Origin of the sequence: Faecalibacterium longum (genome assembly GCF_040094125.1) — a bacterium.
Lineage (GTDB): Bacteria > Bacillota > Clostridia > Oscillospirales > Ruminococcaceae > Faecalibacterium > Faecalibacterium longum.
In genome coordinates, this window is sequence record NZ_JBBNIH010000162.1 from 1 (window position 1) to 57671 (window position 57671).

Annotated in this window: 53 protein-coding genes, 1 pseudogene and 1 riboswitch (1 of these 55 running past the window's edge); of the genes and pseudogenes, 45 read left to right on the top strand and 9 right to left on the bottom strand. The window is 53.6% G+C overall.

What is annotated here, in order from left to right; translation table 11 throughout:
- The first annotated feature begins 391 nt into the window (after positions 1-391).
- The 17 genes from cps2T to AAAU26_RS10785 all read left to right on the top strand — a co-directional run bounded on the left by cps2T (position 392) and on the right by AAAU26_RS10785 (position 18490).
- The gene (cps2T, locus tag AAAU26_RS10705) at positions 392-1627 is read left to right on the top strand and encodes a beta 1-4 rhamnosyltransferase Cps2T (RefSeq protein WP_176930464.1); all 1236 of its coding nucleotides are present in this window, start codon (positions 392-394) and stop codon (positions 1625-1627) included.
- A 142-nt stretch (positions 1628-1769) separates the two neighbouring features.
- The gene (locus AAAU26_RS10710; RefSeq protein ID WP_265104231.1) at positions 1770-2654 is read left to right on the top strand and encodes an acyltransferase family protein; all 885 of its coding nucleotides are present in this window, start codon (positions 1770-1772) and stop codon (positions 2652-2654) included.
- 4 nt (positions 2655-2658) lie between these two features.
- Positions 2659-3234, top strand: a complete 576-nt coding sequence (gene rfbC / locus AAAU26_RS10715) for a dTDP-4-dehydrorhamnose 3,5-epimerase (RefSeq protein ID WP_176930460.1) — start codon at positions 2659-2661, stop codon at positions 3232-3234.
- A gap of 4 nt (positions 3235-3238) precedes the next feature.
- Complete coding sequence (locus AAAU26_RS10720) at positions 3239-4498, top strand: glycosyltransferase (RefSeq protein ID WP_176930458.1); 1260 nt, start codon at positions 3239-3241, stop codon at positions 4496-4498.
- Positions 4495-5667, top strand: a complete 1173-nt coding sequence (locus tag AAAU26_RS10725; protein ID WP_217211921.1) for a glycosyltransferase family 4 protein — start codon at positions 4495-4497, stop codon at positions 5665-5667. Before AAAU26_RS10720 ends, AAAU26_RS10725 begins: the two co-directional genes overlap by 4 nt.
- Entirely contained in the window at positions 5645-6634 is a 990-nt protein-coding gene (locus tag AAAU26_RS10730; protein WP_227618974.1) for a glycosyltransferase family 2 protein, read from the top strand. Before AAAU26_RS10725 ends, AAAU26_RS10730 begins: the two co-directional genes overlap by 23 nt.
- 19 nt (positions 6635-6653) lie before the next feature.
- Entirely contained in the window at positions 6654-7796 is a 1143-nt protein-coding gene (locus tag AAAU26_RS10735; protein WP_217211923.1) for an EpsG family protein, read from the top strand.
- A 15-nt stretch (positions 7797-7811) separates the two neighbouring features.
- Positions 7812-8903 (top strand): polysaccharide pyruvyl transferase family protein, encoded by a 1092-nt coding sequence (locus AAAU26_RS10740; RefSeq protein ID WP_112147841.1) that lies wholly within the window; start codon positions 7812-7814, stop codon positions 8901-8903.
- Position 8904: 1 nt separating this feature from the next.
- Positions 8905-10323: an oligosaccharide flippase family protein gene (locus AAAU26_RS10745; protein ID WP_227618975.1), complete on the top strand. Its 1419-nt coding sequence runs from the start codon at positions 8905-8907 to the stop codon at positions 10321-10323.
- Complete coding sequence (locus AAAU26_RS10750) at positions 10323-11378, top strand: glycosyltransferase family 2 protein (RefSeq protein ID WP_227618976.1); 1056 nt, start codon at positions 10323-10325, stop codon at positions 11376-11378. The genes AAAU26_RS10745 and AAAU26_RS10750 overlap by 1 nt, the downstream gene beginning before the upstream one ends.
- The gene (locus AAAU26_RS10755) at positions 11375-12472 is read left to right on the top strand and encodes a Coenzyme F420 hydrogenase/dehydrogenase, beta subunit C-terminal domain (RefSeq protein WP_227618977.1); all 1098 of its coding nucleotides are present in this window, start codon (positions 11375-11377) and stop codon (positions 12470-12472) included. The genes AAAU26_RS10750 and AAAU26_RS10755 overlap by 4 nt, the downstream gene beginning before the upstream one ends.
- 133 nt (positions 12473-12605) lie before the next feature.
- Positions 12606-13541 carry an acyltransferase family protein gene (locus AAAU26_RS10760; protein WP_217211929.1) on the top strand — a complete coding sequence of 312 codons (936 nt, stop codon included), beginning with the start codon at positions 12606-12608 and terminating at the stop codon, positions 13539-13541.
- Between the two features lie 2 nt (positions 13542-13543).
- Positions 13544-14929, top strand: a complete 1386-nt coding sequence (gene glmM / locus AAAU26_RS10765; protein WP_217211931.1) for a phosphoglucosamine mutase — start codon at positions 13544-13546, stop codon at positions 14927-14929.
- Positions 14930-15074: 145 nt separating this feature from the next.
- A complete protein-coding gene (locus AAAU26_RS10770) occupies positions 15075-16529 on the top strand; it encodes an ISLre2 family transposase (RefSeq protein ID WP_217211932.1) in 1455 nt (484 codons plus the stop codon).
- Positions 16530-16645: 116 nt separating this feature from the next.
- On the top strand, positions 16646-17548 hold the full coding sequence (locus AAAU26_RS10775) for a helicase (RefSeq protein WP_217211934.1): 903 nt from the start codon (positions 16646-16648) through the stop codon (positions 17546-17548).
- Positions 17549-17604: 56 nt separating this feature from the next.
- Entirely contained in the window at positions 17605-18066 is a 462-nt protein-coding gene (locus tag AAAU26_RS10780) for an XF1762 family protein (RefSeq protein ID WP_217211936.1), read from the top strand.
- On the top strand, positions 18056-18490 hold the full coding sequence (locus tag AAAU26_RS10785; protein ID WP_320443576.1) for an ArdC family protein: 435 nt from the start codon (positions 18056-18058) through the stop codon (positions 18488-18490). The genes AAAU26_RS10780 and AAAU26_RS10785 overlap by 11 nt, the downstream gene beginning before the upstream one ends.
- Positions 18491-18587: 97 nt before the next feature.
- On the opposite strand, the pseudogene AAAU26_RS14550 reads toward AAAU26_RS10785, so the two are convergent.
- From AAAU26_RS14550 to AAAU26_RS10800, 3 genes and pseudogenes are all read right to left on the bottom strand, one after another.
- Positions 18588-18977, bottom strand: a pseudogene (locus tag AAAU26_RS14550) (relaxase/mobilization nuclease domain-containing protein); the annotation flags it as partial.
- 88 nt (positions 18978-19065) lie between these two features.
- Positions 19066-19704 (bottom strand): recombinase family protein, encoded by a 639-nt coding sequence (locus tag AAAU26_RS10795; protein ID WP_217211942.1) that lies wholly within the window; start codon positions 19702-19704, stop codon positions 19066-19068.
- A 169-nt stretch (positions 19705-19873) separates the two neighbouring features.
- Positions 19874-20143 carry a DUF6870 family protein gene (locus AAAU26_RS10800; protein WP_117529435.1) on the bottom strand — a complete coding sequence of 90 codons (270 nt, stop codon included), beginning with the start codon at positions 20141-20143 and terminating at the stop codon, positions 19874-19876.
- A 374-nt stretch (positions 20144-20517) separates the two neighbouring features.
- Between AAAU26_RS10800 and AAAU26_RS10805 the strand changes: the two genes are divergently transcribed.
- Positions 20518-21399 carry a hypothetical protein gene (locus tag AAAU26_RS10805; RefSeq protein WP_217211944.1) on the top strand — a complete coding sequence of 294 codons (882 nt, stop codon included), beginning with the start codon at positions 20518-20520 and terminating at the stop codon, positions 21397-21399.
- A 106-nt stretch (positions 21400-21505) separates the two neighbouring features.
- Here the strand turns inward: AAAU26_RS10805 and AAAU26_RS10810 are convergent, their stop codons facing one another.
- Positions 21506-21985 (bottom strand): flavodoxin, encoded by a 480-nt coding sequence (locus AAAU26_RS10810; RefSeq protein ID WP_217211946.1) that lies wholly within the window; start codon positions 21983-21985, stop codon positions 21506-21508.
- 183 nt (positions 21986-22168) lie between these two features.
- Here AAAU26_RS10810 and AAAU26_RS10815 point away from each other — a divergent pair, with 183 nt between their 5' ends.
- The 6 genes from AAAU26_RS10815 (at position 22169) to gpmI (ending at position 28811) form a co-directional block, all read left to right on the top strand.
- Positions 22169-22750: a type IV toxin-antitoxin system AbiEi family antitoxin domain-containing protein gene (locus tag AAAU26_RS10815; protein WP_142410985.1), complete on the top strand. Its 582-nt coding sequence runs from the start codon at positions 22169-22171 to the stop codon at positions 22748-22750.
- Positions 22751-23590 (top strand): nucleotidyl transferase AbiEii/AbiGii toxin family protein, encoded by an 840-nt coding sequence (locus AAAU26_RS10820; protein WP_217211948.1) that lies wholly within the window; start codon positions 22751-22753, stop codon positions 23588-23590.
- A gap of 62 nt (positions 23591-23652) precedes the next feature.
- Positions 23653-24879 carry a nucleotide sugar dehydrogenase gene (locus tag AAAU26_RS10825; RefSeq protein ID WP_227618978.1) on the top strand — a complete coding sequence of 409 codons (1227 nt, stop codon included), beginning with the start codon at positions 23653-23655 and terminating at the stop codon, positions 24877-24879.
- A 241-nt stretch (positions 24880-25120) separates the two neighbouring features.
- Positions 25121-26329: a phosphoglycerate kinase gene (locus tag AAAU26_RS10830; protein WP_227618979.1), complete on the top strand. Its 1209-nt coding sequence runs from the start codon at positions 25121-25123 to the stop codon at positions 26327-26329.
- Between the two features lie 83 nt (positions 26330-26412).
- Positions 26413-27183 carry a triose-phosphate isomerase gene (gene tpiA, locus AAAU26_RS10835; RefSeq protein WP_015563698.1) on the top strand — a complete coding sequence of 257 codons (771 nt, stop codon included), beginning with the start codon at positions 26413-26415 and terminating at the stop codon, positions 27181-27183.
- 101 nt (positions 27184-27284) lie between these two features.
- Positions 27285-28811 carry a 2,3-bisphosphoglycerate-independent phosphoglycerate mutase gene (gpmI, locus tag AAAU26_RS10840; protein ID WP_227618980.1) on the top strand — a complete coding sequence of 509 codons (1527 nt, stop codon included), beginning with the start codon at positions 27285-27287 and terminating at the stop codon, positions 28809-28811.
- Between the two features lie 75 nt (positions 28812-28886).
- Here the strand turns inward: gpmI and AAAU26_RS10845 are convergent, their stop codons facing one another.
- The 3 genes from AAAU26_RS10845 to mtaB all read right to left on the bottom strand — a co-directional run bounded on the left by AAAU26_RS10845 (position 28887) and on the right by mtaB (position 32710).
- On the bottom strand, positions 28887-29378 hold the full coding sequence (locus tag AAAU26_RS10845; protein WP_227618981.1) for a pilin: 492 nt from the start codon (positions 29376-29378) through the stop codon (positions 28887-28889).
- A 236-nt stretch (positions 29379-29614) separates the two neighbouring features.
- Complete coding sequence (locus AAAU26_RS10850; RefSeq protein ID WP_207676516.1) at positions 29615-31168, bottom strand: 4Fe-4S dicluster domain-containing protein; 1554 nt, start codon at positions 31166-31168, stop codon at positions 29615-29617.
- A 246-nt stretch (positions 31169-31414) separates the two neighbouring features.
- Positions 31415-32710 carry a tRNA (N(6)-L-threonylcarbamoyladenosine(37)-C(2))-methylthiotransferase MtaB gene (mtaB, locus tag AAAU26_RS10855; RefSeq protein ID WP_158396785.1) on the bottom strand — a complete coding sequence of 432 codons (1296 nt, stop codon included), beginning with the start codon at positions 32708-32710 and terminating at the stop codon, positions 31415-31417.
- 192 nt (positions 32711-32902) lie between these two features.
- Between mtaB and AAAU26_RS10860 the strand changes: the two genes are divergently transcribed.
- The 8 genes from AAAU26_RS10860 (at position 32903) to plsY (ending at position 40525) form a co-directional block, all read left to right on the top strand.
- Positions 32903-34159 carry a D-alanyl-D-alanine carboxypeptidase family protein gene (locus AAAU26_RS10860; RefSeq protein ID WP_227618982.1) on the top strand — a complete coding sequence of 419 codons (1257 nt, stop codon included), beginning with the start codon at positions 32903-32905 and terminating at the stop codon, positions 34157-34159.
- A 220-nt stretch (positions 34160-34379) separates the two neighbouring features.
- Positions 34380-35711: a glucose-6-phosphate isomerase gene (locus tag AAAU26_RS10865; RefSeq protein WP_158400775.1), complete on the top strand. Its 1332-nt coding sequence runs from the start codon at positions 34380-34382 to the stop codon at positions 35709-35711.
- A 63-nt stretch (positions 35712-35774) separates the two neighbouring features.
- Positions 35775-36179, top strand: a complete 405-nt coding sequence (locus tag AAAU26_RS10870; RefSeq protein ID WP_158396790.1) for an ATP-binding protein — start codon at positions 35775-35777, stop codon at positions 36177-36179.
- 147 nt (positions 36180-36326) lie between these two features.
- A complete protein-coding gene (locus AAAU26_RS10875) occupies positions 36327-36827 on the top strand; it encodes a YceD family protein (protein ID WP_015563706.1) in 501 nt (166 codons plus the stop codon).
- Positions 36828-36853: 26 nt separating this feature from the next.
- Positions 36854-37033: a 50S ribosomal protein L32 gene (gene rpmF, locus AAAU26_RS10880; protein WP_015563707.1), complete on the top strand. Its 180-nt coding sequence runs from the start codon at positions 36854-36856 to the stop codon at positions 37031-37033.
- Between the two features lie 103 nt (positions 37034-37136).
- A complete protein-coding gene (locus AAAU26_RS10885) occupies positions 37137-38468 on the top strand; it encodes a DUF512 domain-containing protein (RefSeq protein ID WP_207676519.1) in 1332 nt (443 codons plus the stop codon).
- A 32-nt stretch (positions 38469-38500) separates the two neighbouring features.
- Positions 38501-39844 (top strand): ribosome biogenesis GTPase Der, encoded by a 1344-nt coding sequence (der, locus tag AAAU26_RS10890; protein ID WP_015563709.1) that lies wholly within the window; start codon positions 38501-38503, stop codon positions 39842-39844.
- A gap of 18 nt (positions 39845-39862) precedes the next feature.
- Positions 39863-40525 (top strand): glycerol-3-phosphate 1-O-acyltransferase PlsY, encoded by a 663-nt coding sequence (gene plsY, locus AAAU26_RS10895; RefSeq protein ID WP_227618983.1) that lies wholly within the window; start codon positions 39863-39865, stop codon positions 40523-40525.
- 65 nt (positions 40526-40590) lie between these two features.
- Here plsY and AAAU26_RS10900 read toward each other — a convergent pair whose 3' ends face one another.
- Together AAAU26_RS10900 and AAAU26_RS10905 are read right to left on the bottom strand one after the other, a co-directional pair.
- On the bottom strand, positions 40591-41181 hold the full coding sequence (locus tag AAAU26_RS10900; protein ID WP_227618984.1) for a transporter: 591 nt from the start codon (positions 41179-41181) through the stop codon (positions 40591-40593).
- 201 nt (positions 41182-41382) lie between these two features.
- The gene (locus AAAU26_RS10905) at positions 41383-41751 is read right to left on the bottom strand and encodes a RidA family protein (RefSeq protein ID WP_015563712.1); all 369 of its coding nucleotides are present in this window, start codon (positions 41749-41751) and stop codon (positions 41383-41385) included.
- 334 nt (positions 41752-42085) lie between these two features.
- On the opposite strand from AAAU26_RS10905, the gene AAAU26_RS10910 reads away from it, so the two are divergent.
- The 13 genes from AAAU26_RS10910 to AAAU26_RS10970 all read left to right on the top strand — a co-directional run.
- A complete protein-coding gene (locus tag AAAU26_RS10910) occupies positions 42086-44776 on the top strand; it encodes a helicase associated domain-containing protein (protein WP_227618985.1) in 2691 nt (896 codons plus the stop codon).
- Positions 44777-44817: 41 nt separating this feature from the next.
- Positions 44818-45034, top strand: a riboswitch (cobalamin riboswitch).
- A gap of 174 nt (positions 45035-45208) precedes the next feature.
- Positions 45209-46453: a sirohydrochlorin cobaltochelatase gene (locus tag AAAU26_RS10915; protein ID WP_227618986.1), complete on the top strand. Its 1245-nt coding sequence runs from the start codon at positions 45209-45211 to the stop codon at positions 46451-46453.
- A 126-nt stretch (positions 46454-46579) separates the two neighbouring features.
- Entirely contained in the window at positions 46580-47446 is an 867-nt protein-coding gene (locus AAAU26_RS10920) for an iron transporter (RefSeq protein ID WP_227618987.1), read from the top strand.
- Between the two features lie 2 nt (positions 47447-47448).
- Positions 47449-48582 carry an ABC transporter substrate-binding protein gene (locus tag AAAU26_RS10925; protein WP_227618988.1) on the top strand — a complete coding sequence of 378 codons (1134 nt, stop codon included), beginning with the start codon at positions 47449-47451 and terminating at the stop codon, positions 48580-48582.
- Between the two features lie 13 nt (positions 48583-48595).
- Positions 48596-49615, top strand: coding sequence for a FecCD family ABC transporter permease (locus tag AAAU26_RS10930; protein WP_015563718.1), 1020 nt, complete (start codon positions 48596-48598; stop codon positions 49613-49615).
- Positions 49612-51549 carry a cobalt-precorrin-5B (C(1))-methyltransferase CbiD gene (cbiD, locus tag AAAU26_RS10935; RefSeq protein WP_227618989.1) on the top strand — a complete coding sequence of 646 codons (1938 nt, stop codon included), beginning with the start codon at positions 49612-49614 and terminating at the stop codon, positions 51547-51549. The genes AAAU26_RS10930 and cbiD overlap by 4 nt, the downstream gene beginning before the upstream one ends.
- Positions 51534-52235 carry a precorrin-2 C(20)-methyltransferase gene (gene cobI / locus AAAU26_RS10940; protein ID WP_227618990.1) on the top strand — a complete coding sequence of 234 codons (702 nt, stop codon included), beginning with the start codon at positions 51534-51536 and terminating at the stop codon, positions 52233-52235. The genes cbiD and cobI overlap by 16 nt, the downstream gene beginning before the upstream one ends.
- A 3-nt stretch (positions 52236-52238) precedes the next feature.
- Positions 52239-53006: a precorrin-4 C(11)-methyltransferase gene (cobM, locus tag AAAU26_RS10945; RefSeq protein WP_227618991.1), complete on the top strand. Its 768-nt coding sequence runs from the start codon at positions 52239-52241 to the stop codon at positions 53004-53006.
- Positions 53003-53995, top strand: coding sequence for a cobalt-precorrin 5A hydrolase (locus tag AAAU26_RS10950; RefSeq protein WP_227618992.1), 993 nt, complete (start codon positions 53003-53005; stop codon positions 53993-53995). The genes cobM and AAAU26_RS10950 overlap by 4 nt, the downstream gene beginning before the upstream one ends.
- Positions 53992-54735 carry a precorrin-3B C(17)-methyltransferase gene (gene cobJ / locus AAAU26_RS10955; protein WP_207676531.1) on the top strand — a complete coding sequence of 248 codons (744 nt, stop codon included), beginning with the start codon at positions 53992-53994 and terminating at the stop codon, positions 54733-54735. The genes AAAU26_RS10950 and cobJ overlap by 4 nt, the downstream gene beginning before the upstream one ends.
- Entirely contained in the window at positions 54732-55469 is a 738-nt protein-coding gene (cobK, locus tag AAAU26_RS10960) for a precorrin-6A reductase (protein ID WP_158396820.1), read from the top strand. The genes cobJ and cobK overlap by 4 nt, the downstream gene beginning before the upstream one ends.
- A complete protein-coding gene (gene cbiE, locus AAAU26_RS10965; protein WP_227618993.1) occupies positions 55466-56659 on the top strand; it encodes a precorrin-6y C5,15-methyltransferase (decarboxylating) subunit CbiE in 1194 nt (397 codons plus the stop codon). The genes cobK and cbiE overlap by 4 nt, the downstream gene beginning before the upstream one ends.
- A gap of 1 nt (position 56660) precedes the next feature.
- Positions 56661-57671, top strand: the 5' portion of a protein-coding gene (locus AAAU26_RS10970; RefSeq protein ID WP_227618994.1) for a cobyrinic acid a,c-diamide synthase CobB. 342 nt of this gene lie beyond the right edge of the window; only the first 1011 of its 1353 coding nucleotides appear in the window; its start codon is at positions 56661-56663; its stop codon lies off the right edge, out of view.

Genomic DNA, 57671 nt, shown 5'->3' on the forward strand with positions numbered 1-57671 from the left:
GTGTGTTTTCAAAATAAAAACGCAAAGAGAGAGGAGAAAGTAATCATGAGAGATTTTAAGGATTTGAAAATTGCTGTAGCCGGAACTGGGGCTAGAGATATAATAGGGTCAACCAAGAAAACCTACGATAACTAAAGGGTTTTGACTGCTTGAGTTGTCCTTCAAATGTTTTATTTGTTGAAAAACTGCAAGATGCGGAAAATCCGGGGTTATATGTAGGAGGCTTTTTGGAAAGCTCTGTTTTGACCCACAAAAAGGAGCAACAAATAAAGATTGAAGGAGAGTTCAAGCCTACGGTGGATTGTCTTTGTGCGACCCGCCGTAGGTTTGTTTTGTCCATAAGGGAATGGGTGCAACATTAGCGATAAAAATGTGAGGATGGAATAGAGTAATGGATTCAAAGAAAGAAATACAGCATGTATATCTTGTGGGCGCGAAGTCATTGGGGGCTTACGGAGGGTATGAGACCTTTGTCTACAAGCTCACGGAGTATCACCAGAATAAAGAAAACATTAAATATCATGTTGCCTGCAAAGCCAACGGTGACGGTTGCATGGATGAGAGCAAGTTTGAGGGCGTGACAAAGATCAATGATCACGAGTTTGAATTTCACAATGCCCACTGCTTCAAAATAGATGTTCCTCAGATTGGCTCTGCACAGGCTATTTATTATGATGTTGCTGCACTAAAGGCTTGTTGCGAACATATCAAGAAAAACCATATCCCTCATCCGATAGTTTACATCATGGCTTGCCGCATTGGGCCTTTTGCTGGTCATTTTTACAGAGAAATCCATAAACTGGGTGGTACTGTGTTCTTGAATCCAGATGGACATGAGTGGATGCGAGCTAAATGGTCTGCACCAATTCGGAAGTATTGGAAGATTTCTGAGCAGATGATGGTCAAGTATTGCGACCTTGCAATCTGTGATTCTGTGAATATCGAAAAGTACATCCATGAATGCTATGACGGTAAGGGCATCAAAGGAAGTAGTCCGAAAACAACCTTCATTGCGTACGGTGCGGATCTTACCCTTAGTAAGCTGGCTGACGATGATGAAAAACTGGTGAGCTGGTATAAGGAAAAAGGATTGACTAAAAAGGGCTATTATCTTGTTGTAGGTCGCTTTGTGCCAGAAAACTCTTTTGAAGTTATGATTCGAGAGTTTATGAAGAGTAGGAGCAAAAAAGACTTTGCTATCATCACCAATGTGAACGATAAGTTTTTGAATGAACTTGAGGAAAAGCTACATTTCAAGGGTGACAAGCGTATTAAGTTTGTCGGAACCGTTTATGATCAGGAACTGTTGAAGAAGATTCGAGAAAATGCCTATGCGTATTTCCACGGACACACGGTTGGCGGTACAAACCCATCGCTGATTGAAGCCCTTGGAAGTACCGATTTGAACTTATTGGTTGATGTTGGATTCAACAAAGAAGTGGCAGAGGATTGCGCTTTGTATTGGAGCCGCAAGCCGGGCAGCCTTGCAAAGCTCATTAATAAGGCAGACCAAATGAGTGTAGATGAAATCGCAGAGATGGGCCGCAGGGCCAAAAAGCGTGTGGCGGAAGAGTACACATGGGATAAGATTTGCAGGCAGTATGAAAATGTATTTGTGAGGAAATAGGCAATGAGTGATACAAAAAAATATGGGAATATTGATGCCCTCAGAACGTTTGGTTGTTTGGCAATTATAGCGTGGCATATTAAAGCGAATACCGGTTTTAGTACGGGGGGGACTAGATATAGTTATACCATCATTTGATTATCTGGTGTATCTATTTATGATGATCAGCGGTTTTGGAATGTGCAACGGTTATTATCGTGAATTAAAAACAGGAACGTGTGATTTGAATAAATTCTATTCAAAAAGATATAGAAGAACAGTTCCCTTCTTCGCAATACTGATTCTTTTGGACCTGGTTATTGAATTCAGCCCGGAAACATTATGTGAAGGATTTATGGAAATAACAATGTTGTTTGGATTTTTACCAAACAATACACTAAGCACAATTGGAGTTGCATGGACACTGGGAGCTATTTTTGCCTTCTATATTATATTCCCGTTAATTGTTTTCCTTCTTTATAACAAAAAAAGAGGAATTATGTCCTTTGTGATTTCTTTAGCGATTACATATATGTGCCAGTGCTATTTTATGACAGACAGATTTGTTACAGAAGATTTTGTGATGCGTCATTCATTCTTGTATTGCCTGCCGTTTTTCCTCATAGGTGGGATTGTATATTTATATAAGGATGAAATTGAGAACTTTGTAAATCGCTTTAAAGGAATTAGTCTTTGTGCTGTGCTGGTTCTGACGGTAGGCTATTACAGTACTCCTAATGCAATAGATTCTATCGATATTGTGGTTGTTAAAACTTTGTTGCTTTATACTGGATGGTTGGGATTGTCTTTAGGATATGACAACAGGCTAATGAATAATAAATTTACAAATTATATTAGTAATTTAAGCATGGAAATGTATTTATCTCACATGGTTGTATTTAGAATTATAGAGAAAACCGGTATTACAGGACAAAATGAAAATTCGATTGTCAGATATATGGCGACATATATATTGTTGGTAGCTTTACTGGTAACGGGATTGACAATTTATAAAAGAGTGACAAAAAGATTGGTTGCATTTAGGTGAGAGTATGAGCCGACATTTATCGATTGAAGAAACAATAATAGAGGGATTATATATTATAAATCCAACTATATATAGACATGATGAAGACTTGGTTTTTGAAACGTATAACAAGCAAGAATGGATGAAAGACGGTCTGGATATGACTTTTGTTCAGGAGAATCAATCGATGAGTGGCAAGGGTGTTCTCCGTGGCTTACATGTTCAAAAAAAATTCCCACAAGGAAAATTGGTTAGGGTTGTAAGAGGGGTAATATATGATGTTGCTGTAGATACGCGAATTGGTTCTCCAACATATGGAGAGTGGTATGGTGTTGAACTCTCATCAGATAATAAAAAGCAATTTTACATTCCAGAAGGCTTTGCACATGGATTTTATGTGATTTCTGATATTGCGGTGGTATGTTTTAAAGTTTCTGACTATTGGCATCCGAATGATGAGATTGGAATACCGTGGAATGATACAGAGTTGAAGATAAATTGGCCCATAAAAGAAAATGAGATGCCAATTATTGCGGATAAAGACCTACATTATGATTCCTTTTCTCTGTTAAAAGAAAAATTGCACCAAAGAGAGGAATAACAATATGAAAATACTATTAATACATAAGTTTCATTATATGTTGGGTGGAACAGAAACGTTCCATTATAATTTGGCAGAGGCGTTAACTGCAGCAGGGCATGAAGTCATTTTCTTTTCAATGTATGATGAAAGAAATATACCGTGTGCGCAAGATAAATATTTTGTTTCCAATGTGGATTATAATGATCCCAATTTGAGTACATTTAAGAAAATCAAAATGGGAATTAAATTAATATATTCTTTTGAATCTAAACATAACATCGAAAAACTAATTCGGGATGAAAAGCCAGACATTGCCCATATTGGATTGTTGCATCGCCAGATTACATTTTCGGTAGTTGATGTTTTGAAGAAATATAACATTCCGGTTGTGATGCACTTGCATGAATTGACAGCAGTATGTCCTTGTTATACTATGCTGCGACAAGATGGAACTATATGCAGTGATTGTGCAACAAAAGGATATTGGAATTGTGTGAAAAATAAGTGCATGAAGGGCTCTCTTGCAAAGAGTGTATTGGCATATACAGAAGCTCAATTTCTTAGATATGGACATTATTATGACAAAATTGACTTATATATTGCGGAATGCAATTTTTATAAAAATTTAGTGGAAAAAGCTCATTTTACGCATTCACCAATAATCAAGATGAATAATTTCTTGCCGATAAATCAGGAGTATAAAGCCTATTATGAGCATGACAATTATATTCTGTATTTTGGAAGATATGCAAGAGAAAAAGGCGTTTTGACAATTTTAAAGGCATATGCCAAGATGCATTGTGATGAAAAATTGGTTCTGGTTGGTAAGGGATCGGAAGAAGAAAGAATAAAAAATTTTGTTAAGGAACACAATCTTGAGGGTCGCGTTCAAGTAAACGGTGCGATTTTCGGCGAAGAAATGGATCGTATAATTGAACGCGCCAAAGTTGTTCTTGTACCGTCAGAATGGTATGAAAATGGGGCATTTGTTGCATTACAGGCCTTGGCTAAAGGGAAGATTGTTGTTGCAAGTGATATTGCAGGTCTTTCTGAAATTGTACAAGATGGTGAAACTGGATATCTGGCAGAACCGGGAAATCCTGATAGCTTTGCAATAGCTATTCAGAAAGCTTTAAACTTGACAGAAACCGAGTATAGAAATATGAGCGCGCGCATAGTAGCGTATGCAAAAAAGCGATGCGATGCGGAAAACTATATAGAGAAACTCTGCAAAATTTACGAAGAACTAATAAATGGGAAACAGCATAAGGAGAACGGATGAAAAAGAAAGCATTGATAGTTGTGAATCTTGCTGGTTTTCTACATTTTCTGTGGAATGATATCGCGACACTTCAAGAAATGGGATATGAAGTGTCAGTGGCAATGAATGAAAATTCTGCGGCAGGCCCTAACCTGATTGAAATTCCTAAACTGGAAGAAATGGGGATTGCACATTATCAGGTAGAATTTGATACAAAAAGCCCGGTGTCAACTCAAAATATTCAGGCTTATAAACAATTAAAACTTATTTTGAAAACGAATAAGTATGATTTGATTCATTGTCATACACCTATTGTTGGCATTTTAACCAGAATGGCTGCAAGGAAATATAGAAAAGCTGGAACAACAGTTATATATACCACACATGGATTTGCATTCACAGACAAATCATCAAAAAAGAGTTGGATTGTTTATTTTACAGCTGAAAAGCTAATGTCAAGATTTTGTGATGCTATTATTACGATAAATCATGAGGACTATGGTAATGCAAAAAAAATGCATTGCCCCAAGGTTTATGTTATTCCGAGCGTTGGCTTAGATAATCATAGGTTTGCAAATTTAAGAATTAACAGAGATGAGTATAGAGCATCATTTGGCGTAAACTCAAAAGATCATATGGTTTTAGCTGTGGGTGAATTGTCATCGAGAAAAAACCAGAAAATTATTATAGAAGCCTTAGGAACGCTTGATAGAAAAGAACAGTACATATTTGTAATCTGCGGAACAGCAGTTGTTAATTCAACAATCGAGGAAGAACTCAAAGAAACAGCCTCCAGATTAGGAGTCAGGATTTTCTTGGCAGGACATAGACTTGATATTCCAGAGATAAATGCATGTGCGGATGTTGCTGTTATTCCATCCGTAAGAGAAGGATTTGGAATGACGGGAGTGGAGGCACTTGCATCAGGTGTACCTGTTGTGGGATCTGATGTGCAGGGGATAAGAGAATATGTAATTCCGGGAAAAACAGGATATCTTTGTGATCCGTACGATGCACATCAGTTTGCAGAAGCTATTGAAAATATCGTAAACCTGACTCCGGAAGCAAGGAACCAGATGGCAGCTGCTTGCAAAAAAAAGGCAGAAGAATTTGATGTATCTAAATCTATTGCCGCCATGAAGAACATATATCAGGAAGTATTAAGCAATGACAGAAAATATGAAGAATAAAGATGTGACGTCGCTGGTTAGTGTTGTTGTACCAATATATAATGTTGAATCTTATCTGAATGAATGTGTTGATTCGATTCTTTTTCAAACATATAAGAATATCGAGGTAATTTTAGTGGACGATGAGTCTCCGGATTCATGCGGGAAAATGTGTGATGATTATGAGAAAATGGATACGAGGATTAAGGTTGTTCACAAGAAAAATGGTGGTCTGTCTGATGCCAGAAATGCAGGTATGAAGGTTGCGACAGGGGATTTAATCACTTTTGTTGACAGTGATGATTACATTTCAAAAGACTTTATAGAAATTCTCTTTGAAGCTATGTTAGAGAATAAATCCGACATAGCTATTGCAAATATGAAGAGAACGAGTAAGCGAGATGAGAAAAACACTTCAACAGCTTGGAAAACGTCTAATTTTAAATCCGAAGATGCTTTGATTAGTATGCTATATGGTATACCATTTGGCACATCTGCGTGTGGTAAACTTTTTAAGAGAAACCTATTTAAGGGTGTGGAATTTCCATATGGTAAATTCTCTGAAGATCTTTTTACAATCTATAAAACAATCTTGAAGAGTAAGAGCGTAACTTATGTAGAATTTGATGGCTATTTCTACTATTACCGGGATGAAGGAAGTATAGTTGTCTCAGGTTATAAGGAAAAGCATTTAGAAGCTTTAGATGCTGTTGATGATATCGCCGGAGCGGTAAAAGGAAAAACGCAGTTTGATAATGCATTATCGACTCAATATATAAATGTCATATATGATATTGCAGCAAGAAATCCACAGCCTTTAGAATTCCGGAATAAGCGTATTCAGAGCATCTTGAAAGCACATCGAATAAATGTGCTAAAAGATGGTAATGCCCCAAAGAGATTACGGGCTTTTGCTGCGATATCATTATTTGGAAATAGAATAGCACTTAAGGTTGTCGTTGCGAGAAACAGGAAGTGGAAGGTGTAAAGAGGGGAGGCAAAAAGAGATGACACCATATATTGTTGTATTTATGATTTCGATAGGTCTTTTTGCGCTTTCTGATCGGGTGAAATATACACAAAGGAAACCGATTGTATTCATATCAGTTATGGCATTGTGTTTGTTAGCAGGAATGAGAGCGGTGGGTGTTGGAACAGATACACGAGTTTATTTAATGCCTGTTTATGAGGCAGCGAAAAGAAGCCATAGCATTGGTGAGTATTTGAACTCATCTTTCCATGCTTTCACATGGACAACAGATTATGTGAAGGATATGGAACCATTGTTTCCGTTATTAGTTTTGATTGTAACAAAAATTACAGGTTCATTATATTGCGTTCAAACTATACTGGAATTATGTGTGATTCTGCCACTATATGTTGCCGTTAGAAAAGATAAGAACACAAGCCTTGGGATGGCGATGTTTGTTTTTTGCATGGCATTTTATAATCCCTCGATGAATATGATGCGTCAGTCAATCGCTATGTCTTTAGGAGTCCTGGGATTTGAATATTGGAAAAATGCAGAAAAGAAAAATTCGTTTATCTGTGTGATTATTGCTTTCTTATTCCACACAAGCTCATTGCTGATATTACTGATTTATCTTCTGTATGATTATATTGTCAAAGGAACAACTTTGAGCATAACAGGAAACAATGTTAGTAAGAGAAATGAAACTCCTAGAATGCTGATATCTATGGGGATTGGTTTCGTAGTGATGATTATGATGTCCGCGATTGTGTCTGCTTTGTCGGCTGTTGGATTTGGGGAATATGTCAGCTACGTTACAGGAAAATTGGTTTTTATGCCAAACCAGCTTTTAATCCGTATTCCTCAAATAATATTGATCATCTGGAGTTATAGATATTTGAGAAAAGATGGAGAAGACATTTCATTTTTCTTGGTTATGGAGGTATATGCAGTCTTGTTTTCACAGTTTACCAGTGTGAGCGGGTATGGTGGAAGAATTGCTTTATACTTTGCGATTTTTGAGGTGCTTGTCATATCACAGGCAATGAGTGCATTAAAACCAAGAAAAAGCGGAATAATTATTCGACCGTTAATCATAGGATATTATATGTTTTATTGGTGGTACTATTTTGTATTTGTTGGTGCGCATCAAACAGTACCGTATATATTTATGAGATAGAGGAGAAACGAGTAAATGGATAAAAAAATCGGTATTATGTCTATGCAAAGGATTATTAATTATGGATCTTTTTTGCAAGCGTATGGTTTGAAAAAAATGATTGAGTCGGTTTCAAAATCAGAAGTTGAATTTATAGATTACAGATTTGGTGTTGATATTACAAATAGATTAAAAAAACCGCAGTCTAAAGCTGAAAGCATAGTGGATAAGATTCTGAAAAACAGAACCCCATGGAATTATCTGAAAAAAAAGAACTTTTTCAAAGAAATAGAAAGAAATTTAATCCTGGATTTAAAGAATATTGGGGTTGATAAACTGAATTATGACTGTGAGGTTGACACGTTAGTGATTGGAAGTGATGAAGTATTTAATTGCCTTCAACCATATCCAGTAGGATATTCTAAGCAGTTATTTGGAGATGGATATGCACACTCCAAGATTGTTTCATATGCGGCTTCTTTTGGAAGCACACGTTATGAAGATTTGGTAGATACAGGAATTGCACACGAAATTAAAACAATGCTGTCAAGATTTGCAGCTATTTCTGTGCGTGATGAAAATAGTGCTCATATTGTTAGGCAATTGCTCGGTTACTCTCCGGAAATTCATATGGATCCAGTTCTGATGTATGATTTTACACAAGAAATTGCAGAGTATACGACTTATGAAAGAGATTATATCATTTTATATGCATACACGGGCAGATTAAGCAGAGAAGAAGAAAACTATATAAAAAAATTTGCAAAAAGGCACAATAAGAGGATTATATGTGTTGGACATTATTCAAATATTGCGGATAAAAATATAATTTGCAATCCGTTGTATGTATTTTCCTATTTCAAAAATGCAGATTATGTCATTACGGATACATTTCATGGTACAGTCTTCTCTATTAAAATGAATACAAAATTTTGTACACTGGTAAGAGATTCAAATCGCAATAAATTAGAAGCATTACTTAATAAACTTGATAAATTGGATAGAAAAGTGGAAAAACTAGAGGATATTGAGCGATTATATAATACCGAAGTTGATTTTTATAAAACTAATCAAATAATTGAACAAGAGCGTAAAAAAACAACGTTGTATTTAAAGGAAAATATTTAAAATGGGTAGTGAGTCAAGAAATAGATACTTATTAAAAAACACATTGATTTTTACACTTGGCAATATTGGCTCTAGGATGATTTCTTTTTTCTTGATTCCATTGTATACTAATGTTTTAACAACGAGTCAGTATGGTACGGTGGATCTTATAACTACTATTAGTACAGTTGCAGGGCCAATGCTTACATTGAATATTGCTGAGTCGGTTATGCGGTTCGGGTTAGACAAAGATGCAGATAAGGAAAAAAACACACAGTGTGGAAGCATAGTTCTACTTATTGCGATGATAATTGGACTGGTTTTAATTCCAATATGCAGATGCATCACAGAAGTATCTGACTATGCGATGTATGTTTATTTTTATGTCATTTCTTTATCTGCTAGTCAACTGTTTCTATGCGATTTACGCGGAAAGGAATTGTTACTTAAGTATTCACTTGGAAATATCCTTCAGACATTGATGATAGCGATTTTAAATATAACATTTTTACTTGTCTTTAAAATGGAAACAGGTGGATATTTATTGGCATATATCATTGCAAACTTTATAGTTGCGATTTATGCCATTATTGCAGGAAAAGGCTATAAAGCGTTCTCTTTTCACAACATAGATCGCTGCAAACTCAAAGAGATGATTCGGTATTCGGTTGTTCTTATCCCGAACACATTTATGTGGTGGATCATGAATTCTTCAGATAGGGTTATGGTGACCTACATGATTGGTGCAGCGGCTAACGGAATCTATGCTGTTTCTTATAAACTTCCAACCCTTGTATCAACGCTGACAGGAATATTTAATCAAGCATGGAGTTATTCTGCGATTCGTGAAGAAGGCACGAGTGATGAAACTGAATACAACAATAAAATGTTCAAAACACTTTCTGCAATTGCGTTTATGATGGGAATTGGCCTTTTACTATTAACAAAACCATTCTTGGGAGTTTATGTGGCGGATAGTTATTATGACGCTTGGAAGTATACTCCGTTTTTGATTATTGGATGTGTTTATTTAACATTGGGCACATTCATGGCAACAAGTTATACTGTACATAAGGATAGTTTTGGCTATTTGTTTTCTGGATCGTTTGGCGCAGTGTTTAATATACTATTGAATTTTATCTTGATTCCAGTGATAGGAGTCTATGGTGCTGCATTAGCAACATGTATAAGTTATATTGCTGTTTTTATGTTCCGTGTGTTCCACACTAGAAAATATATTAAGTATGATATTATGTATAAGGAATTCATTTTAGGTTCGTTATTAATGCTTGTGTCTGCAATTTTAATGTTTGTAGATGGAATGAAAGGATTCCTTCTTCAACTTGTGATTCTTTTGATTGGATTTACGGTGTTTTCCAAAACTTGGATTCCGATGTTACAGTTTTTTCTAAATAAAATTCAAAGGAAGCGGGTGAGCTAATGCAGAAGTTGGTTAGCATTATTGTTCCAGTATATAATGTTGAAAAGTATATTGATAAGTGTGTTAGATCATTATTAAAACAAGATTATGGAAATATAGAAGTAATTCTTGTTGACGATGGTTCTCCTGATAAAAGTGGTTATATCATTGATAGACTGAAAGAGGAAGACAATCGAATAGTGGTAATACATCAAGAGAATCATGGCGTTTCTAGTGCTAGAAATGCAGGAATGGCTGTCGCTTCAGGTGAGTATATCACCTTTGTCGATGGAGATGATTGGGTTGATGCTAACTATGTGACATATTTTGTTGATTTACTAGAGAAATCAAGCTGCGATGTTGTGATGAATAAGAATAATTATTCAGGTTGCAATGATATATCAAATAATAATTTTTCTGTGATTAGTGCGGAAAAAGCTATTGAGTGGATTTATTTGGGAGATCTTTTTGTAGCAGTTTGGAATAAGATGTATCGAAGGAGTGTGCTCGAAGAGAATTATATAAAATTTAATGAAAAAATATGGTATGGTGAAGGAATGCTTTTTAATGTTGAGTTTCTACAACATGTAAACAGTGTGGCAGTTGGTGAAAGTGCAGTTTACCATCAAACTTTTAATCCTGATAGTGCGATGAGAAAATTCAATTTAAAGAGTAACTTGTGTGGAATCAAATCTTTAGAATTGCAAAAGGAAGCATGGATAAAAAAGAACATTGATATTGAGAAAGCATGGGAATATCACAGGTATTGTTTCAATAGAAGTATAATTGATGGCCTTGTTCGATCTAATATGATTTTAGAATATAAAGAAACGTATAAGGAGTGTGTTTCTAACCTTAGGAAAAACATATTTTTGCCATTAAAAATGGAAAAAAGTATTAAGAAAAAAATTATGTGGTGTTGCTATTTTATTTCACCAAGGCTCATGGCTATTAGAAAAGCTATAGGATCTAAGAAGGCTGCAAAAACTGTGTGTGGGGGGGGTATAAGAAATAATGTTATAATAAAGAAACCAGCGTATATTCTTGTGCCTATCACGGGAGGTGCTTTTGCATGAAAACCGTGTGCGCTAAGGATATGTGTGCTGGTTGTATGGCCTGCATAAATATGTGCAAAAAGAGTGCTATTACTATTGTAGATGATTACAAGACATATAATGCCGTAATTGATGAAGTAAAGTGCGTGAATTGTGGGTTGTGTGAAAAAATTTGTCCTAATGTAAAATGCGTGGAGCAGGTTAACCCTATCTTTTGGAAAGAAGGATGGGCATTGAATCCTGAAATCAGAAGTAATGCATCTTCAGGAGGAATTGCTTCATCAATTATATATTCATTTATTAAAAATGGTGGATATGTTGCTTCGTGTATGCTTAATAAGGGAGAATTCGTTTTTGAATTGACAAATTCGACCCAAAGAGCTGAGCAATTTGTAGGATCTAAATATGTTAAAAGTAATCCAAAAACAATATATATAGATATTGAAAGGAAACTACAAGAAGGGAAAAAGGTCCTTTTTGTTGGATTGCCATGTCAAGTTGCTGCATTGAAAAATTTCTCACGCAATCAAGATAATTTGTATACAGTGGATTTAATATGCCATGGGTCCCCTTCGCCTGAATTGTTAAAGATGTATTTAAAAGAAAAATCAGTGGATATCGAAGAATTAGAAGGGTTGAATTTCCGTGAGAAAACATCATTTGGCTTAAGATTAGTAGGGGAAAATAATGGTTTTCCGCGGATTGTTGATATGTATACATATGCTTTCCTGAAAAGTATTGATTATACTGAGAATTGTTATTCTTGTCGTTATGCGTCGCAATCTCGTGTTTCAGATATTTCATTAGGTGATTCATGGGGAAGTGAATTGTCTGAAGAGGAAAAGAAAAAGGGAATATCTTTAGTTCTCTGTCAAACGAAAAAGGGAGAAGAATTACTAAAAAAGTCAAATGTGGAACTATTTGATGCGGATATTACAAGAGCGATCCAATTAAATCATCAATTGGAATATCCATCGAGAATTCCATCATCAAGAATGTTTTTCTTTGAAAACTTAGAAAAGGGTTTTGATTTTGCTATGAAGAAAATACTACCGAAAGAATATTTGAAAAATGAAATCAAGATTATTTTGTCTAAAGTTGGAATTAGAAGATAAACTTTCATATTGACAAAGAGTTGGGAGATGACACAATCTTGAGAGCAGAGCAGAGCAGAGCAGAGCAGAGCAGAGCAGAGCAGAGCAGAGCAGAGCAGAGCAGAGCAGAGCAGAGCGTTTATCATGGCTTGACGTGTTAAAAGGGATAGGCATAATCCTTGTTGTTATAGGGCATATCTATTCCAATCAAACCATCTTTAATTGGTTGTATTCCTTCCATATGCCGCTGTTTTTCTTGTCAGCAGGATGGGTGTATAAAGAAAAAACAGTTTTAGCAGACATAAAGCGAAGAATCCAAACCATCGTTATTCCGTATTTCTCATTCGGTTTTCTGGTTCTTATCTACTGGCAATTGATTGAGAGAAGATTCCGGGATTCAGATATGAGTTTTATGGATTCTTTGTTCGGTTTATTCTCTGGCTGTTATGATAATTTGGAGTTCAACATCCATTTGTGGTTCTTACCATGTTTCTTTGTGACGGTAATCATTTTTAATATACTGGTTAATCTAGGCGGAAGGAGAATGGCTTATCTTGTTTCTGCTCTGATGAGTTTAGCTTTTATTGTGGTTCCTATGCATGGACTTATTTGGGGCATTGATCGTGTGTTCAAGTACATAGGATTCTATGCTGTGGGTGTGTTCATAGCGGGAAAAAGCGTGAAAGCGGTAAGGAAAAAAGTGGAAGCAGGAATAGTAGCGATAGTTCTGCTTGCTTTGAGCTTTTTCTTATCATGCTATCATTTAACTATGGGAATCATGTGGTTTGTAACAGCCCTGATTGGTGTTGCTGCTGTAATTCTGATTTCTCAACTTATCAACGAGAATAGAATCCTGCAATACTTTGGTCGGATTTCTCTAATTATTCTTTGTATTCACGGCCCTGTGTATCGAATCGTAGTAAAAATTGTATCAATTCTGTTGAATGTGGGTACAGATGCAGTGAGAGAAAATTTTCTACTGGCCATGGTAGTGGTAGCTATTACGATGGCAATATGCAGTACGGCATATGAGGTTGTTGTAAGACTTGCTCCATGGATGGTGGGAAAGAAAAAAGTAAAGGAAAACTAACAATGTCAAAATACTTTGGAACCGACGGCTTCCGTGGAGAAGCCGGAATTACATTAACAGCGGATCACGCCTATAAGGTTGGTCGCTTTTTAGGCTGGTATTATAATGCTCTCCGTGAGCGCAACGGTGACACCGACCCTGCTCGTATTGTTATTGGTAAGGATACCCGCCGCAGCTCGTACATGTTCGAGTACAGTCTTGTGGCTGGGTTGACTGCTTCTGGTGCAGATGCTTATCTACTCCATGTCACCACGACCCCGTCCGTGGCGTACATCGCTCGCGTGGATGACTTTGATTGCGGCATTATGATCTCCGCCAGTCACAATCCGTACTACGACAATGGCATCAAGCTAATCGACTGCTACGGCGAGAAAATGCCTGAGGAAACTCTGCTGCTGGTGGAGGACTACATCGATGGCAAACTCCATGTCTTTGATAAGGACTGGCCAGAGCTGCCCTTTGCTCATCGTGAGCACATCGGCTGCACTGTGGACTATGTGGCAGGTCGCAACCGCTACATGGGCTACCTGATCTCGATGGGCATCTACTCCTTTAAGGGTGTCAAGGTCGGCTTGGATTGCGCCAATGGTAGCTCCTGGAATATCGCAAAGTCCGTGTTCGATGCGCTTGGCGCAGATACCTATGTCATCAATAATAATCCGAATGGTCTGAACATCAATAACAATGCAGGTTCAACCCATATCGAGGGCCTTCAGAAGTTTGTTGTGGAGAAGGGCTTGGATGTTGGTTTTGCTTACGATGGTGATGCCGACCGCTGCCTGTGTGTGGACGAAAAGGGCAATGTTATCACTGGCGACCATATCCTTTACATTTACGGTTGCTACATGAAGGAACGTGGTAAGCTGTTAAATAATACTGTTGTCACCACAGTTATGTCCAACTTTGGTCTCTACAAGGCTTTCGATGAGCAAGGTATCGGCTATGCTAAGACCGCTGTGGGCGATAAGTATGTTTATGAGTACATGGCCAAGAATGGCTGTCGTATCGGCGGCGAGCAGAGTGGACATATCATCTTCTCCAAGTACGCCAGTACGGGTGATGGTATCCTGACGAGTTTAAAAATGATGGAAGTTATGCTGGCTAAGAAGAAGCCGATGAGCGAATTGGCAGCAGCGCTGAAAATTTATCCGCAGGTGCTGGAGAATGTTCGCGTAACGGATAAAAAAGCGGCACAGAACGATGAGGCTGTGCAAACAGCAGTAAAGAAAGTGGCCGAAGGACTGGGGGATACAGGCCGGATTCTGGTTCGTGAATCCGGCACGGAGCCTGTGGTGCGTGTGATGGTGGAAGCCCCTGATCACGATACTTGTCAGAAATATGTTTCCGAAGTTGTCGATGTGATTCGTGATAGAGGATATAGTTTGTAAATAAAATTGGCGATTGAAAACAAGCATTTATCAGGCCAGCGTAAAGTTTTTGTAGGAAAGCCTAGATAATAAAATAGAGAACGACCATTTGGTGTGATAAAGTATTTAGCGTCCAAACCAAAACCAATCACGAAAGGCGTTCTCTATGTTTAACAGTATACAGCAGTTTGAAACGGCAGGCATTAAAAATCTTAGAAAAGCAGAGGATGAATTCATCCGTACCAGAGATATGGCGAATTTCATTAATGCCATCAAAGAGGTTGTGCTCCATCTGGGGCTTGATGTGATCGCTGAAACACTGGAGAACTATGATGAGGCTATCCGTAAAAGCCCGAAGCGATCTGAGAAATGGAGTGTTGTCCGGAAGGATCCGAAGCAGCTGGTCACTTCTTTGGGTACCGTCCAGTATCGTAAGACCTTATTCATCAACAAGACGACAAAAGAAAGATCCTACCTCCTTGATCGGGAACTCAGTTTGGAAAAGCACCAGCGCATCACGGAGGATGCAGAGGCCCAGCTTCTTACGGAGGCTGTTCAGACAACCTATCGGAAGGGTGGAGAGGCTGTCAGCATTCTCGATGATGTCAGCAAGGAAACAGTGATGGATAAGATCCGAACAATCGATTTCACAAAAGTGCATAAGGCTCCTGAAACGCTTCGAGAAATTCCGTATCTTTACATCGATGCAGATGAGGACCACGTGGCGCTGCAGTTTCATGAACATAAAGGTGATGTCCGAACGAATGCTCAGCATCGTAAGGACAACTGTGTGCTCGCCAAGATGGTTTATGTGTACGAAGGAATCGAACCAGAAGCACCGGGAAGTAAACGTCATAGACTGATCAACCCGCACTATTTCTGCGGCGTGTATGATGGCGCAGACAATGATAAGCTCTGGCAGGAAGTATACGATTATCTTGATGAAACCTATGATCTCACCAAGGTAAAGAAAGTATACCTGAATGCAGACAGCGGAAGCTGGATACAGGGAGCAAAGAAGCGGTTACACGGGCTCACGAGAGTGATGGATGAGTTCCATCTGAACAAGTATCTACTGCGTATGACGGGTGGTCTTCTGGACAGTGCCGGTGATGCCAGACGCGAACTTGTTCATCAGATCAAAAAAGGTACGCAGGAGGGCTTTGGACATGAGACAGAGCATATCCTGTCCGTGACTGAATCGGCAAGTGCACAGGAACGTATCGCCGAAAGTGCGAATTACATTCTCCATAACTGGATGCCTGCCAGAACAAGACTGTGCCATGATGACCATCTGATTGGATGCAGCGCAGAAGGACATGTGAGCCATGTGCTGTCAGATAGAATGAGTTCCAGACCACTTGGATGGTGCAGAGACGGGGCAAATCAGATGGCTCACTTAAGAGCTTATTATTTTAACAAGGGGAATATGCTTGAGCTGGTAAAGGCACAGAAGTTTCCTAAGGCTGCCGGTGCTGAAGATACATTCATCATCGATCCTCATAAGCTGGGAGAAACGATGTACAGTGAATGGGGGAAGTACGTGGATCATGCGAATCATGAGGTCAGCGAAATCGCGCAGAAGTTTGCCTGGTTCAATGCTGGAATCACTCTGATTTGACATGTGCTGTATCGTAGGGCTATATTTGTAGACGAAATGCGGATACTCTGCTGCATCATTGGTGGTTCTCACACAATCAAATCCTACAGTAAACTTACGCCGTCGCCTGCGATGATGTGGACGATACCGCACTGTCCTATGCCGAAATCAAGGCACTGGCAACGGGCAATCCCTACATCAAGGAAAAGATGGACTTGGATATTCAGGTCAGTAAGCTGAAGCTGCTAAAAGCCAATCACACCAGTCAGGTTTATAGTTTGGAATCGGATATTGCGCGCCGCTATCCACGAGAAATTACTGCGGCAAAGGGTCAGATCGAAGCCCTGAAAAACGATATGGAAGCGGCAAAACCGCTTCTGGCGCAGGATAAAGACCACTTCGCTATGGAGATCAGCGGTAAGGTGTACAGCGAACGCAAGGAAGCGGGCGCGGCCATCATCGAGGCTTGCAAGGCTTTGAAAGCGGCTGGCACCGAGGGAAGGATTGGCAGCTACGGTGCGTTTGAACTGCATTCCCGGTTTGACAGCTTCGATAAGGTGTTCCGGCTATCCATCAAGGGCGCATGGAACTACTCTATGGAAGTCGGCAAAGACCCGCAGGGCAACATTCTGCGTGTTACCAATGCACTGTCTGGCATCGAAAGAGCATTGCCGCAAGTGGAACGCAGACTGGAAACCTTGGAACAGCAGTTGGCGCAGGCAAAGGAAGAAGCCAAGCGACCCTTTGTGCAGGAAGCGGAACTGGCAGAGAAATCCGCGAGACTTGCAGAGCTGAATTCACTGCTCAACATGGACGAAAAGGGCGGTGAGGATGCGCTGGGAGTGGACGAGGATGCAGCCGAAACCGAAGTTGCAGACAGGCCGCGCCAGCCTGTGAACTATGCAGGCCACGTTGCAGAGCGCACTGCGGACAATGTGCGGAAACCCTCTGTGCTGGCGCAGCTTCATGCAAAACAGGCAGAGCGCAGCGCAGAACCGCAGAAATCCCAGAAGCGGAAAAGTCACGATATGGAACTGTAAATGAGAGCCGCCCCGTCAGTTTTGTCTGGCGGGGCATTTTTTTTGAAGGAGGGCATTTGCTGACATTAACACCGATCAATTTGAAAACGGCAAACGCATTTGTACAGCAGTATCACCGCCACCATAAGCCGACACGAGGACATAAGTTTTCCATCGGCGTATCGGAAAATGGTGCGCTGGTGGGCGTTGCTATCTGCGGCAGACCTGTGGCGCGGCGGCTGGACGATGGCTATACGCTGGAAGTCAACCGTCTGTGTACAGATGGAACACCAAACGCCTGCAGCATCCTGTATGCGGCGGCGTACCGTGCAGCACGGGCAATGGGTTACAACAGAGTTGTTACCTACATTCTGGATACGGAGAATGGAGCATCCCTGAAAGCTGCCGGGTATACCTGTGAGGGCAGAGCCGGAGGCTTGGAATGGAACGGCGCGAAGGCACCGAAACAGGCTGACCAATATCCGCGCCAGATGAAAACACGATGGGTCAAGAAAAAGGAGGGCTTGCATGGCAGTTGACCGCAAACAGCAGATGAAAGAAATCACGGAACGGCTGGAGCAGGGTGTAAAGGACATTTTTACATCGGAAATGTACACGACGTATCTGCGCACGATGGCAAAATTCCACAATTACAGCTTCAACAATACGCTGCTGATCGCTATGCAGCGGCCTGATGCCACGCTGGTGGCAGGGTTTAACGCATGGAAGAATAAGTTCAACCGCTACGTCAAAAAAGGCGAAAAGGGCATCCAGATCATTGCTCCGGCTCCCATCGAGGAAGTGGAAGAACGCGAGAAAATCGACAAGGATACGGGTCTGGCTGTACTGAACGAAAACGGTGAGCCGGAAATGGAACGTGTGGAGTATGTAGTTCCGAGATTCCGTTTGCAATATCCAGATTCAACTGCCCGCGCCGCTGCGCATGGTACTCCTGCTGTGTGATTTTATCCGCAGCAGGAGAGAGCAAATCGACCTGATGCAGCCCTTCGCGCTGGCAAATATCCATCAAAGATTTTTGCAGGTGCTTCAAATAGTCTTTGGTAAGGTGGTGCTTGTATCCAGCCTTGCAGTCGATTGGCCGTTCGGTGTAGGTCTGAGGCTCTATATCGGATTTGCGCAGGCTGTTGATTATGATGTGGGTATGGATGTTGCCTGTTCCATTATTGCCATCTGTATGGGTGCAGACCAAAGCCTGATGCCCCGGAAAATTAGCTTTTGCGTATTCCAGCCCGATGGCCTGTGCACGTTCTCCTGTTAAATCGTGGTCGGCGTTATCTCTGGGGTCATGGCTGATGATGTAATGGTGGCTTTTGATTTCATCGTAAGTGTTGTTCTTGTTATACTCCTGGTTCAACAGTTCGCATTCAAGGTCAAAGGTTTCGGGATCACAGTTCAATCCCTCAAGGTAAAATTCATCCCGGAGCATCATATTCCCGTTTTCATCAAGGATAGGAACTAGATGAAATTCATCATGCTGGTATTTCAGATAGTCGATGGCACTCCCGTAATTGGCATTTTTACTTGCGATGTGTTTTAGAATTGCCACGGTATACACCTCCAAGCTGAACGATTTCCTGCCGCAGTTCACGGATTTCCGCAATGCACCTTTTTAGTTCTTCTAACATTCCGCGTGATGCCAGACCACCGCTGTGGAAATAGCGGGCAATCTGGTTGAGATTGTTCCCGATGCCGGCGGCCTGCACCGTCAAATTCTGAATCTCTCCCAGATCGGCAACGATATTATAGTTGAACGGAATTAGAATACGGCCCTTATCATCGTTTTCCTCTGCACTGTCATAATGATCGTTGATGGCGATAAAGCGCACACCCATGAATGGAAAGATTCGTTCCAGATAACGACCCGTTTCAATGTAGTTTCTGCCGAAACGAGATAAATCCTTGACGATGATGCAGTTGACATTCCTTTTCTCAATGTCCTGCATCATCCGCTTAAAATCCGGGCGTTCAAAATTTGTGCCGCTGTAACCATCGTCCACATACTCATCGAACTTGTGCAATTCCGGGTGCTTCCCCATGTAATCGTTCAGCAACGCTCTCTGATTTTTTATGCTGTTGCTCTCCTGCTGGTCACCATCCGAACGCGACAAACGAAGATATGTGGCGCAGTTGTATTTTTCATTTCCCTGAAAAAACATAAAAAGCCGATAACCTCCTAATCTATTTGTCGTTCAGACAATAAACCAAGAAATTATCGACTTTATCAGCATATTCTGTTTTGACCCAAAGCCATTATCTCATATTTCACGGTTTATGTCAACGCTTTAATGTGCTAAAGTGCAAATTTTCTTCTGCTTTCTTCTTTTTTCATTTCCGGTGTGTCCTTGCGCATTTTTTCAGCGTGTCCTCCAATCGGTTCTCTCCGGCAAAACTGATCTTTACGACCATTCCCCGGTCAAGATAGCAGTAAGGGTTCTTGATCTGTGAAACAAAATCAACCATCCGCTCTCGCTGCGACAGGTCTTTCTTGATTTCCACATCGTTGATGTCCACCAGTTCTTCACGGTTCACATCCCGAAGTTCCATCGCTGCCAATTTCTTCAAATCCTCAAGTGTATGCGTCATTTTCTGGTACATCAAATACCTCCCTTCACCTATAGCATTCTAAAAGGGGTGTTTGGCAACCAAATTTTGAAATTTCACAAAAATATTTTTTCAAGTGGTTGCCAAAAGGTGCTTCCAGAATGTTATAGGTATAAGGACAATTCTCGATTTTCCAAGTCGTGGGGCTTTTTTCTCTCTTAGCGCAAGATTCGCCCATAGCCGCTCAAAACTCACTTTCGTGGTTTTTCCCGGCTGGCAATCTTGATGGGGATTCCGTTCCCCATTCCCACGGTACGCACAAAATCTTGGATTTTGGCTATCCGGCTCCACATAAATGTGTTCGCAGCCGAACGCCTACGGCTTATCGGGAGTTGTTCTGCAACTATAAAATGCAGGAGGATTATGCTATGGCTCGACCAAAGAAAAAGAAATCGCTTCATAGGGGGAAACGAGTTTACATCCGTTTCACAGAATTGGAATATGAGCTGGTAGCCAGATATGCTAAAGATGCTGGATACCCGATTGGTACTTTTGTACGCAAACAAGCTCTCCGCGAAAAGCTGGAAGTCAACGCTCATGCGGCCATCGTGACAAGAGATGAATACTATCAGGCACAGAAAGCAATCCGTAACGTAACTCCAATTCAATATAAGGTGGGCGATGATTTTGCGTTAAAAGGAAAAATCTGCTGCGAAAACTGTAATCGGCAGCTTCGCCATGAAAGGCAATATGGGGAAATGGTTTTCTATTGCGGCTATAAACGGTCAGCCGGAAAGTTCTCTAAATGCTACGGCGGCTATTACAGAGAACATTCGGTGAACGCAAAAGTGGCTCGTGCGATAAAAACAGTATTCTATGCGCTGGATGTAGTAAATCAGGGGATGCAGGAAAAGCAGTCTGTCACGGTGCGCTGCATGGACATTGAGGACTTGGAAAAGCAAGCAGAAGCCATTCGGGTAGAACAAATCAAACTATATGAATCGTATGCGGACGGTGTGCTACGGCGAGATGTGTACATAGAAAAGAAAAAGACCCTTTCGGAAAAACTGGCTGCATTGCAGGATAGCATACGGACAGAAAAGGAAGAACAGGAGTGTGCCGATGCACTGGATGAAGAAATCCGCGCTCTGACAAAACAGGCCAGCGAGAAAACGTACATCGGCGGGCTGACAAAAGAATGTGTGGATGCTTTTGTGAGCATGGTTTATCTGTATGACGACCAAACGATGAAAATAGAGTTCAACTGTGAGGATGTGATTCGGAGAGCGTTGGAAAAGTATGGCGCATAATTGGATGGAAGAAGTGGTATAAGAAAAAGAATACCCGTCTGGGTGAGAGGATTCAAGAAAATCTTCTCGACCAGGCGGGTATTTCATTCCACAGGAATGTTGTCTATTAGAGGCTGAGGGTTTCTACCCATGCGGACAAGTCGGCTTTGCTGGAATAGGAATTGAATACCTTACCATGCAGCAGCTTTGCACCGGGGCAGCTCGGCGCAAGTTTTTCGTTGGTCTTACCCATGTCGCTGCCGCCAGATGTGGCAAAGGGGATGATTGTTTTACCCTTCAAATCATAGCTTTCCAGAAATGTATTGATGATTATCGGAGCAATATACCACCAGATAGGGAATCCGACAAAGATGGTGTCGTATTCGTCCATGTTATCACGCTTGGCAGCGATGGCAGGGCGAGAGGTAGGATCGCTCATTTCGATGGTGCTGCGGGATTTCTTGTCCATCCAGTTCAGATCGGCCTTGGTGTACGGAACTTCCGGCTGAATCTCAAAAATGTCTGCACCGATAGCATCAGCCAGATTTTCGGCAACTTTCGCGGTGATGCCGCTGGCAGAGAAGTAAGTGACAAGTCTTTTGCTCATGACAAACGCACTCCCTTGATTGATTTTTACAATTTAAGTATAGCACGTTGAATAGGGAGCATCAAGTAAGGCTGGGCGGACGAACGTGCTAATATTGCAAATGAAATAAGCACAAAAGAAAGTTTACGTTGACTTTCGTGCTTATTTGGAATACAATATAAGCACGAAGGTGAGGTGACGCTTATGATGAACATGAACAATTTGGCTCAAACACATGAGATTTTAACACCGCAGCTTGCAACAAAAGTAGGTTTAACGAAATTTGAGTTTTATAAATATGTAAAGGCCAATGAATACGAGCAAGTCGGACATGGCGTATACGCAGCAAAAGATACTTGGATTGACGAATTAGAAATGCTGCACCGCCGCTGCCCGATGGGAGTGTTTTCTCATGATGAAGCGTTCTATTATTATGGGCTGACAGATCGGGAACCGCTTGTTCATACACTCACGATTTATAGTGGATATAATGTTCACCGCTTGAAAGAGGATGGCTATAAGGTTTATACAGTAAAAAAGGAACTTCTTGACGTTGGCAAGCAAATCGTAAAAAGCAATCAGGGAAATGAAATTCCTATGTACGATTTGGAACGGACAATTTGCGACTTGGTGCGGAGTAGAAGTTCTATAGAAGTACAGGATTTCAATGCAGTATTAAAAGCGTATGTCGGGAGAAAAGATAAGGACCTTAATAAACTGATGAAGTATGCAAAGCTATTTCGAGTGGATAAGATCATCCGAAATTATATGGAGGTACTACTGTAAATGGGATTTACACCTGAACAGATAAAAGGGCGTATCAAGAGCGTTGCAAAACAGAACAATGCAGACGCAAGGACACTCATGCGAATCTATATGATGGAGCGTTTTCTGGAAAGACTGGCACAATCAGAATATCGGGATAACTTCATTATCAAAGGCGGAATACTGGTTACGGCAATGATTGGTGTTGCGCACCGTTCCACGATGGACATAGACACCAGCATGAAGAATCTAAATCTATCTGCGGAGGATGCCTTGCGAGTTGTCAATCAGGTCAAAGATATTGACCTTGACGATGGTGTTTCTTTTGAGGTTAAAGATGTTTCCAATATCATGGATGAAATGGAGTATCCGGGAATCCGCGTTACCATGAACGCCAATGTGGGAAGATTGATTACGCCTTTGAAAATTGACATTTCCACGGGCGACGTGATTACCCCACGAGCAATCGAGTTCAATTATGATCTCTTGCTGGAAGATCGTTCTATCAGTCTATGGTCGTATAATTTGGAAACTATATTAGCCGAGAAGTTGCAGACGGTTTTGGCGAGGGGTATCTTAAACACCCGAATGAGAGATTTTTACGATATACGGATGCTGCTCGATACATACGAAGATAAAGTCAATAAGGCTGTTTTGAAGGATGCTTTTGCAGCAACTTGTAAAAAGAGAGGAACGGATCATCTGCAGGAGCAGGCCGAGGAGATTATCAAAATTATTGAAGCAGATGAACAGCTTCGAGTGCTGTGGAGAGCATATCAGAAGAAATACTCGTATGCAGCAGAAATTGATTATGCCAGTGTGATAAGCGGCGTAAGAAAATTGATGGATTGGATTCGATAAGCTACCATTGAAAATAGAATAGCGAGTAAAGCCCTACAAGGCTAAAAGTTTTCGCCCCTATCTTGACATCAGGGGGCTACGTCGGCCTGTCCATTGCTGTCCTGCTGAGCCAGCACCACCATGTCACGGCTGTTGACATCGTGCCGGAAAAGGTGGAGCTCATCAACCAGAAAAAATCGCCCATTCAGGACGACTACATCGAAAAATACCTCGCCGAGAAAAATCTCGACCTGACGGCTACGCTGGATGGGGAGACGGCCTATCGGGACGCTGACTTTGTGATCATCGCGGCCCCCACCAACTACGACAGCCGGAAGAATTTCTTCGATACCTCGGCGGTGGAGGCGGTCATTCGGCTGGTGATGAAGGTGAACCCCGAGGCTGTCATGGTCATCAAGTCCACCATCCCGGTGGGCTTCACGGCCAGTGTCCGTGAAAAGTATCAGTGCAGGAATATCATCTTCAGCCCGGAGTTCCTGCGGGAGTCCAAGGCACTATACGATAATCTCTACCCGAGCCGCATCATCGTAGGTACGGATATGCAGGATGAGCGCCTCGTGGAGGCGGCACACACCTTTGCCTATTTGTTACAGGAAGGTGCTGTCAAAGAGAATATCGACACCCTCTTCATGGGCTTCACCGAGGCCGAGGCGGTCAAGCTGTTCGCTAACACCTATCTTGCCCTCCGCGTTTCCTTCTTCAATGAACTGGACACCTACGCCGAGATGAAGGGGCTTGATACCCGGCATATCATCGAGGGCGTCTGCCTCGACCCCCGCATTGGCACACATTATAATAATCCCAGCTTTGGTTACGGCGGCTACTGCCTGCCTAAAGATACCAAGCAGCTCCTCGCCAACTACGAGGATGTGCCGGAAAATCTCATCGAGGCCATCGTGGAGTCCAACCGCACCCGCAAAGATTTCATTGCAGACCGGGTGCTCCAGATGGCGGGCTACTACAGCTATGGGGAAGAGAACGAGTATAACGCGGCGGACGAGAAGCCTTGTGTCATCGGCGTCTACCGCCTGACCATGAAGGCCAACTCCGACAACTTCCGTCAGTCTTCCATTCAGGGCGTCATGAAGCGTATCAAGGCCAAGGGCGCGACAGTTATCATCTATGAGCCGACTTTGGAGAATGGCACTACCTTTTTCGGCAGCGAAGTGGTGAACGATCTGGACGTTTTCAAAAAGCGCAGCCAGGCCATCATCGCCAACCGCTACGACAGCTGTCTGGATGATGTACAGGACAAAGTCTACACCCGCGACCTGTTCCGTCGGGATTAAAGTGGATAGTTTTAAGCGCCGCAGGAGGGGAGACCGCCTGCGGCATTTTGGCAGCCGGGCCGGACTACTGTCAAAATAGACACAATTCCCGAATATCACGGGAAAAGTTTGTTAATAAATTATCCATCCCCCGTCCTTGCAATACACACATATTTTGTTTATAATAGTGTCATAGGGGCTAAGACCCCGAGAGTGAGCGAAATTCGATTCCGAAGAATGAATTGAGAGGAGAATAATCACTATGGGTTTAGGTAAAAAGACGATCGACGATCAGAACTACTGCGGCAAGAAGGTCCTTGTCCGCTGTGATTTCAACGTCCCCATGAAGGACGGCGTCATCACCAACGAGAACCGCATCAATGCGGCTCTGCCCACCATCCAGAAGCTGGTCAATGACGGCGCGAAGGTCATTCTGTGCAGCCATCTGGGCAAGCCGAAGAACGGCCCCGAGGCAAAGTTCAGCCTCGCTCCCGTTGCTGTGGCCCTGAGCGCAAAGCTGGGCAAGACCGTTGTCTTTGCTGACGACGACAACGTCGTGGGCGAGAACGCAAAGGCTGCTGTCGCTGCCATGAACAACGGCGATGTCGTCCTGCTGCAGAACACCCGTTTCCGCAAGGAAGAGACCAAGAATCTGCCCGAGTTCTCTCAGGATCTGGCTTCTCTGGCAGACGCATACGTTGACGATGCCTTCGGCAGCTGCCACCGCGCACACTGCTCCACCGCAGGCGTCACCGACTATATCAAGGACACCGCTGTCGGCTACCTGATGGAGAAGGAGATCAAGTACCTCGGCAATGCCGTGAACGATCCCGTCCGTCCCTTCACCGCCATTCTGGGCGGCGCAAAGGTCGCTGACAAGCTGAATGTCATCTCCAACCTGCTGGAGAAGGTCGATACCCTCATCATCGGCGGCGGCATGGCCTACACCTTCATCAAGGCTCAGGGCTATGAGGTCGGCAAGAGCCTGTGCGATGACTCCAAGCTGGACTACTGCAAGGAGATGATGGCAAAGGCTCAGGAGAAGGGCGTCAAGCTGCTCCTGCCCGTCGATACCGCCTGTGTCGAGAACTTCCCCGACCCCATCGACGCTCCTGTCGAGACCATCGTCGTCCCTGTCACCGCTATCCCGGCTGACAAGGAAGGCTGCGACATCGGCCCCGAGACCATGAAGCTCTTCGCCGACGCTGTCAAGGCTTCCAAGACCGTCGTCTGGAACGGCCCCATGGGCGTCTTTGAGAACCCGACTCTGGCTGCCGGCACTCTGGCCGTGGCCAAGGCTATGGCTGAGAGCGACGCTACCACCGTCATCGGCGGCGGCGACAGCGCAGCAGCTGTCCAGCAGATGGGCCTGGGCGACAAGATGACCCACATCTCTACCGGCGGCGGCGCTTCTCTGGAGTACCTGGAGGGCAAGGAGCTGCCCGGCATCGCAGTCATCCAGAACGCATAATCACAGCATCATGAACGGTGCGGCGGCTGTTTCGCCGCCGCATCTTTTATTTATAAAGGTAAATAAGGTAAGGAGAACGTATCATGGATAAGGCAAAGCGCAAGGCCATTATTGCTGGCAACTGGAAGATGAACAAGACCGCCTCCGAGGCTGCTGTTCTGGTGGACGAGCTCATTCCCGCCGTCAAGGACGCATCCTGCGAGGTCGTCATCTGCACTCCCTATACCGATCTGGTCACTGCTGTGGCAAAGACCAAGGGTACCAACATCCATGTCGGTGCCGAGAACGTCCATTTCGAGAAGTCCGGCGCATTCACCGGCGAGATCAGCGCTGATATGCTGGTGGACCTGGGCGTCGAGTACGTCATCGTCGGTCACTCCGAGCGCCGTCAGTATTTCGCAGAGACCGACCAGACCGTCAACAAGCGCGCTCTGGCCGCTCTGAACGCCGGCCTGAAGGTCATCATCTGCGTGGGCGAGAGCCTGCAGCAGCGTGAGGAGGGCGTCACCGAGGAGCTGGTCCGGATGCAGACCAAGATCGCCCTGCGCGATGTCACCGCCGAGCAGATGGCAAACGTCGTCATCGCCTACGAGCCCATCTGGGCCATCGGCACCGGCAAGACCGCTACTGCCGACCAGGCTGAGGAAGTCTGCGCTCAGATCCGCAAGGTCATCGGCGAGGTCTACGGCGAAGCCGTGGCCGAGGCTACCACCGTCCAGTACGGCGGCAGCATGAACGCCAAGAACTGCGAGGAGCTGCTGAGCAAGAAGGACGTGGACGGCGGCCTCATCGGCGGTGCTTCCCTGAAGGCTCCTGACTTTGCTGTCATCGTCAACGCTGCCACCAAGGGCTAAGCCCTGAGCGGTAAAAATCGTTCTCTCTGCGCCCGGCTGCGCCGCATTTCCGGCAGGGAGCCGGGCGCTGTTTGTTGAATTTTCAAAGGAGATCCTATTTTATGTCCAAGAAACCTGTTCTGCTCTGCATCATGGACGGCTTTGGCTGGACCCCCAACGAGACCTACGGCAACGCCGTGGTTGCAGCCAAGAAGCCTTTCCTTGACTCTCTGATGGCAAAATATCCTATGACCACCATCGACGCTTCCGGCATGGCTGTGGGCCTGCCCGACGGCCAGATGGGCAACTCTGAGGTGGGTCATACCAATATGGGTGCCGGCCGCATCGTCTACCAGCAGCTGACCCTCATCACCAAGTCCATCCGCGACGGTGAGATGCTCAAGAACCCCGTCCTCGTCAAGAACATGAAGGCTGCCATCGACGCCGGCAAGGCGATCCATCTGATGGGTCTGGTGGGTACCGGCGGTGTCCACAGCCACGCTGACCACTGGTTCGGTGTGCTGGAAATGGCAAAGCGCATGGGTGCCAAGGAAGTCTACCTCCACTGCATCACCGATGGCCGCGACACCGACCCCCACTCCGGCAAGGGCTTCCTTGCCGACCTGCAGGCCAAGCTGGATGAGCTGGGCATCGGCAAGATCGCCAGCGTCTCTGGCCGTTACTACGCCATGGACCGCGACAACAACTGGGACCGTGAGGAGAAGGCTTACGCTGCCTTCGTCTACGGCGAGGGCAACCACGCCGCCAACGCTCAGGAGGCCATCGAGGCATCCTACGCCGACGACAAGACCGACGAGTTCGTTCTGCCCTGCGTCACCTGCGAGGGTGGCCGTGTGCAGGACGGCGACACCGTTATCTTCATGAACTTCCGTCCCGACCGCGCCCGTCAGATGACCCGCATCTTCTGCGACGACGCCTTCACCGGCTTCGAGCGCCGCGGCGGTCGCAAGCAGGTCCACTACGTCTGCATGGCCGAGTATGACGCCACCATGCCCAACTGCGAGGTCGCTTATCCTCCTGTTGAGCTGAAGAACGTCCTGGGCCAGTACCTGTCCGAGAACGGCAAGACCCAGCTGCGCATTGCCGAGACCGAGAAGTACGCTCATGTCACCTTCTTCTTCAACGGCGGTGTTGAGGCTCCCTACGAGGGCGAGGACCGCTGTGTCATCCCCAGCCCGAAGGTCGCCACCTACGACCTCAAGCCTGAGATGAGCGCCCCCGAGGTCGCTGACGAGTGCGTCAAGCGCATCGAGAGCGGCAAGTACGACGTGGTCATCCTGAACTTCGCAAACTGCGATATGGTCGGCCACACCGGCGTCTTTGAAGCCGCTGTCAAGGCCGTTGAGGCTGTGGACGCTGCTGTCGAGAAGGTCGTCACCGCTGTGCTGAACGCTGGCGGCTGCGCTTTCCTGACCGCTGACCACGGCAACGCCGAGAAGATGAAGAACCCCGACGGCACTCCGTTCACCGCCCACACCACCAACGTCGTGCCTTTCGTGGCCATCGGCTGCGGCGATGTGAAGCTGCGCGAGGGCGGCTGCCTGGCCGACATCGCACCCACCATGCTGCCCTATATCGGCCTGCCCGTCCCGGCAGAGATGACCGGCAAGAGCATCATCGCGGAGTAAACCTTTTTTGAAATAACGCAAGCGCCCCGCAGCTCGTAACAGAGCTGCGGGGCGTTTTTTGTGCTATTTGGCTTTTCAGCGCTCGACCCAGATGGACATCTTCGCACTGGTAGAGATGTCGCCGAGAAGGATGGTGTCCATCTTGATGCTGCAGGTCACGGCCAGCGCTTTGTTGGAATCGCTGCCGGTGAGCACCGAGGCGGGCAGGTTCTTGAGGGTCAGCACGGCGGTTCCGTCGGACAGGTCGCCGCTCAGAGTGCCGTCATAGTTCACCTCGCCGATGGCGATGCCGGTGAGACGGCCGGTCATGTTCATGGAAGAGAGCTGCTTGACCGGGAGTTCGAGAGTGAAGGTGCCGTTGGGCTGGCGGGTGAGGGTGGCTTCGCGGGTGGTGTCCACGGCACTGTCGGCCATCGACTCCTTGTCCCCGGACTCCCGCCAGAACCGGACGCCCACCGTCATCTTGACGGCGGCGGCACTGGCACTGACCGCCAGCGTCAGGAGCAGCAGCAGCGAGACGAGGACCGCCCCGGTGCGTCTGCCCATATGCTTCAAAGAAATCGTCATATTCAAGAATCGACCTTTCCAGCCGCAGAGGCGGCTCTGTGCGTTCCAAAACGGAACGCGAAGGAATTTGTCACCGCAAAAATAACATATTCAGAAGAAAAAGTCAATCTGGCTTGTGATGGTTTCACAAAAATGTTTCACATAAGACACATCTTATGGAAGAAAAACACAGACTTTGCCGAAGACACAAAAAAGCCGCCTCCCGGCGGACGGGAAGCGGCAGAAGTCAGGAAAACTTAGACCTCAAAGTTGGGGTCGTCCTTCAGCACGTGGATGCTGGTCATGAAGGGGCTCTGCTCGGGGTCCTGGAACGGAGCCTCCTTGACGTACTTGTTCAGGGCGACAGCAGTGCGGGTGGGGTCGGCGATGGTGCCGGCGCCGCCGATGCAGCCGCCGGGGCAGCCCATGCCTTCCAGCAGGTAGCCGTTGTACTTGCCGGCCTTGGCCAGCATCAGCAGCTTCTTGCACTCGGCGAGGCCCTGTGCGGACGCGATCTTGACGTCCATATCGGGATGCCACTCCTTGACCTTGTCGGCGACAGCCTTGGCGACGCCGCCGGACTGTGCGAAGCCGCGGCCTGCACCGGAAGCGTGGACCAGATCGACCTCATCGGGGTCGACTTCGAGGTTAGCCACGTCGATGTCCTTGGCCTCGATGATGCCGGCCAGTTCCTCGAAGGTCAGCACGAAGTCCACATCAGAGCGGACGGTGCGGCGGGAAGCTTCCAGCTTCTTGGCGGCGCAGGGTCCGATAAAGCACATACGGGCCTCGGGGTCGGCCTGCTTCATCATGCGGGCGGTAAAGACCATGGGGGTCATGGTCATGGAGATGTTCTTTGCAAGATCCGGGAAGGCGGTCTTTGCCATCATGCTCCATGCCGGGCAGCAGGAAGTAGCCATGAAGTTCAGCTTGTTGGGAACCTCCTCCAGGAAGTCGTGGGCCTCATCCACGGTACACAGGTCGGCACCGATGGCGACCTCCACGACGTCGTAGAAGCCCAGAGCCTTCAGCGCAGCCTTGAGCTTGCCGGTGGAGGCCAGGCCCGGGAACTGGTTGATGAAGGCGGGAGCGACGAGGGCGTAGATGCGGTCACCGCGGTTGAAGCCCTGAATGAGCTGGTAGATCTGGCCTTTGTCGGCGATGGCACCGAAGGGGCAGTTGACCAGACACTGGCCGCAGGACACGCACTTGCTGTAGTCGATCTCGGCGCGGCCCAGCTCATCGGAGTGGATGGCACCCATGCCGCAGGCAGCGGCGCAGGGACGCTCGGTCTTGACGATGGCGTTGTAGGGGCAGACGCCGACGCAGCGGCCGCACTTGATGCACTTTTCCTGGTCGATGGTGGAACGGCCGCTCTCCCAGGTGATAGCCTTCTTGGGGCAGACTTCCATACAGGGGTGTGCGAGGCAGCCCTGGCACAGGTCGGAGACCTTGACCAGCTTCTCGGGGCAGCGGTTGCAGGCAAACTTGATGACGTTCACCAGCGGGGGGTCATAATACTTATCGGCGATGGAAGCGTCCTCCAGACCGGAGACGACGCTGTTGTGCTCGTCCATGCGGCGGGTGGGCAGGCCCATGGCCAGACGAACGCGCTCCTCGACGATGGCGCGCTCAAGGAAGATGTCCTTGCGGAGCTTGCCTTCCTCACCGGGGATGATGGTGTAAGGGATCTTGCGCATCAGGTGGTTGGCCTGCTCGCCCTTGACGTTGGCGTAGGCCATCCGTGCCACCTCGGTAAAGACCTGGCGGCGGATCTGGATGACCGTCGTGTTGATTCCTCTGAAACTCATTCCAATCTCTCCTTGTTTTGAAACAACAGAACAAAAAACCGCTCCGACGCGGCTTTTCTTCGGGGCATTTGGTACTGGGCTGCTGCAAACAGCCGGATGCCCCGAATAATCCACTTTTATTGTAGCATAAACCCTTCGGGAAGAAAAGGGAAAAGCTTAAAATTTGTTATGAAATTCACAACTGATATATCTTGCACAAATGAGAACAAATGGATTTGTACAAAACAGCAAAGAAACGGCTAAGATTTATACCATCTCGGCCCGGACACGCTCGCCGTCGTAGCTGCCCAGCCGGACATGGACGATCTCGCCGCTCTTATGGCCCGGGGCCGAGACCACGACAGGAACATACAGCCGGGTGTAGCCGGTGAAGAGGGTGCCGGAGAGGGGGGTCTCCAGCAGAACGTCGTCCTCGCTGCCCTCGCAGCCGGCCAGCACCTCGCGGCGGATGTCCTCGGCGATGGCGTTCATCTCCCGGCTGCGGGCCTGTTTTTCGCGCTCATGGACCTGGTCGGGGAAGTCGTAGGCGGGGGTGCCGCTGCGGCGGGAGTAGGGGAAGACGTGGACTTTCAGGAAGCCGATCTCCTTCAGGAACGCGCAGCTCTCCCGGAAATCTTCCTCCGTCTCGCCGGGGAAGCCGCAGATGCAGTCGGTGGTGAAGCTGACCGGGCGGTCACCGTAGGCGGCGCGGAGCTGGCGAACCACCTCGGCGTACTGCTCGGCGGTATAGACGCGGCGCATCCGGCGCAGGGTGGCGCTGCAGCCGCTCTGCAGGCTCAGATGGTACTGGGGGCAGAGCTTGTCCACTGCCGCCAGCCGGGTGATGTATTCGGGGGTCAGCATATCGGGGTCAAGGCTGCCCAGCCGGATACGCTCGATGCCCTCCACCCGGGCGCACTTCTCCACCAGCTCCACAAGGTTGGTGCCGGTGTCGAGGCCGTAGCTGGGCAGGGAGATGGCGCTGAGCACCACTTCCCGGTAGCCGGAAGCGGCCAGCTGGCGCAGCTCGGCGAGGATGCTCTCTTCCGAGCGGCTGCGCACCGGGCCGCGGGCGCGGGGGATGACGCAGTAGGCGCACTGACGGTTGCAGCCGTCCTCTACTTTGATAAAGGCGCGGGTGTGGGTCTCGAACCGCTCCACTGGCAGTTCCTCGAACCGCTCGCCCTTCGCGTGGGGGGCGATGGCGACGATGCGCTCGTGGCCGTCCAGCAGCTTGAGCACATTATCGAGGATGGCTTTCCGGTCGCCGTTGCCGCAGACCAGGTCAGCCTCCATGAACTGGGCCGCTTCCTCGGGGAAAGCCTGCGGGTAGCAGCCGGTGAGGACGGTGACGGCGCCGGGGTTCTCGCGCTTGGCCCGGCGGAGCCACTTGCGGCTCTTCTGGTCGCCGAAGTTGGTGACGGTGCAGCTGTTCACCACAAAGACGTCGGCCTCTTCGCCCTCCGGCACGATGGTGAAACCGGCGGAGCGGAACATCTGTTCCAGCGCACCGGTCTCATTTAAGTTGACCTTGCAGCCAAGGGTATAAAAACAAACTCGCATGGGGTGTCCTTTCTGAAACCTCTCCGATTTGGCTCCCCTGTCGGGGAAGCTGGCTGCGAAGCAGACGGAGAGGTTATTACCTTATAATAAACCATCCTATTATAGCAGATTTTTCCCGGGGAGAAAAGAGCATTCCGGCCTCTTTTTTTGCATAGAATGCAATCAGACAGACATTGCGGGGAGGGACAAGGGATGGAACGAAAGAATTTTGCGGTGCTCTGCGCAGCCGTGCTCTGTTTCTGGCTGTTTGCACTGGCCCTTGGGACGGCGGAGGGCGTGGGCCTGCGGGCTGTCATGCACCCGGAAGAGAGGGCCGTCAGCGCCGACGTCGAGGAAGCGGCAGAAGGAATTCTGCTGCCGACTGCAGCCGCCGCGCCTCAGCTCGACCTCAACTGCCGAGCTGCCATCCTCATTGAGCAGGGGAGCGGACGGGTCCTCTACGAGAAGAACGCCGACGAGCGGGTCCCCATCGCCTCCATCACCAAGGTGATGACCCTGCTGCTTGCTTTCGAGGCTGTCCACGACGGGCGGCTGACCATGGAGACGCCGGTGCCGGTGAGTGAGCACGCCTACCACATGGGCGGCAGTCAGATCTGGCTGGAGCCGGGGGAGCACTTTACATTGGACGAGATGATAAAGGCAATCTGCGTTTCCTCTGCTAACGACGCGGCAGTAGCCGTGGCCGAGCTGGTGGGCGGCAGTGAGCCGGCCTTCGTGGAGCAGATGAACGCCCGGGCCGCCTCGCTGGGGATGGAGCAGACGTCTTTCCGCAACGCCTGCGGGCTGGACGCCGAAGGCCATCTCTCCACGGCCCGGGATGTGGCCGCCATGAGCCGCACCATCCTGAACACCTGCCCCGAGGTGCTGCACTACACCGGCATCTGGACGGATACCCTCCGGGGCGGGGCGACCCAGCTGGTCAATACGAATAAGCTTCTCCGCCGGTATGAGGGGATCACCGGCCTCAAGACCGGCACCACCGGCGGCGCGGGCATCTGCATCTCGGCCAGCGCCACCCGGAACGGCCTTTCCCTCATCGCGGTGATATTGGGCGCACCGTCCAGCGCCGACCGCTTCGACGCCGCCACGACTCTGCTGGACTACGGCTTCGGGGCCTATGAGGCCGCGCCGCTGCCAAAACTCGAGGCACAGCCGCTCCAGATCACGGTCAGGGGCAGCGCGGCGGGCAGCGTCCCGCTGGATTACTCGGCCCTGCCGGAGACGGTGCTGGTGGAGAAGGGGAGCGGGGCGTCCCTGCATACCGAGCTGACCCTGCCCGAGGAGCTGGAAGCCCCGGTGGAGCAGGGCCAGACGCTGGGCAAAGCCGTGGTCTATCAGGGGAAAGCACTTCTGGAAGAGTACGAAGTGCGTGCTGCCGCCGATGCGCCGAGGATGACTGTCCGGGACGCCATCGGCCTGCTGTGGCAGAGCCTCACCGGCGCGGCATGACCGAAAACTGCGCACTACCGGTCAAAAACGGTCAGCGAGGGCAAAGAATGGCTTGGACGTTTGTATAAAAGATGTAAGAGCATACAAAACAACACTATTAAAATTGTATGAAAAGCGAGGATTTTGGCCTTGACTTTGCCCGGCGGGAACGGTACACTTATACCAAGAAAAACCCTCGCCGGGCAAAGAGCCCGTAAAATGTTTTGGAGGTTTTGATAGAATGAGTCTCGCTCTGAATACAAAGCACCTCTCCAGTTTCATCAACGAAGAGGAATACAAGGCCATCTACCCCCAGGTAGAGGCCGCGCACAAGACGCTGGAAGCCAAGAACGGCCCCGGCAGCGACTTCCTGGGCTGGATGTATCTGCCCCGTGATTATGATAAGGAAGAGTTTGAGCGCATCAAGGCAGCTGCTGCCAAGATCCGTGAGGATTCCGACGTTCTGGTGGTCGCCGGCATCGGCGGCAGCTATCTGGGCGCACGCGCCGTCATCGAAGCCGTCAAGGGGATGTACCACAACGAGCTGGACAACGGCCTGAAGATCTACTTCTGCGGCAACAGCATCAGCCCCACCTATCTGAATGACATCATCGCGCTGTGCAAGGGCAAGCGCTTCTCCATCAACGTCATCTCCAAGTCCGGCACCACCACCGAGACCTCTCTGGCCTTCCGTGTGCTGCGCAAGCTGCTGGAAGACGAGATGGGCGTGGAAGAAGCCAACAAGCGCATCTACGCCACCACCGACCGCGCCAAGGGTACCCTCAAGCAGCTGGCTGACGCGCAGGGCTGGCCCACCTTCGTCGTCCCCGACGATGTCGGCGGCCGCTACTCCGTCCTTTCCGCTGTGGGCCTGCTGCCCATCGCTGCTGCCGGCATCAGCATCGACGACGTCATGAAGGGCGCAGCCGACGCGATGGAGCGCTTCTCCGTGCTCAGCCCCGACAACGACGCCTACAAGTATGCGGCCATCCGCAACATCCTGTACCGCAAGGGCAAGAGCATCGAGATCCTCGAGTGCTATGAGCCGAACTTCACCCTCATGAACGAGTGGTACAAGCAGCTGTTCGGTGAGAGCGAGGGCAAGGACAACAAGGGTCTGTTCCCCGCAAGCTGCATCTTCTCCACCGACCTGCACTCCATGGGTCAGTTCATCCAGGAAGGCTCCCGCACCATGTTCGAGACCATCGTGGATGTCAAGAAGCCCGCACAGGACCTCTTCATCGACAAGCTGGAGGGCAACTTCGACGGCCTGAACTTCCTGGCTGACCAGAACATGAGCGTGGTCAACCGCAAGGCTATGGAAGGAACTATCCTCGCCCACACCGACGGCGGCGTGCCGGAGGTGGTCATCGAGGTGGACGACCTGTCCGCTTATAATGTGGGCTACCTCATCTACTTCTTCTGGCGTGCCTGCGCCTGCAGCGGCTACCTGCTGAGCGTCAACCCCTTCAACCAGCCGGGCGTCGAGAGCTATAAGAAGAACATGTTCGCTCTGCTGGGCAAGCCGGGTTATGAGAACCTGACCGCCGAGCTGGAAGCAAAGCTGAAGTAAGAGCAAGCGGAACAAAAAACGATCTCCCGCCGTGAGGCGTGGAAAATACAGGAGGACAGAACTATGATTAAACTGATTGTTGGCACCAAAGGCTCCGGTAAGACCAAGGCTATGATCGACATGATCAACGATTCGGTCAAGACCTCCAAGGGCAACGTCGTTGTCGTCGAGAAGGGCATGAAGCTGACCTATGAGGTCCCCAACGCCGCCCGTCTCATCGACCTGGACGAGTACAAGATCGCCGGCGGCGAGATGCTGTACGGCTTCGTGGCCGGCCTGCTGGCAAGCAATTATGACATCACTGACCTGTACATCGACGGCATCCTGAAGGTGCTGGATCACGACATCAACCGTCTGGGCGTCGTTCTGGACGAGATCGCTGCTGCCGCTGGCGACTCCATCAAGGTCACCGTCACTGTCAGCGCTGATGAAGCTGCTCTGCCCCACGATGTGAAGAAGTACCTGTAAAATAACTCTGAAATTTCTGATTTGAAGCATCCCAGACAGGCAGGAAACCGGAGAATTTGAAATTTTTTCGGTTTTCTGCCTGTTTTGGTGTTGACAAAGGGCTGTGTTGGCGCTATACTAACAAAGCAGCCTTTTATGAGGTGTACTATGCAATTTGACCTGAGAAAGTTTATCGTATCCGGCACGAAACCTTACGCCGCAGAGTTTCAGTGTGATTTGTCTGCAAAGGATTTTGCCGGTGCAAGGATCGAGCAGCCTGTGACGGCCCGCTTTGAGGCGGTGCCGGATGGCGAGGAGATCCGGATGACGCTGCGGGCAAACGCATTGGTGCACGGAGAGTGCGCCCGCTGCCTCGACCCCGTCGAACGGGAAGAGACGGTGCAAGCAGAGTGGACGGTCAGGGAGCGCGATCTGGATGACCCGGATTTCGACCTGCCCCTCAACGAAAAAGGACATCTGGATGTGGACGAATGGCTCTGTCAGGAATTCATGTTCCAGATACCGACGGTGCTGCTTTGCAGCGCTGACTGCCCGGGCTTGTGTCCCCGGTGCGGGAAGAAGATGGCCGAATGTACCTGCCCTCCGGCAGAAGCTGAGGCCGAACCCGCAGACGCAAGGCTAGCGATACTCAAATCACTGCTGAACTGAGAAACCCATCAAGGAGGTGCAAAAATATGGCAGTACCTAAGAGACATCTTTCCAAGGCCCGCCGCGACAAGCGTCGCAGCAATGTTTGGAAGCTGGAGGCCCCCGCACTGGTCAAGTGCAGCAACTGCGGCTCTCTGAAGCTCCCCCACCAGGCATGTGGCAACTGCGGTTACTACAAGGGCGAGGAAGTCATCAAGAAGGGCTAATTTGCGCAGAATTGGTGGCACATTGGTGTTATGTACAGAAGGGGAGGGCGCAATGCCTTCCCCTTCTTGCTTTGTCTTGAAAACGAAATTGTGAGGTGAAAGCATGGCCATCAGGATCGACCGCGTGGACGCGGGCAGCGAGGCGGAAGCCCTCGGCCTCGCCGGCGGCGACGAGCTGCTGAGCGTGGACGGCAACGAGCTGAACGACACGCTGGACTATGATTTTTATACCGACAGCAAGAGCTTCCACCTCAAAGCGAGAGTGGCGGACGGCATCCGGGAGTGGGACGTCCGGCGGGAAGAGCGCGGCCCCTTCGGCTGCGACTTCTCCACCTATCTGGGCGACCAGAAGCACTCCTGCTCCAACCACTGTATGTTCTGCTTCATTGACCAGCTGCCCCCGGGAATGCGTGAGAGCCTCTACTTCAAGGACGACGACGAGCGCCTGTCCTTTTTGTTCGGCAACTATATCACCATGACCAACATGCAGGACCACGAGATCGACCGCATCATCAAGATGCACATCTCGCCCATCAACATCTCGGTCCACACCACCAATCCCCAGCTCCGCGTGCGGATGCTGGCGAATAAACGGGGCGGCGAGGTGCTGAAGTACCTGCCCCGCCTGGTGGAGGGCGGCATCGCCGTCAACTGCCAGCTGGTGCTCTGCCGGGGCATCAACGACGGCGACGAGCTCCGCCGCACCCTCACCGACCTGCTGGAGCTGACCCCGATGGTGCAGAGCGTGGCGGCAGTCCCCTGCGGCGTGACGGATTACCGCCAGAACCTCTTCAAGCAGACGCCCTACGACGCTGAGACCAGCGCCGCCGTCATCGACATCATGGAAGAGTTCGGCGACGAGTGCAAGCGCCGCCACGGCAAGCGCATCATCTACCCCAGCGATGAGTGGTACCTCAAGGCCGGCCGCCCCATCCCGGAGCCGGAGTTCTATGAGGACTACGACCAGCTGGAAAACGGCGTGGGCATGATGAGCCTCTTCCGGGAGGAATTTCTGGCCGAGCTGGAAAAGCCCCACCGCATCTACGGCACCAAAAAGATGGATGTCGTCACCGGCACCATGGCCGCGCCCCTCATCACCGAGATGATGGACGAGCTCCACCGCCAGTACCCCATGATAGAAGTAAAAGTGCATCCCATCAAAAACAACTTCTTCGGCGGCAACGTCGGCGTGGCGGGCCTCGTCACAGCGACCGACATCATCGCTCAGTGCGAGGGCCGGCTGTCCAGCGGCACCCTGGGCGTGCCTGCCGTGATGCTGCGGGAGGAGAAGGACACCTTCCTCGATGATATGACCATCGAGCAGCTGGGCCAGCGGCTCGGCGTAAAGGTGGAAGTCCTGCCCACCAGCGGCGGCGACGAGGCCAAGGCCCTGCTGCGCAGCGGCCTGCATATCGCCCGCCGGAGAAGACCGTAATTTTACCCCTTTTGTGAAAGGAGGAACCCCCTATGAGCAAACCGATCGTTGCTGTGGTGGGCCGCCCCAACGTGGGCAAGTCCACCCTGTTCAATAAGCTCTGCGGCCAGCGTCTGGCCATCGTGGAGGATACCCCGGGCATCACCCGCGACCGCATCTTTGCCAACTGCGAGTGGAGCGGCCACGAGTTCCTGCTGGTGGATACCGGCGGCATCGAGCCCAAGGCCACCGAGGGCATTCTGGCCCACATGCGCGAGCAGGCCCAGATCGCCATCGACACCGCCGACTGCATCATCATGGTGGTGGACGTGCGCAACGGCCTGACCGCCGCCGACGAGGACGTGGCCCATATGCTGCGCCGCAGCCACAAGCCCATCATCCTCGCTGTCAACAAATGCGACAATGTGGGCGAGACCCCCATGGAGCTCTACGAGTTCTATAACCTCGGCTTCGACGAAGTCATGCCCATCTCGTCCGTCCACGGCCACGGCACCGGCGACCTGCTGGACGCTGTCTGCGCCCACCTCGATTTCAGCGAGACCGTCGTGGAGGAAGACCGCATCCCCGTCGCCATCATCGGCCGCCCCAACGTGGGCAAGTCCAGCCTGACCAACCGCATCCTCGGTGAGAACCGCATGATCGTTGCCAACGAGGCCGGCACTACCCGCGACGCCATCGACACCCCCGTGGATAACGCTTACGGCAAGTTCATCTTCACCGATACCGCCGGTCTGCGCAAGCGCAGCAACATCACCGACGGCCTCGAGCGCTACATGGTCGTCCGCGCACTGGCCGCCGTCGAGCGCAGCCGCGTGGCCCTCATCCTCGTGGACGCCACCGTCGGCTTCACCGAGCAGGACAGCAAGGTGGCCGGTTATGCCCACGACCAGGGCAAGGCCTGCATCATCGTCGTCAACAAGTGGGACGCCGTGGAGGGCAAGGAGACCAACACCATGGAGCTGCAGCGCCGGGGCTATGCCGAGTGCTTCAGCTTCATGGGCTACGCTCCCATCATCTTCATCTCGGCCCAGACCGGCTACAACGTCAACAAACTGATGCAGCTCATCCGCGACGTGGACAGCCAGAACGGTGCCCGTGTGCCCACCGGTGTGCTGAATGAGATGCTGGCCCGTGCCACCGCTCGGATGCAGCCGCCCAGCGACAAGGGCCGCCGCCTGAAGATCTTCTACCTGACCCAGGCTTCCACCCGTCCGCCGACGTTCGTGGCCTTCGTCAACGCAAAGCACCTGTTCCACTTCAGCTATCAGCGGTATATCATCAACCAGATCCGCGAGAACTTCGGTCTGGAGCACACCCCCATCCGCCTTGTCGTGCGTGAGCGCGGCTCCGGCGAAGTGGGCGCGAAGGACGTATAAGGAAGGGAGACTGGTTCTATGACCGCATTTCTCATTGTGCTGGTGGTCGCTGCCGAAGCCTATCTGCTGGGCAGTGTGGACACCGGCATCCTCGTCAGCAAGTATCTGTACCATGACGACGTCCGCACCCACGGCTCGGGCGCTGCCGGTATGACCAACATGCTGCGCACCTTCGGCAAGAAAGCCGCTGCCCTCACGGCGGTGGGCGATGTGCTCAAGGGCGTCGTGGCCGTCTGCCTTGGCCGGTGGCTGTTCGGCCATCTGCCCGCCGACGCTGCCGTCTCGCCCTATCTGGGCGTCTACCTCGCCGCCATCCTCGCCGTGGTGGGCCACTCCAAGCCCATCTACTTCGGCTTCAAGGGCGGCAAGGGCGTGCTGGTGGCTGCCGGTGCCATTCTGGCAGTCCAGCCGGTGCTGCTGCCAGTGCTGGCACTCATCTTCCTCGTCTGCCTGGTCCCCACCGGCATGGTGTCGCTGGGCAGCATCACCATGGCCGCGGCTTACCCGGTGCTGACGCTGGTGTACAGCCTCATGCGCGGCCTGCCGACTCAGGACGTGGTGGTCTGCACCGTCGGCGCTGCCATCATGGGCGGCATGGTCATCTGGATGCACCGTTCCAACATCCAGCGCATCCGGGACGGCAAGGAGTACCGTTTCGGCCAGAAGCACAAGAGCAACTAAGCATAAAAAATGCCCCGCAGGCAGCTCTCAACGAGCGTCCTGCGGGGCATTTTACGTTGTCAGGCTCATTTCGGGTCTGCTTCCAGCAGCGTGTCGGTGTTGTCCTCGTACTTGGGGTCTTCGATGGCGACTTCAAGCTCCGTGTTGGTGTCGTCATGATGCAGGTGCTTGCGCAGCCGGGCGGCGAATTCCTCTGACGGGATGCCGCTCTGGCTGGGGGAAAGGTCGGGCGCGGGGTGGCCGTCGGGCAGATGAGCGCCGAAGGCGGGCACGAAGAAGAACCTCCGCACGATGAAGATGAGGGCGATGGCGCTCACGCTCAGCAGGTTCTCCATGGCGGACTCGTGACCCACCACCATGTGGCGGGCGATGGCGTAGAGCAGCACTTCGAGGCTGGAACCGGGGCTGTGCTTGGCCAGCATCTTGATGAACTCGATGCCGATGACGATGTCCAGCGCCCGCTGTAAGAAGGTGCTCACCTCGACGTCGTTGCCGTCGAACAGCAGGCCGGGCATCCACTGCAGCAGCGGCACCATCGACAGCAGCAGGCCGATGAGGACGAGGCCGGACAACAGGATCTCGAGCAGGGTGGCTGCGCTGATGATCTTGTTGCGCAATTCGGCGCGGCTGTGGCTTTCAACACGGGAATTGGACATGGGCAGGGACCTCTCTTTCAAATTTGACCGGAAATCTTTTACAACAGTTCGATTCTATTGTAACAAAAGCAAAAAACGAAGTCAATTTCTCTGGCTGGGAAAGTTGGCCAGCATGAAAAACTGGAATCGAAGACAGACAAAAGGGGCCGTCCGCACCCGGAATGGAGTGCAGACGGCCCCTCTTTGTGCTGAAAAGGCGGCTTAGGCCTCAGCGATGGCTTCGATCTCGCAGAGCACGCCCTTGGGGAGGTCTTTCACGGCCACGCAGCTGCGGGCGGGCTTGGAGGTGAAATACTTGGCGTACACCTCGTTGAAAGCGGCAAAGTCGGCGATGTCGGCCAGGAAGCAGGTGGTCTTGACCACCTTGTCAAAGCCCACGCCGGCAGCTTCGAGGATAGCGCCCACATTGCGGCAGCTCTGGTCAGCCTGTGCGGCGATGCCCTCGGCGACTGCGCCGGTGGCGGGGTCTACCGGGATCTGGCCGGAGGTGAAGACGAGACCGCCCACGGTGTAGCCCTGAGAGTAGGGGCCGATGGCGCCGGGAGCTTTTTCGGTGCTGATGATGTTCATATCGATTACCTCACATATCATAAATAGGGGAGTCTCCCGCCAAAAGGGGAGCCGATGAAAAAAGTCTACCACCAACTGTCCCCGCCGTCAACGGGCAGCAGGGAACGGTCCCGGAATTTCCGGAAAAAGGGAATGTAAAATTATTTGGAAAAATCTGTGCAAATCATCTTGACAAGAAATAAACTTTTATGATAAAAATAGAGCATGAAAGTAACATTTTTGCAGAAAAACGCAGGCGCAGCGCAGGCAGGAAAGCCAGCTTTGCGCAGGCGCGTTTCTTTTTTGCAGAAAAAGCGAATTTCTGAACCCTCGGAAGGGGCAGAAAGGATAAGATATGTCGATTTTGGTAGATGATTCAAATAAAACAGCCTGCCGTGCAGCGGAGGCTGGACTGCAGCAGAAAAACTGTGCTGCGCTGGTGCGCCCGGCGGGTACGGGCAAAGGCTGCATCGTGTGGGAGCTGCTGGACGCCCACCCCGAGATGCGCGTACTCTGGGTGGTGTCCTGCGCTGCCCGTCTGGAACTGCGCCGCGCCCTGACAAAGCGGCTGGACCGGACGCTGGGCGGCCGGGTGCGGCTGATGAGCTGCGAGCAGCTGGCCGTGCAGAATGCGCTGGGCTGGGTGGCGCTGGCTGAGTTCCGGCCCGGCCTGCTGGTGCTGGACGGCTGGAGGGAGATGAGCGCAAAGGACTGGACCGACTGCGTCCAGCCTCTGTTCCGCCTCTGCCCGGGGGCAAAGCTGCTGGCTCTGGGGGAGCCGGACGCCCCGGGCGACAGCTGCAGCGCTGCCGAGGAGATGCTGGCCGACGCCATTGTGGAGCCGCTGGCGCTGGGCGGGGCGATGGCCGAGGGTCTGCTGCCCATGCCGGCCTCCTATACGGCCCTGCTCTGGCCGCTGGAAGATGCGATGGCCCGCCTCCGTGCTGAGGTGAAGAACCTCCATCTGCCGGGCTGCCCTGACCCCAACGCCGAGAAATATCAGGCTCTGAGCCTCGCCGTAGAAAAGCTTCCGCCGGTGGAACAGCTGCTGGCGCAGTGGCTCCCGGATGCTGCCGGGCGCTGCCTCGTCCTCTGCGAGGATGATGCAGCGGCGGCGCAGACCGCAGAGCAGGCCGAGAAGCTGTTTGGTGCAGGAACACATATTTATAAGGATGCAGAAGGCTTTGCGGCCGATGAAGCGGCCACCCTCCGGCTGCTGGTCTGTGCCAACGGCCCGGCGGTGCAGGCTCCTCTGGCCGGGATCTCGGGCGTGGTGCTGGCGCGCCGCAGCGCTGAACCGACCGCATACCGGCAGATGCTGGCCCGCGCCCTTGCAGCCTGCGGCAGTGTGCCGGTGGCAGAGCTGAGCGCGGCCTTTGAGGCGCTGACCTGTGTGCAGCAGCTGCGGAAGGAGTGCAGCGCGGCGGGGGCAGAAACCTTCCCGCTGGAAGAGCCCCTTTCTGCCTGCCGCCGGGCTTACCGGCAGCTCCGCCGCGCGCTGGACTCCGACTGGGAGCGCTATTATGCCGCCGCAAAGCAGATGACGGCAGAGGGAAAGACGCTGGACGTGCCTCGCTCCTACAGCTTCGGGGGCGTGGCCGTGGGCCGCTGGCTGGAAAACCAGCGCCTTGTCCGGGCCGGAAAGAAAAAGGGACGCCTCACCGCCGCGCAGGCTGCCCGGCTGGACAAAATCGGCATGAACTGGCAAAAGCGGCTCGAGCTGGCGTGGGAGAACGGCTGTGCTTCGGCCCGGCGGTACCGCGACAGCCACAGCGACCTGATGGTGCCGGTCCATTATAAGGATAAGGACGGCTTTGCGCTGGGCGAGTGGATCGTCTATAACCGCCAGCGCTATCTGGGCGGGAACCTGCCGTCAGACCGCGTCGAGCGCCTCGAGGCACTGGGCATGGTGTGGGACACCGGCAGCATCCTCTGGGAGAAGAGCTATGCCGCCGCCGTCCAGTATTATCTGGAAAATCACACGCTGGAAATTCCCGTCAAGTATGTCACGCCGGACGGCATGGCGCTGGGCGTCTGGCTGGGCAGTCAGCGTGCCGCTTATAAAGAAGGTGTGCTGACCGACGCCCAAATCGAAAAGTTGGAAGCGCTGGGAGTGGACTGGACGAACCGGAACGACCGCAAGTGGCAGACCGCCTACGAGGCCGCCGTGAAGTACCACGCCGCCCACGGGAACCTCGACGTTCCCACCGAGTACATCGACGAAGACGGCATCCTGCTGGGCAAGTGGGTGTCCCGCCAGCGGTACGCATGGCAGAACCCCGAGCGCAGCAGCGCCCGGGTGACGCCGGAGCGGAAAGCTCTGCTGGACGAGCTGGGCATGAACTGGGAAAAGACCGACTCGTGGCAGCACCGCTACGAGCTGGCCGTGGAATACAAAAAGGAGCACGGCAGTCTGGCCGTTCCGGCCCAGTACCGGACGGAGGACGGCATCTGGCTGGGCAGCTGGCTGTCCCGTCAGAAGCAGATGCTGCGGGAGGGCAAAAAGCTCTCCGCCGCGCGCCGCGCGGCCCTGAAAGAGCTGTTCAAGGGCGAAAAAGGCCGACGCCTCAGCGCCCCGGTGCCGCCCGCGTGCAGCGTGCGGGAGCAGAACTGGCTGGATAACTACCAGAGCGCCAGGCTCTACGCCGAGAAGAAGGGCAGCCTCCTTGTGCCTGCCGGATATGTGGACGAGAACGGCTTCCGTCTGGGCGTCTGGATCTCGAACCTCCGGGCTGCCCGCAAGGCCCGGCCCGGCTCGTTTCAGGTGACGCCGGAGCATATCGCTCTGCTGGACGCCATCGGGATGCAGTGGGACGCCCGGGAGGCCAAGTGGGCCGGGGCGTTCCGCCGCGCCGAAGAGTACTGCGCCGCCCACGGCAATCTGCTGGTGCCGGTGAACTATAAGACCGAAGACGGCTTCTGCCTCGGCGACTGGGTCCGCCGGATGCGCGAAAACTACGCCTGTGCCGAGAAAAAGCTGACGGCGGAGCGCATCGCAAAGCTCGAAGCGCTGGGCATGGTCTGGACCGTGCCGCAGGAGGGCTGAGATATTGCATTTTAGGGCGGAGTGTGGTATACTTCACCTCGTCTGAATAGAAAACAGCAGGTGCCTGCCGCCGGAGCTTCGTCCCCGGCCGGGAGGGTAAAAGGGAAGCGGGTGCGAGTCCCGCGCGATCTCGTCACTGTGATAAGGGAGTCCGCTGCCTTGGCGCTCAGCGCCGGTCACTGGAGGCTTTGCCTCTGGGAAGGCGGCAGCGGGCGGTGAGCTTTCAGTCAGGAAACCTGCCCGCTGTTGGTACAGGAGCGTCCGGCTCCGGATCACGAGGAATTGGTCGTACCAAAAAGCCCGAAAGTTCAAAGGGTCTTTTTGCTGTGCCTTCCGCGCGGTGAAAAGGCTCTTTTTTCGTTTGAGCTGGCCCCCGTTTCGTACCCTTTCTATCGGAAAAGTACATTCCACACAACAGAAAGGACTCAAACAATGCGTAAGGCAACCAACAAAAACTGGCAGCGCGTCACCGCCGCTGCCGCCGCACTGGCCCTGTGTGCCGGTGTCCTCACCGGCTGCGGTGCATCTTCTTCTACTGCTGCCAGCAGCGCCGCCGCAAGCTCTGCCGCCGCCAGCGAAGTGAGCAGCGAGGAGGCCGATGAAATGGCAGCAAAGAATGTGGCAGATCTCATCGACGCCATCTATGTGCAGGAGCGCAACGAGAATACCGACGCCCAGTGCGAGGCCGCAAAGGCAGCATGGGACGCTCTGACCGACGCCCAGAAGGAGCTGGTCGAGGGCGAAGAGGCTGACCCCGATTACTTTGGCCGCGACACCGGCGACGCCTCTAAGGACGACGCCCGCAACGGGGACAACATCGGCGACAACGAGATCCTGGTCGTCAGCTTCGGCACCTCCTTCAACGACAGCCGCGCAGCGGACATCAAGGGCATCGAGGACGCCATCCAGGCCGCATATCCCGACTGGTCTGTCCGCCGCGCCTTCACCGCACAGATCATCATCAACCATGTTCAGGCCCGTGACGGCGAGAAGATCGACAACATGGAGCAGGCTCTGGAGCGCGCTGTTGCCAACGGCGTGAAGAATCTGGTCGTCCAGCCCACCCATCTGATGCACGGCGCTGAGTACGACGAGATGATGGAGATGGTGGACAGCTACCGCGATAAGTTCGAGTCCGTCGCCATCGCCGAGCCTCTGCTGGGCGAGGTGGGCAGCGATGCCACCGTCATCAACGCCGACAAGGAAGCTGTCGCCAAGGCCATCACCGCCGAGGCCGTCAAGACCGCCGGTTTCGACAGTCTGGACGCCGCTGCTGAGGACGGCACCGCTTTCGTCTTCATGGGCCACGGCACCTCTCACACCGCAAAGGTGAGCTACACCCAGATGCAGTCTCAGATGAACGCTCTGGGCTACAAGAACGTCTTCATCGGCACCGTCGAGGGTGAGCCGGAGGAGACTGCCTGCGAGAACGTCATCGAGGCTGTCAAGGCCGCCGGTTACACCAAGGTCGTCCTGCGTCCCTTGATGGTCGTTGCAGGTGACCACGCCAACAACGATATGGCTGGCGACGACGAGGATTCCTGGAAGAGCCAGTTCGAGGCCTCCGGTGAATTCGATTCTGTCGATTGCCAGATCGCCGGTCTGGGCGAGGTCGCTGACATCCAGCAGCTCTACGTCGCACACACCAAGGCCGCTGTCGATTCCCTGAACGGCTGAGCATAAGTTTATGATTGCCCGGAAAGGAGTGCCTTTTCGGGCAATTTCTTTTTCGGCCTGCTTTGAATTCGGGCCATTGCGTGTTATAATCTTTTCTGTAAAATAGATACTTCGAGGTATATCATCATGAAACTGAACCATAAATTTGCTCTTCTGCTGGCCGGCGCTGTGCTGGCTGGTTCGCTCACCGGCTGCGGCGCATCCGGCACCCCGGCCAGCTCTGCCGCTTCCTCCGAGGCTGCGGCTTCCGCTGCCGTGAGCGAGGCGACTTCCGAACCGGCGGCAGAGGCTACTCTGCCCGACGGCGTCTACACCGCCGACTTTGACACCGACAGCTCCATGTTCCATGCCAACGAGGCCAACGACGGCAAGGGGACCCTGACCGTGAAGGACGGTCAGATGACCTTCCACGTCAGTCTCGTCTCCAAGAAAATCGTCAACCTCTACGTCGGCATGGCTGCTGACGCCGAGGCCCACGAGGGCGACTGGCTCCAGCCCACCACCGACACCGTCACCTACTCCGACGGCCTGTCCGATGAGGTCTACGGCTTCGACATCCCGGTGAAGGCTCTGGACGAGGACTTCCAGCTGGCCATCCTCGGCACCAAGGGCAAGTGGTACGACCATACCGTCCGTGTCGCCAACGCCCAGCCTGCTGCGGCGGAAGCACCTGCCGACGGCACCTACACCTGTGATGTGACCCTCGAGGGCGGCTCTGGCCGCGCCACCGTGGAAAGCCCTGCGGCCCTGACCGTGGCCGATGGCAGGATGACCGCCACCATCGTCTGGTCCAGCCCCAACTACGACTATATGCTGGTGGACGGCGAGAAGTATCTGCCCACCAACACCGAGGGCAACTCTACCTTCGAGATCCCCGTCACTGCTCTCGACACCCCGCTGGATGTGGTGGGCGATACCGTCGCCATGAGCACCCCGCATGAGATCGAGTATACGCTGACCTTCGCCTCTGCATCCCTGATTGAGGCAAAGTAACGATGAAACGCCGCAATTTCCTGAAAGCCCTGCCTGCCGCCGCCCTTGCCCTTGCGGGCTGCGGGCAGCACAAGACCGCCCCGGCCAATACAGCATCCCTCGTGTTCGATCACAGCTATCCGCTGGACTATGCCGCCCAGTTTTCCGCCGACTGCTATGAGGGCGGCTATGTGATGATCGACATCCCGGACGCCGGGCGGTTCCTCGTCGTCCCCGAGGGGGCCGCCGAGGTGGACGACCTGCCCGAGGACGTCGTTCTGCTGCGCCAGCCGCTGGATCATATTTATCTCGTCTCCACTTCGGTGATGGACCTCTTCGTTCATCTGGACGCTCTGGACAGCATCGCCCTCTCCGGCACGAAGGCCGAGGGCTGGTATGTGGAAGAGGCCAAACAGGCCATGCAGGAGGGCCGCATCGCCTACGCGGGCAAGTACAGCGCCCCGGACTATGAGCGCATCCTTGCCGCCGGCTGCACCCTCGCCATCGAGAACACCATGGTGCTCCACGACCCCGAGGTCAAGGAGCAGCTGGAAAAGTTCGGCGTGCCGGTCCTCGTGGAGCGCTCGAGCTACGAGAGCGGCCCGCTGGCCCGGATGGAGTGGCTCAAGCTCTACGGCATCCTGCTGAATAAGACTGAGATGGCGGAAGAGGTCTTTCGCCAGAAGGTGGAGCAGGTGGCCCCTATCCTCGAGCAGGAGAACACGGGCAAGACCGTGGCCTTCTTCTCCATCACCACAAATAACCTCATCACCGTCCGCCGCACCAGCGACTATGTGGCCCAGATGGTGGGGATGGCCGGCGGCGTCTACATCTTCGACGACCTCGAGGGGGAGACGTCGGCCCAGTCCACCATCAAACTGCCGCTGGAGACCTTCTATGCCCGGGCCAAAGACGCCGACGTCCTCATCTACAACAGTACCATCGAGGGCGTGATGGAGACCCGTGACCAGCTCATCGAAAAATGCCCGATGCTGGCGGATTTCAAGGCCGTCCAGTCCGGCGACTGCTGGTGTACGGCCCAGAGCCTCTTCCAGCAGAGTATGGAGCTGGCCGACCTCATCTCGGATATGAACCTCGTCTTCACCGAGGGCTCGCCCGACCCGGCGTCCCTCCGTTTCTTACAGCGCATCGTATAAAAGGAGCTTTGTCATGACCACCACCCGCCGCCTCAGCCTCGCGTACCTCGCCCTCACGGCGGGGGTTGCGGTGCTGTTTGCACTCAACCTGTTCTGGGGCAGTGTGTCCCTGACGCCCGGCGCGGTGGCGGCGGCTCTGCTGGGCCGGGGCGAAGATGCTCTGGCCGTGGGCATCGTGCTCCAGCTCCGTCTGCCCCGGGCGGTCATGGTCGTGCTGCTGGGCGCGGCCCTCTCGGCTGCAGGCTACCTCCTGCAGACCTTCTTCGCCAACCCCATCGCCGGCCCCTTCGTCATGGGCGTGTCCAGCGGCGCAAAGCTGGCGGTGGCCCTGACGATGGTGGTGTTTTTACAGCAGGGGCTGCTCACTGGCTCGGCCACCCTCATCATCGCCGCTTTTGCAGGCTCGATGGCGGCGATGGCCTTTGTGCTGGTGGTGGCCCGGCGGGTGCCGCGGATGAGCATCCTCGTCATCTGCGGCATCATGATCGGTTATATCTGCTCGGCTGTCACCGACATCGTGGTGACTTTCGCTCAGGACTCCAACATCGTCAATCTCCACAACTGGTCGATGGGCAGCTTTTCCGGCATGACCTGGGCCAACGTGGGTGCAGCGGCCTGCGTGGTGCTGCCCGCGCTGGCGGCGGCGTTCCTGCTCTCGAAGCCCATGGCGGCCTACCAGATGGGCGAGAGCTACGCCAGGAGCGTCGGCGTACCGGTGCGGGCCTTCTCGACGGCCCTCGTGCTGCTTTCCAGCCTGCTTTCCGCCTGCGTGACGGCCTTTGCAGGCCCCATCTCCTTTGTGGGCATCGCGGTGCCGCATCTGGTCAAGAACCTGCTGGGCAGCGCAAAGCCCCTTTATGTCCTGCCGGGCTGCTGTCTGGGCGGGGCAGCGTTCTGCCTGCTCTGCGACCTCATCGCCCGCAGCCTGTTCGCGCCCACTGAGCTGTCCATCAGCTCGGTGACGGCGGTTTTCGGTGCGCCGGTGGTCATCTGGCTGCTGGTGCGCCGCCAGACACAGGAGGGCCGGGAATGAGCGATCCGAAATTCTACTGCCGCGCCGAGGACCTTGCCATCGGCTACGGCAAAACGCCCCTGATGGAGCACATCGGACTCGGCGTCGGGAAGGGGAGCGTCCTCACCCTCATCGGCCCCAACGGCGCGGGAAAATCCACCCTGCTCAAGACACTGGCAGCGCAGCTGGCCCCCCAGGGAGGCGCTGTGCTGCTGGACGGCAAAAATCTCGCGGACTACTCCGGCCCGGAGCGCGCCCGCAAAATGGCTCTGATGGTGCCTCACACCCGCCGCACCGAGCTGACCACCTGCTTCGAGATGGCGTCCGCCGGGCGCTACCCCTACACGGGGCGGCTGGGTGTCCTCTCGGCAGAAGATAAGCGTCAGGTCCATGCCGCGCTGGCCCTCGTGGGGGCCGAGGCGCTGGCGGGCCGGGACTTCAACCGCATCAGCGACGGCCAGCGCCAGCGCGTCCTGCTGGCTCGGGCCATCTGCCAGCAGCCGGAGCTGATATTATTGGACGAGCCTACGTCTTTCCTCGACATCAAGGGCAAGGCCGAATTGCTGGCCATCCTGAAAAGCCTCGCCCGCGACAAGAAGATGGCCGTCATCCTGAGCCTCCACGAGCTGGAGCTGGCACAGAAAGTTTCCGACAAGGTCGTCTGCGTCTCGGCGGCGGGCGTCTCGGACGTCATGACGCCGGAAAAGGCCTTTGCCCGGGAAAACATCTGCAAAATTTATGCTCTGACCGATGAGCAGTACGCATTCCTCTACGGCGAAGAAAAAGCGCCGGAGGAAAAGCGCCCGCTCTTTGAGCACTACGTCCGCAGCGGCCAGAAGCTCCTGCGCTGCGGCTACACCACCGGCACCTGTGCGGCGCTGGGCGCGGCGGGCGCGGCACGGTTGCTGCTCACCGGCCGCACCCCCGAGACGGTGGCCCTCCGCACCCCGAAGGGCATCGTGGTGGAGGTAGAGCCCATCTTCTGCCGCCTGTCCGGCGAGGGGGCTGAGTGCGCCATCCGGAAGGACGGCGGCGACGATGTGGACGTGACCACCGGTCTGCCGGTCATCGCCAGTGTCGCCCTCCGGCCCGAGCTGTCCGGCGAGGTGCGCATTCACGGCGGTGAGGGCGTGGGCCGGGTGACAAAGCCTGGTCTCGACCAGCCCGTGGGCGAAGCTGCCATCAACCACGTCCCCCGGGCCATGATAAAGGAAGCGCTGGAAAAGGAGGCCGAATCTGCCGGGTACGCGGGCGGCTTTGATGTCACCATCTCCATCGAGGGCGGGGCCGAAACGGCGAAGCGCACCTTCAACCCCCACATGGGCGTGGAAGGGGGCCTCAGCGTCCTCGGCACCAGCGGCATCGTCGAGCCCATGAGCCAGCAGGCCATCCTCGACACCATCCAGCTGGAAATGGGGCAGGCGGCGCTTCGGGCCGGAAGCCCCCGGCGGCTCATCCTCGCCCCGGGCAACTACGGCCTCGACTATCTCCACGAGAAAATGCCCGCCCTAAAGAATATCCCCGTAGTCAAGACCTCGAACTTCATCGGGGATACGATGGATATGGCGGCGGCATCCCACTTCGAAGAGGTGGTGCTGGTGGGCCACATCGGCAAGCTGGTCAAACTGGCGGGCGGCGTCATGAACACCCACTCCCGCACAGCCGACTGCCGCACCGAGCTGCTCTGCGCCCACGCCGCCCTCTGCGGTGCATCCCGGGACGTCTGCGCGGCCCTGATGAACGCGGCCACCACCGACGCCTGCATGGAGATATTAGACGGAGCAGAGATGAGAGAGCCGGTGCTGTCCAGTCTGCTGGACGCCATCCAGCTCCACCTCGACCGCCGCGCCGCCGGGGCGTTCCGGGTGGGCGCGGTACTCTTCTCGAACCAATATGGCCCGCTGGGCCAGACCAGAACTGCAAAGGAGCTGCTGGACGAATGGAAAAACGGATAGGCACTTTTTACGGCGTCAGCGTCGGCCCGGGCGACCCGGAGCTCATGACCCTGCAGGCTGTCCGCCGCCTCGAAAACTGTCCGGTCATCGCCGCGCCCCAGACCCCGAAGGGCGGGATGCTGGCGCTGGACATCGCAAAAGGTGCGGTGGATCTGAGCGGCAAGACCATCCTGCCGCTGCGCTTCGCCATGAGTCTTGACCCGGCGGTGCAGAAAGCCGCCCACATCGAGGCGGCCCGGGCCGTGAAAGAATATCTCGACGCCGGGCAGGATGTCGCCATGCTCAACCTCGGCGACGTGTCCGTCTACGCCACCTTCGGCTACCTGCAGGAGATCTTGGAGGCCGAGGGCTGCAAGACCGTGATGCTCCCCGGCGTGACGAGCTTCTGCGCCGCTGCGGCCCGGCTGGGCCAGTCCCTGACGGGCGGCATGGAGCAGCCGCTGACCATCGCCCCGGGGCGCTGCGCCGCTGAGGTGCTGGCCGCACCGGGCGCAAAAGTGCTGATGAAATCGGGCCGTCAGCTGCCCGAGACGCTGGCCGCGCTGGCCGACGCCGGGCTTCTGAGCCGGAGCGCGATGGTCTGTAACTGCGGTCTGCCGAACGAGGAGGTCTGGCCCGACCTGGCCGATTATGACCCGGCCCGGCCGGCGGACTATTTCGCAACGATTTTGGTGAAGGAGGGGTAAGATATGGTCCATTTTGTAGGAGCCGGGCCGGGCGCGCCCGACCTCATCACCCGGCGGGGTGCAGCCCTGCTGGCCGATGCCGACTGCATCATCTACGCGGGCAGTCTCGTCAACCCGGCCCTGCTGGGGCTGGCGAAGCCCAGCTGTGCCATCTATAACAGCGCCGAGATGACGCTGGAACAGGTGCTGGACACCATCCGTGCCACCGAAAAGGCCGGAGGCACCACGGTCCGCCTCCACACCGGCGACCCCTGCCTCTACGGGGCCATCCGGGAGCAGATGGACGCACTGGACGCCGACGGCATTCCCTATGACGACACGCCGGGCGTGTCCAGCTTCTGCGGCGCGGCGGCGGCGCTCTGTGCCGAGTACACCCTGCCCAACGTCAGCCAGACCGTCATCATCACCCGGATGGAGGGCCGCACTCCTGTCCCTGAGGCCGAACAGCTGGAAAAGCTGGCCGCTCACGGGGCTACCATGGTCATCTTCCTCTCCATCGGGCTGGTGGACAAAGTCCAGCAGGCCCTTCTCGAGAGCGGCGGCTACCGCCCCGATACCCCTGCCGCCGTGGTCTATAAGGCCACCTGGCCCGAGCAGAAGGTGGTGCGCTGCACCGTCTCCACACTGGCCGAGGAGACCCGCAAAAACGGCATCACCAAGACCGCCCTCATCGTCGTAGGCGACTTTCTGGGCGAAAACTACGAGCGCAGCAAGCTCTATGACCCCGCCTTTACCACCGAGTTCAGGCAGGGGACGGAGGCCGGGCAGTGAGCCGGGCATATCTGGCCTTCACCGCAAAAGGCGAGGCGCTGGCTCGTCGGCTGGCGGAAGCTCTGCCCGGCAGCGTGAGCCGCTGCGGCGGAGACGTGACCCTGAAAGGCTGGACGGCGGAGCATTTTGCACAGGATGAGGCCCTGATTTTTGTAGGAGCTGTGGGCATCGCGGTGCGGGCCATCGCGCCCCACTGCAAGAGCAAGGCCGCTGACCCGGCGGTGGTGGTCGTGGACGAGGGCGGGAACTTCGCCGTGCCGCTCCTGTCGGGCCATCTGGGCGGTGCCAACGCGCTGGCCCGGGCGCTGGCAAAAGCGTGCGGCGCGGTGCCGGTCATCACGACGGCCACCGACGTCAACGGCCTCTTCGCCGTGGACCTCTGGGCCAAGGCCCAGAACTGCGCTGTCCTTGAGCCGGAGCGCATCAAGCGCGTCAGCGGCGCCCTGCTGGCCGGGCAGACGGTCCGGTACTGGTCGCCGTGGCCGGTGGCGGGGGAGGCCCCCGCCGGCGTGGAAAAAACTGACGCACCCGAAGCCGCCGACTTCGCCCTGACCCTCACGCCGCAGGGCGGGGCGCTTCACCTCGTCCCCCGCATCGGGGTGCTGGGGGTGGGGTGCCGCCGCGGCACGACGGCCCAGCAGCTGGAAGAAGCCTTCGCGGCGTTCTGTGCCGCGTCCGGCCTCAGCCCGGCGGCGGTCTTCGCCGCCGCCAGCATCGACCTGAAAAAAGATGAGCCGGGGCTTGCAGAGTTTTGCAAAGTCCACGGCTGGCCCATCACATTCTATCCGGCCGACGAACTGCGGGCCGTGCCGGGACAGTTCACCCCGTCGGCCTTTGTGGCAAGTGTCACCGGCGTGGACAACGTCTGTGAGCGCTCGGCGGTAAAAGCCTCGGGCGGGACGCTCCTTCTGCCCAAAACGGCAGGCGGCGGCGTGACGCTGGCGCTGGCCGTCCGCCCCTTTGCACCCGATTGGAGGACAGAGCAATGAGTGAGAGTAAAAAGACCGTGTTCGTCGTGGGGCTTGGCCCCGGCGGCGGACAGTTTCTGACCGTGCAGGCGCAGAGCGCCTTGCAGCAGGCCGAGGTGTTGTGCGGCTATACGGTCTACATCGACCTTGTGCGCCCCCTCTACCCGGAAAAAGAGTGCTACACCACCGGCATGACCCGGGAGATCGACCGCTGCCGCTGGGCGCTGGACACCGCCCGAGCGGGTCGGGACGTGGCGCTGGTCTGCTCCGGCGACGCCGGGGTCTACGGCATGGCCAGCCCGCTGCTGGAGCTGGCCGAAGAGTACCCGGACGTCAACGTGGAGGTCGTCCCCGGCCTGACCGCCGCCCTCAGCGGCGGGGCGGTGCTGGGTGCGCCGCTGGCCCACGATTTCTGCGTCATCTCGCTGTCGGACCGTCTCACGCCGTGGGAGGTCATCGAAAAGCGGCTGGTCTGCGCCGCTCAGGGCGATTTCGCACTGGCGCTGTACAATCCCTCGTCCAAGGGCCGCCCGGACTATCTGCGCCGGGCCGTGGACGTCCTGCTGGCGAACGGCAAAGCCCCGGACACCCTCTGCGGCTATGTGCGGAACATTGGCCGGGAAGGACAGGAAAAGCACATCCTGCCTCTCAGCCAGCTCCGGGACACCGAGGTGGATATGTTCACCACCGTCTTTGTGGGCAGCGCCGCCACCCGCGCGCTGAGCGGGCGGATGGTCACGCCGCGGGGGTACCGCCGATGAACGTCGTCGTTTTCAGCGGCACCACCGAGGGGCGGGAGCTTTCCCGCCAGCTGGCGGCGCTGGGCATCGAAGTCACCGTCAGCGTGGCCACCCCGCTGGGACAGGAAGAGCAGGGGAGCACCCCCGGCGTCACCGTCCGGTGCGGGCGGCTCCTGCCCGATGAGATGGCCGCGCTCTTGGGGGATGCCGCCCTCTGCATCGACGCCACCCACCCCTACGCGGTGGAGGCGACCAAAAACATCAAAGCAGCGGCAGAGAAGGCCGGGGTAGGATACCTCCGCCTGCTGCGCCCGGCCAGTCCGCTGCCGGAAAACTGTCTCGTCTTTGAGAGCGCAAAGCAGGCAGCCGAGGCGCTGGCCGCAAAAGAGGGCAACCTTCTATTGGCCACCGGGGCCAAGGAGCTGGCGCAGTTTGCGGCCATCCCGCCCGAGCGGCTCTACCCCCGTGTCCTGCCCACGCTGGAAAGCATCGCGGCCTGCGAGGCAGCGAATATCCCCCACCGCAACATCATCGCCATGCAGGGCCCCTTCAGCTTTGCCCTCAATCAGGCCATGATGGAACAGTTCCATATCCGCTGGCTCGTCACAAAGGACGGCGGCGCAGCCGGAGGCTTCGACGAAAAAGCCGCCGCTGCCTCTGCTGCCGGGGCGCAGCTGGTGGTCATCCGCCGCCCGCCCGAGCAGGGCGAGACGGCTTCCGAGGTGCTGAAACGCTGCAAGGAGATGATAAGATGAACGTGACACTCATCGGCATGGGCTCCGGCCAGCCGGAGAACCTGACCCTTCAGGGCCTGGCCGCACTGCGGCAGGCCGACCTCATTCTGGGCGCACGGCGTCTGCTGGCAGTTCTGCCTGCCGGCTGCACCGAGAACCGCGCCGCCGCCTACCGCCCCGACGAGGTGGCAGAGCTGCTGCAAACTTCCGGCGCAGAGAACGCCGTGCTGGTCTACAGCGGCGACACCGGCTTTTACTCCGGCGCGTCCTCCATGATGGAAAAGCTGGAGGCCCTCGGCGTCCGCGCCCGGGTGCTGCCCGGCCTTTCCAGCATCCAGCTACTGGCGGCGGCGCTGGGCCGTCCGTGGCAGGGGTGGAACCTTGTTTCGGCCCATGGCCGCACTTGTGACCCGGTGGCCGAGTGTATGCAGGGCAGACCCACCTTCTTCCTCACCGGCGGCAGCGAAGACCCCGCCACCCTCTGCGCCCAGCTGGCGGCAGAGGGCTTCGGGGACGTGCAGGGCGTCGTGGGCCAGTGCCTCGGCACGCCGGAAGAAAAGCTCTTCCGCGGCAGCGTCAAAGAGCTGGCCGCAGGCCGCTTCAACAGCCTGAGTGTCCTTCTCGTGGAGGCGGCGGAGGTGCTGCCCCGCCGCGCTCCGGGCCTGCCGGACGAAGCCTTCGAGCGGGGCGACGTCCCCATGACCAAGCAGGAAGTCCGGGCCGCTGTGCTGGCGAAGCTGGCCGTCCGCCCGGAAGACATCCTGTGGGACGTGGGGGCCGGGACGGGCAGCGTCAGCGTGGAGCTGGCATTGGCCGCGCCCCGGGGCCGGGTGTACGCGGTGGAGTGCAGGCCGGAGGGCTGTGCGCTCATCAAAGCCAACCGCGAAAAATTCAGGACCCGGAACCTCGTCCTCGTGGAGGGGCTTGCCCCCGCCGCGCTTTCGGACCTGCCCGCGCCGGACGCTGTTTTCATCGGCGGCAGCAAGGGCAGCCTTGCCGCCATCGTGGACGCCGCGCTGGATAAGAACCCCGACGCCCGCATCTGCGTGTCGGCCATCGCCCTTGAGAGCCTTTCGGCGGCGGTGGCCGCGCTGACGGCCAAAGGCCGGACCGTGCAGGTGAGCCAGATCGCCGTCAGCCGGGCCAGGGCCGTGGGCGGACTGCACCTCATGATGGCCCAGAACCCCATCTACCTCATCACAGGAGAATGACATGATACAGTTTCTGCTGGCGGCGCCCCGCTCGGGCAGCGGCAAGACCACCATGACCTGCGCCCTGCTCATGGCGCTGAAGCGGCGGGGCTGTGCGCCCTGCGCCTTCAAGAGCGGGCCGGACTACATCGACCCCATGTTCCACCGGGCCGTGCTGGGGGTGGAGAGCCGCAACCTCGACCTCTTTTTTTCTGCGCCCGAGACGGTGCGCACCCTCTACGCGAAGGGGGCCGCCGGCCACGGTGCGGCGGTGTGCGAGGGGGCTATGGGCTTTTACGACGGCCTCGGGGGCGTCAGCGACAGGGCCAGTGCGTGGCATCTGGCCGACACGCTGGGCCTGCCGGTGCTGCTGGTGGTGGAGCCAAAGGGGCAGAGCCTGACGCTGGCCGCAGAGTTGAAGGGGCTCGACAGCTTCCGCACCCCCAGTCACATCGCAGGCATCCTGCTGAACAACTGCACGGCCCGGATGCACGCTCTGCTGGCCCCGATGCTGGAAGAAGAGACGGGCCTGCCGGTGCTGGGCTTTCTGCCGAAACTCCCGGAGGCCGTCATCGGTTCCCGCCATCTGGGCCTCTACACGGCGGCGGAAGTGGAAAATTTACAGCAGAAGCTGGCCCTTCTGGCCGACGCGGTGGAGGAGCACATCGACTGGCCCCGCCTGCTGGCCCTCTGCGAAAAGGAGTCGCCCGTCCTGCCGGTGCAGCCGGAGACGCCTCCGGCCCGCGTCCGCATCGCCGTGGCGCAGGACGAGGCGTTCTGCTTCGCCTACGCCGAGACGCTGGAAGCCTTCCGGGACGCCGGGGCAGAGGTGGTCTTTTTCAGCCCCCTCCGCGACACGGCTCTGCCGGAAAACATCGGCGGGCTGTATCTGCCCGGCGGCTACCCGGAACTTCACGCAAGAGAATTGAGTGAAAATACCTCGCTTCTGCGCGAGATAAAGCAAAAAATCGAGTCCGGTCTGCCCACGGCGGCCGAGTGCGGGGGCTTCCTCTATCTGGGGCGGAGCCTCACG

Bases quoted from the DNA above. Each gene is read 5' to 3' on its own strand.
- AAAU26_RS10850 (WP_207676516.1), bottom strand. From the start codon at position 31,168: ATGAGTTTCAGAGGAATCAACACGACGGTCATCCAGATCCGCCGCCAG.
- AAAU26_RS10800 (WP_117529435.1), bottom strand. From the start codon at position 20,143: ATGTACCAGAAAATGACGCATACACTTGAGGATTTGAAGAAATTGGCA.
- AAAU26_RS10720 (WP_176930458.1), top strand. From the start codon at position 3,239: ATGAAAATACTATTAATACATAAGTTTCATTATATGTTGGGTGGAACA.
- AAAU26_RS10795 (WP_217211942.1), bottom strand. From the start codon at position 19,704: ATGTTTTTTCAGGGAAATGAAAAATACAACTGCGCCACATATCTTCGT.
- AAAU26_RS10845 (WP_227618981.1), bottom strand. From the start codon at position 29,378: ATGACGATTTCTTTGAAGCATATGGGCAGACGCACCGGGGCGGTCCTC.
- AAAU26_RS10735 (WP_217211923.1), top strand. From the start codon at position 6,654: ATGACACCATATATTGTTGTATTTATGATTTCGATAGGTCTTTTTGCG.
- cbiE (WP_227618993.1), top strand. From the start codon at position 55,466: ATGAACGTGACACTCATCGGCATGGGCTCCGGCCAGCCGGAGAACCTG.
- AAAU26_RS10860 (WP_227618982.1), top strand. From the start codon at position 32,903: ATGGAACGAAAGAATTTTGCGGTGCTCTGCGCAGCCGTGCTCTGTTTC.
- cobM (WP_227618991.1), top strand. From the start codon at position 52,239: ATGGTCCATTTTGTAGGAGCCGGGCCGGGCGCGCCCGACCTCATCACC.
- AAAU26_RS10785 (WP_320443576.1), top strand. From the start codon at position 18,056: ATGGCAGTTGACCGCAAACAGCAGATGAAAGAAATCACGGAACGGCTG.
- AAAU26_RS10905 (WP_015563712.1), bottom strand. From the start codon at position 41,751: ATGAACATCATCAGCACCGAAAAAGCTCCCGGCGCCATCGGCCCCTAC.
- AAAU26_RS10930 (WP_015563718.1), top strand. From the start codon at position 48,596: ATGACCACCACCCGCCGCCTCAGCCTCGCGTACCTCGCCCTCACGGCG.
- AAAU26_RS10865 (WP_158400775.1), top strand. From the start codon at position 34,380: ATGAGTCTCGCTCTGAATACAAAGCACCTCTCCAGTTTCATCAACGAA.
- AAAU26_RS10820 (WP_217211948.1), top strand. From the start codon at position 22,751: ATGGGATTTACACCTGAACAGATAAAAGGGCGTATCAAGAGCGTTGCA.
- cbiD (WP_227618989.1), top strand. From the start codon at position 49,612: ATGAGCGATCCGAAATTCTACTGCCGCGCCGAGGACCTTGCCATCGGC.
- cobJ (WP_207676531.1), top strand. From the start codon at position 53,992: ATGAGTGAGAGTAAAAAGACCGTGTTCGTCGTGGGGCTTGGCCCCGGC.
- plsY (WP_227618983.1), top strand. From the start codon at position 39,863: ATGACCGCATTTCTCATTGTGCTGGTGGTCGCTGCCGAAGCCTATCTG.
- cobK (WP_158396820.1), top strand. From the start codon at position 54,732: ATGAACGTCGTCGTTTTCAGCGGCACCACCGAGGGGCGGGAGCTTTCC.
- AAAU26_RS10810 (WP_217211946.1), bottom strand. From the start codon at position 21,985: ATGAGCAAAAGACTTGTCACTTACTTCTCTGCCAGCGGCATCACCGCG.
- AAAU26_RS10910 (WP_227618985.1), top strand. From the start codon at position 42,086: ATGTCGATTTTGGTAGATGATTCAAATAAAACAGCCTGCCGTGCAGCG.
- AAAU26_RS10750 (WP_227618976.1), top strand. From the start codon at position 10,323: ATGCAGAAGTTGGTTAGCATTATTGTTCCAGTATATAATGTTGAAAAG.
- AAAU26_RS10740 (WP_112147841.1), top strand. From the start codon at position 7,812: ATGGATAAAAAAATCGGTATTATGTCTATGCAAAGGATTATTAATTAT.
- glmM (WP_217211931.1), top strand. From the start codon at position 13,544: ATGTCAAAATACTTTGGAACCGACGGCTTCCGTGGAGAAGCCGGAATT.
- AAAU26_RS10805 (WP_217211944.1), top strand. From the start codon at position 20,518: ATGGCTCGACCAAAGAAAAAGAAATCGCTTCATAGGGGGAAACGAGTT.
- AAAU26_RS10915 (WP_227618986.1), top strand. From the start codon at position 45,209: ATGCGTAAGGCAACCAACAAAAACTGGCAGCGCGTCACCGCCGCTGCC.
- AAAU26_RS10925 (WP_227618988.1), top strand. From the start codon at position 47,449: ATGAAACGCCGCAATTTCCTGAAAGCCCTGCCTGCCGCCGCCCTTGCC.
- AAAU26_RS10920 (WP_227618987.1), top strand. From the start codon at position 46,580: ATGAAACTGAACCATAAATTTGCTCTTCTGCTGGCCGGCGCTGTGCTG.
- der (WP_015563709.1), top strand. From the start codon at position 38,501: ATGAGCAAACCGATCGTTGCTGTGGTGGGCCGCCCCAACGTGGGCAAG.
- AAAU26_RS10870 (WP_158396790.1), top strand. From the start codon at position 35,775: ATGATTAAACTGATTGTTGGCACCAAAGGCTCCGGTAAGACCAAGGCT.
- cobI (WP_227618990.1), top strand. From the start codon at position 51,534: ATGGAAAAACGGATAGGCACTTTTTACGGCGTCAGCGTCGGCCCGGGC.
- AAAU26_RS10815 (WP_142410985.1), top strand. From the start codon at position 22,169: ATGATGAACATGAACAATTTGGCTCAAACACATGAGATTTTAACACCG.
- AAAU26_RS10770 (WP_217211932.1), top strand. From the start codon at position 15,075: ATGTTTAACAGTATACAGCAGTTTGAAACGGCAGGCATTAAAAATCTT.
- rfbC (WP_176930460.1), top strand. From the start codon at position 2,659: ATGAGCCGACATTTATCGATTGAAGAAACAATAATAGAGGGATTATAT.
- AAAU26_RS10755 (WP_227618977.1), top strand. From the start codon at position 11,375: ATGAAAACCGTGTGCGCTAAGGATATGTGTGCTGGTTGTATGGCCTGC.
- rpmF (WP_015563707.1), top strand. From the start codon at position 36,854: ATGGCAGTACCTAAGAGACATCTTTCCAAGGCCCGCCGCGACAAGCGT.
- mtaB (WP_158396785.1), bottom strand. From the start codon at position 32,710: ATGCGAGTTTGTTTTTATACCCTTGGCTGCAAGGTCAACTTAAATGAG.
- AAAU26_RS10900 (WP_227618984.1), bottom strand. From the start codon at position 41,181: ATGTCCAATTCCCGTGTTGAAAGCCACAGCCGCGCCGAATTGCGCAAC.
- AAAU26_RS10830 (WP_227618979.1), top strand. From the start codon at position 25,121: ATGGGTTTAGGTAAAAAGACGATCGACGATCAGAACTACTGCGGCAAG.
- tpiA (WP_015563698.1), top strand. From the start codon at position 26,413: ATGGATAAGGCAAAGCGCAAGGCCATTATTGCTGGCAACTGGAAGATG.
- AAAU26_RS10875 (WP_015563706.1), top strand. From the start codon at position 36,327: ATGCAATTTGACCTGAGAAAGTTTATCGTATCCGGCACGAAACCTTAC.
- cps2T (WP_176930464.1), top strand. From the start codon at position 392: ATGGATTCAAAGAAAGAAATACAGCATGTATATCTTGTGGGCGCGAAG.
- AAAU26_RS10725 (WP_217211921.1), top strand. From the start codon at position 4,495: ATGAAAAAGAAAGCATTGATAGTTGTGAATCTTGCTGGTTTTCTACAT.
- AAAU26_RS10745 (WP_227618975.1), top strand. From the start codon at position 8,905: ATGGGTAGTGAGTCAAGAAATAGATACTTATTAAAAAACACATTGATT.
- AAAU26_RS10885 (WP_207676519.1), top strand. From the start codon at position 37,137: ATGGCCATCAGGATCGACCGCGTGGACGCGGGCAGCGAGGCGGAAGCC.
- AAAU26_RS10730 (WP_227618974.1), top strand. From the start codon at position 5,645: ATGACAGAAAATATGAAGAATAAAGATGTGACGTCGCTGGTTAGTGTT.
- gpmI (WP_227618980.1), top strand. From the start codon at position 27,285: ATGTCCAAGAAACCTGTTCTGCTCTGCATCATGGACGGCTTTGGCTGG.